The 57,671-nt window shown below is 56.6% G+C and carries 46 protein-coding genes, 2 tRNA genes and 1 other RNA gene (2 of these 49 cut by a window edge); 30 read left to right on the top strand and 19 right to left on the bottom strand.

Annotated features, from left to right (window positions below):
* A protein-coding gene (locus tag HBN68_RS16990) for an autotransporter-associated beta strand repeat-containing protein (protein ID WP_169965424.1) crosses the window boundary here: on the top strand, positions 1 to 6,748 show its 3' portion. It extends 2,930 nt beyond the left edge of the window; the window shows 6,748 of its 9,678 coding nt (coding positions 2,931-9,678); its start codon lies off the left edge, out of view; it ends in the stop codon at positions 6,746 to 6,748.
* 326 nt (positions 6,749 to 7,074) lie between these two features.
* On the opposite strand, the gene HBN68_RS16995 is transcribed toward HBN68_RS16990, so the two are convergent.
* From HBN68_RS16995 to HBN68_RS17040, 10 genes are all read right to left on the bottom strand, one after another.
* Positions 7,075 to 7,674, bottom strand: a complete 600-nt coding sequence (locus HBN68_RS16995; protein ID WP_222931629.1) for a GNAT family N-acetyltransferase — start codon at positions 7,672 to 7,674, stop codon at positions 7,075 to 7,077.
* 56 nt (positions 7,675 to 7,730) lie between these two features.
* Positions 7,731 to 8,039 carry an Arm DNA-binding domain-containing protein gene (locus HBN68_RS17000; RefSeq protein ID WP_262373561.1) on the bottom strand — a complete coding sequence of 103 codons (309 nt, stop codon included), beginning with the start codon at positions 8,037 to 8,039 and terminating at the stop codon, positions 7,731 to 7,733.
* Between the two features lie 173 nt (positions 8,040 to 8,212).
* Positions 8,213 to 8,604: a transfer-messenger RNA gene (gene ssrA, locus HBN68_RS17005) on the bottom strand.
* Positions 8,605 to 8,676: 72 nt separating this feature from the next.
* Positions 8,677 to 8,967, bottom strand: coding sequence for a hypothetical protein (locus HBN68_RS17010; RefSeq protein ID WP_094993168.1), 291 nt, complete (start codon positions 8,965 to 8,967; stop codon positions 8,677 to 8,679).
* 111 nt (positions 8,968 to 9,078) lie between these two features.
* Positions 9,079 to 9,264, bottom strand: coding sequence for a hypothetical protein (locus tag HBN68_RS17015; RefSeq protein ID WP_169965422.1), 186 nt, complete (start codon positions 9,262 to 9,264; stop codon positions 9,079 to 9,081).
* Between the two features lie 109 nt (positions 9,265 to 9,373).
* Positions 9,374 to 12,190 (bottom strand): FAD-binding and (Fe-S)-binding domain-containing protein, encoded by a 2,817-nt coding sequence (locus HBN68_RS17020; RefSeq protein ID WP_169965420.1) that lies wholly within the window; start codon positions 12,188 to 12,190, stop codon positions 9,374 to 9,376.
* Entirely contained in the window at positions 12,187 to 12,858 is a 672-nt protein-coding gene (locus HBN68_RS17025) for a lactate utilization protein (protein WP_169965418.1), read from the bottom strand. Before HBN68_RS17025 ends, HBN68_RS17020 begins: the two co-directional genes overlap by 4 nt.
* Complete coding sequence (locus tag HBN68_RS17030) at positions 12,858 to 14,315, bottom strand: LutB/LldF family L-lactate oxidation iron-sulfur protein (RefSeq protein WP_094993164.1); 1,458 nt, start codon at positions 14,313 to 14,315, stop codon at positions 12,858 to 12,860. Before HBN68_RS17030 ends, HBN68_RS17025 begins: the two co-directional genes overlap by 1 nt.
* Complete coding sequence (locus HBN68_RS17035) at positions 14,312 to 15,136, bottom strand: (Fe-S)-binding protein (protein WP_094993163.1); 825 nt, start codon at positions 15,134 to 15,136, stop codon at positions 14,312 to 14,314. The genes HBN68_RS17030 and HBN68_RS17035 overlap by 4 nt, the downstream gene beginning before the upstream one ends.
* 123 nt (positions 15,137 to 15,259) lie before the next feature.
* Positions 15,260 to 16,954, bottom strand: coding sequence for a lactate permease LctP family transporter (locus HBN68_RS17040; protein ID WP_169965416.1), 1,695 nt, complete (start codon positions 16,952 to 16,954; stop codon positions 15,260 to 15,262).
* Between the two features lie 259 nt (positions 16,955 to 17,213).
* On the opposite strand from HBN68_RS17040, the gene HBN68_RS17045 reads away from it, so the two are divergent.
* Positions 17,214 to 17,981 carry a GntR family transcriptional regulator gene (locus HBN68_RS17045; protein ID WP_169965414.1) on the top strand — a complete coding sequence of 256 codons (768 nt, stop codon included), beginning with the start codon at positions 17,214 to 17,216 and terminating at the stop codon, positions 17,979 to 17,981.
* Between the two features lie 94 nt (positions 17,982 to 18,075).
* On the opposite strand, the gene smpB is transcribed toward HBN68_RS17045, so the two are convergent.
* Positions 18,076 to 18,558, bottom strand: a complete 483-nt coding sequence (gene smpB, locus HBN68_RS17050; protein WP_016783457.1) for an SsrA-binding protein SmpB — start codon at positions 18,556 to 18,558, stop codon at positions 18,076 to 18,078.
* 116 nt (positions 18,559 to 18,674) lie between these two features.
* On the opposite strand from smpB, the gene HBN68_RS17055 reads away from it, so the two are divergent.
* From HBN68_RS17055 to HBN68_RS17065, 3 genes are read left to right on the top strand one after another with little or no spacing between them, the layout of a single operon-like run.
* Positions 18,675 to 20,078 carry a sodium-dependent transporter gene (locus HBN68_RS17055; protein ID WP_094993160.1) on the top strand — a complete coding sequence of 468 codons (1,404 nt, stop codon included), beginning with the start codon at positions 18,675 to 18,677 and terminating at the stop codon, positions 20,076 to 20,078.
* 7 nt (positions 20,079 to 20,085) lie between these two features.
* Positions 20,086 to 20,520, top strand: coding sequence for a type II toxin-antitoxin system RatA family toxin (locus tag HBN68_RS17060; RefSeq protein WP_094993159.1), 435 nt, complete (start codon positions 20,086 to 20,088; stop codon positions 20,518 to 20,520).
* Positions 20,513 to 20,833 (top strand): RnfH family protein, encoded by a 321-nt coding sequence (locus tag HBN68_RS17065; protein ID WP_169965412.1) that lies wholly within the window; start codon positions 20,513 to 20,515, stop codon positions 20,831 to 20,833. Before HBN68_RS17060 ends, HBN68_RS17065 begins: the two co-directional genes overlap by 8 nt.
* Positions 20,834 to 20,885: 52 nt before the next feature.
* Here the strand turns inward: HBN68_RS17065 and HBN68_RS17070 are convergent, their stop codons facing one another.
* Positions 20,886 to 21,407 (bottom strand): outer membrane protein assembly factor BamE, encoded by a 522-nt coding sequence (locus HBN68_RS17070; protein WP_094993157.1) that lies wholly within the window; start codon positions 21,405 to 21,407, stop codon positions 20,886 to 20,888.
* 98 nt (positions 21,408 to 21,505) lie between these two features.
* Here HBN68_RS17070 and fur point away from each other — a divergent pair, with 98 nt between their 5' ends.
* A complete protein-coding gene (gene fur / locus HBN68_RS17075) occupies positions 21,506 to 21,919 on the top strand; it encodes a ferric iron uptake transcriptional regulator (RefSeq protein WP_047277561.1) in 414 nt (137 codons plus the stop codon).
* Positions 21,920 to 22,005: 86 nt separating this feature from the next.
* On the opposite strand, the gene recN is transcribed toward fur, so the two are convergent.
* Positions 22,006 to 23,688 (bottom strand): DNA repair protein RecN, encoded by a 1,683-nt coding sequence (gene recN, locus HBN68_RS17080; protein WP_169965410.1) that lies wholly within the window; start codon positions 23,686 to 23,688, stop codon positions 22,006 to 22,008.
* Between the two features lie 254 nt (positions 23,689 to 23,942).
* Between recN and grpE the strand changes: the two genes are divergently transcribed.
* From grpE to HBN68_RS17120, 8 genes are all read left to right on the top strand, one after another.
* Entirely contained in the window at positions 23,943 to 24,509 is a 567-nt protein-coding gene (gene grpE, locus HBN68_RS17085) for a nucleotide exchange factor GrpE (RefSeq protein WP_169965408.1), read from the top strand.
* Positions 24,510 to 24,610: 101 nt separating this feature from the next.
* Positions 24,611 to 26,527, top strand: coding sequence for a molecular chaperone DnaK (gene dnaK, locus HBN68_RS17090; RefSeq protein ID WP_169965406.1), 1,917 nt, complete (start codon positions 24,611 to 24,613; stop codon positions 26,525 to 26,527).
* A gap of 321 nt (positions 26,528 to 26,848) precedes the next feature.
* Positions 26,849 to 27,973 carry a molecular chaperone DnaJ gene (gene dnaJ, locus HBN68_RS17095; protein WP_047277553.1) on the top strand — a complete coding sequence of 375 codons (1,125 nt, stop codon included), beginning with the start codon at positions 26,849 to 26,851 and terminating at the stop codon, positions 27,971 to 27,973.
* 10 nt (positions 27,974 to 27,983) lie between these two features.
* The gene (gene dapB, locus HBN68_RS17100; RefSeq protein ID WP_169965404.1) at positions 27,984 to 28,790 is read left to right on the top strand and encodes a 4-hydroxy-tetrahydrodipicolinate reductase; all 807 of its coding nucleotides are present in this window, start codon (positions 27,984 to 27,986) and stop codon (positions 28,788 to 28,790) included.
* Between the two features lie 259 nt (positions 28,791 to 29,049).
* Complete coding sequence (gene carA, locus HBN68_RS17105) at positions 29,050 to 30,186, top strand: glutamine-hydrolyzing carbamoyl-phosphate synthase small subunit (protein WP_094993152.1); 1,137 nt, start codon at positions 29,050 to 29,052, stop codon at positions 30,184 to 30,186.
* 116 nt (positions 30,187 to 30,302) lie between these two features.
* Complete coding sequence (carB, locus tag HBN68_RS17110) at positions 30,303 to 33,524, top strand: carbamoyl-phosphate synthase large subunit (RefSeq protein ID WP_094993151.1); 3,222 nt, start codon at positions 30,303 to 30,305, stop codon at positions 33,522 to 33,524.
* Positions 33,525 to 33,526: 2 nt separating this feature from the next.
* Positions 33,527 to 34,003 (top strand): transcription elongation factor GreA, encoded by a 477-nt coding sequence (gene greA, locus HBN68_RS17115; RefSeq protein WP_047277680.1) that lies wholly within the window; start codon positions 33,527 to 33,529, stop codon positions 34,001 to 34,003.
* A 28-nt stretch (positions 34,004 to 34,031) separates the two neighbouring features.
* The gene (locus HBN68_RS17120) at positions 34,032 to 34,436 is read left to right on the top strand and encodes an MFS transporter (protein ID WP_094993203.1); all 405 of its coding nucleotides are present in this window, start codon (positions 34,032 to 34,034) and stop codon (positions 34,434 to 34,436) included.
* 12 nt (positions 34,437 to 34,448) lie between these two features.
* On the opposite strand, the gene yhbY is transcribed toward HBN68_RS17120, so the two are convergent.
* Positions 34,449 to 34,757: a ribosome assembly RNA-binding protein YhbY gene (gene yhbY / locus HBN68_RS17125; RefSeq protein ID WP_094993150.1), complete on the bottom strand. Its 309-nt coding sequence runs from the start codon at positions 34,755 to 34,757 to the stop codon at positions 34,449 to 34,451.
* Between the two features lie 107 nt (positions 34,758 to 34,864).
* On the opposite strand from yhbY, the gene rlmE reads away from it, so the two are divergent.
* From rlmE to HBN68_RS17205, 16 genes are all read left to right on the top strand, one after another.
* The gene (rlmE, locus tag HBN68_RS17130; RefSeq protein ID WP_047277544.1) at positions 34,865 to 35,515 is read left to right on the top strand and encodes a 23S rRNA (uridine(2552)-2'-O)-methyltransferase RlmE; all 651 of its coding nucleotides are present in this window, start codon (positions 34,865 to 34,867) and stop codon (positions 35,513 to 35,515) included.
* A 192-nt stretch (positions 35,516 to 35,707) separates the two neighbouring features.
* Positions 35,708 to 37,615 (top strand): ATP-dependent zinc metalloprotease FtsH, encoded by a 1,908-nt coding sequence (gene ftsH, locus HBN68_RS17135; protein ID WP_047295573.1) that lies wholly within the window; start codon positions 35,708 to 35,710, stop codon positions 37,613 to 37,615.
* A gap of 8 nt (positions 37,616 to 37,623) precedes the next feature.
* Complete coding sequence (folP, locus tag HBN68_RS17140) at positions 37,624 to 38,481, top strand: dihydropteroate synthase (RefSeq protein ID WP_094993149.1); 858 nt, start codon at positions 37,624 to 37,626, stop codon at positions 38,479 to 38,481.
* Positions 38,482 to 38,491: 10 nt separating this feature from the next.
* Complete coding sequence (glmM, locus tag HBN68_RS17145) at positions 38,492 to 39,829, top strand: phosphoglucosamine mutase (RefSeq protein WP_094993148.1); 1,338 nt, start codon at positions 38,492 to 38,494, stop codon at positions 39,827 to 39,829.
* A 66-nt stretch (positions 39,830 to 39,895) separates the two neighbouring features.
* Positions 39,896 to 40,651: a triose-phosphate isomerase gene (tpiA, locus tag HBN68_RS17150; RefSeq protein WP_094993147.1), complete on the top strand. Its 756-nt coding sequence runs from the start codon at positions 39,896 to 39,898 to the stop codon at positions 40,649 to 40,651.
* A gap of 4 nt (positions 40,652 to 40,655) precedes the next feature.
* Positions 40,656 to 41,039 carry a preprotein translocase subunit SecG gene (gene secG, locus HBN68_RS17155; RefSeq protein WP_094993146.1) on the top strand — a complete coding sequence of 128 codons (384 nt, stop codon included), beginning with the start codon at positions 40,656 to 40,658 and terminating at the stop codon, positions 41,037 to 41,039.
* Between the two features lie 28 nt (positions 41,040 to 41,067).
* A tRNA-Leu gene (locus tag HBN68_RS17160) sits at positions 41,068 to 41,153 on the top strand.
* A 96-nt stretch (positions 41,154 to 41,249) separates the two neighbouring features.
* Positions 41,250 to 41,326: transfer RNA gene (locus tag HBN68_RS17165), tRNA-Met, on the top strand.
* A 142-nt stretch (positions 41,327 to 41,468) separates the two neighbouring features.
* Positions 41,469 to 41,927, top strand: coding sequence for a ribosome maturation factor RimP (gene rimP / locus HBN68_RS17170; protein ID WP_094993145.1), 459 nt, complete (start codon positions 41,469 to 41,471; stop codon positions 41,925 to 41,927).
* A 47-nt stretch (positions 41,928 to 41,974) separates the two neighbouring features.
* On the top strand, positions 41,975 to 43,456 hold the full coding sequence (nusA, locus tag HBN68_RS17175; RefSeq protein ID WP_047277528.1) for a transcription termination factor NusA: 1,482 nt from the start codon (positions 41,975 to 41,977) through the stop codon (positions 43,454 to 43,456).
* Positions 43,457 to 43,483: 27 nt separating this feature from the next.
* Positions 43,484 to 45,988, top strand: a complete 2,505-nt coding sequence (gene infB, locus HBN68_RS17180; RefSeq protein ID WP_169965402.1) for a translation initiation factor IF-2 — start codon at positions 43,484 to 43,486, stop codon at positions 45,986 to 45,988.
* 158 nt (positions 45,989 to 46,146) lie between these two features.
* Positions 46,147 to 46,548, top strand: a complete 402-nt coding sequence (gene rbfA / locus HBN68_RS17185; protein WP_047277524.1) for a 30S ribosome-binding factor RbfA — start codon at positions 46,147 to 46,149, stop codon at positions 46,546 to 46,548.
* 3 nt (positions 46,549 to 46,551) lie between these two features.
* Positions 46,552 to 47,469, top strand: coding sequence for a tRNA pseudouridine(55) synthase TruB (gene truB, locus HBN68_RS17190; RefSeq protein WP_094993143.1), 918 nt, complete (start codon positions 46,552 to 46,554; stop codon positions 47,467 to 47,469).
* 155 nt (positions 47,470 to 47,624) lie between these two features.
* Positions 47,625 to 47,894, top strand: coding sequence for a 30S ribosomal protein S15 (gene rpsO, locus HBN68_RS17195; RefSeq protein WP_094993142.1), 270 nt, complete (start codon positions 47,625 to 47,627; stop codon positions 47,892 to 47,894).
* A 225-nt stretch (positions 47,895 to 48,119) separates the two neighbouring features.
* On the top strand, positions 48,120 to 50,225 hold the full coding sequence (gene pnp, locus HBN68_RS17200; protein ID WP_094993141.1) for a polyribonucleotide nucleotidyltransferase: 2,106 nt from the start codon (positions 48,120 to 48,122) through the stop codon (positions 50,223 to 50,225).
* A gap of 291 nt (positions 50,226 to 50,516) precedes the next feature.
* Positions 50,517 to 50,870 (top strand): BON domain-containing protein, encoded by a 354-nt coding sequence (locus HBN68_RS17205; protein WP_094993140.1) that lies wholly within the window; start codon positions 50,517 to 50,519, stop codon positions 50,868 to 50,870.
* Positions 50,871 to 51,109: 239 nt separating this feature from the next.
* Here HBN68_RS17205 and HBN68_RS17210 read toward each other — a convergent pair whose 3' ends face one another.
* The 5 genes from HBN68_RS17210 to pgi all read right to left on the bottom strand — a co-directional run.
* Positions 51,110 to 54,037 (bottom strand): DUF748 domain-containing protein, encoded by a 2,928-nt coding sequence (locus HBN68_RS17210; RefSeq protein WP_169965400.1) that lies wholly within the window; start codon positions 54,035 to 54,037, stop codon positions 51,110 to 51,112.
* A gap of 111 nt (positions 54,038 to 54,148) precedes the next feature.
* A complete protein-coding gene (locus HBN68_RS17215) occupies positions 54,149 to 55,162 on the bottom strand; it encodes a class I SAM-dependent methyltransferase (RefSeq protein ID WP_094993138.1) in 1,014 nt (337 codons plus the stop codon).
* A gap of 102 nt (positions 55,163 to 55,264) precedes the next feature.
* Positions 55,265 to 56,446 (bottom strand): acetyl-CoA C-acetyltransferase, encoded by a 1,182-nt coding sequence (locus HBN68_RS17220; protein ID WP_169965398.1) that lies wholly within the window; start codon positions 56,444 to 56,446, stop codon positions 55,265 to 55,267.
* A gap of 148 nt (positions 56,447 to 56,594) precedes the next feature.
* Positions 56,595 to 57,467 carry an oxygenase MpaB family protein gene (locus HBN68_RS17225; protein WP_169965396.1) on the bottom strand — a complete coding sequence of 291 codons (873 nt, stop codon included), beginning with the start codon at positions 57,465 to 57,467 and terminating at the stop codon, positions 56,595 to 56,597.
* Between the two features lie 47 nt (positions 57,468 to 57,514).
* Positions 57,515 to 57,671 carry the 3' end of a glucose-6-phosphate isomerase gene (pgi, locus tag HBN68_RS17230; RefSeq protein ID WP_094993135.1) on the bottom strand. The gene runs 1,508 nt beyond the window's last position, so the window shows 157 of its 1,665 coding nt (coding positions 1,509-1,665); its start codon lies off the right edge, out of view — the gene reads right to left on this strand; its stop codon occupies positions 57,515 to 57,517.

Consider the following 57,671-nt stretch of genomic DNA (forward strand, 5'->3'; position numbering starts at 1 on the left):
GGCGGGTGACTTCGCGGTGTTCCAGGGCACCGCTGGCAACGTGACGGTGAACGGCACGCAAGTGTTCACCGGCATGCAATTCCTTACCGACGGCTACAACGTGGTCAACGGTGCGGCGGGGCAACTCACCGCGGTCAACGGCAGCGGCGGCACTGCCGCTTTGCGCGTCGATCCGGGCGTGACTGCGACCATCAACGCCAACATCAATGGCAGTGGCATTCTCAATAAGCTCGACAGCGGCACGCTGGTGCTAGGGGGTGCCAACGCTTACACCGGCGGCACGCAACTGGACGGCGGCAAAATCATCGTCGGCAGCAACACCGCGCTCGGCACGGGCACGTTGACGGCGAATGCCGGCACGCAGCTGGACAGCAACGCGGCGGTGACACTGGCTAATGCGGCAACGCTGAACGGCAATCTCACCGTGCTCGGCAGCAATTCGCTGACCCTCAACGGCGTCATTGGAGGTACTGGCGGCCTGATCAAAAACGGCGTGGCGAACCTGACCCTCAGCGGCTACAACGCCTTCCTCGGCCCGGTCGCGCTGAACTCAGGCGGGCTGATTCTGGCGTCGAACTCGGCGCTGGGCTTCGGCACCTTGAATGCAGCGGGCGGCACCGCGCTGGATGCGAGCACGGCAGTTTCGCTCAACAACGCGGTCAATCTGGCCGGCAACCTTGGCATCGTTGGCACGGCTGATCTGAGCCTCGCCGGCACGGTCAACGGCGCCGGCAGCCTGAGCAAATACGGCGCGTCGAACCTGACCCTCAGCGGCTACAACAACTTCCTCGGCGGCACCACCCTCAACGCGGGCACCCTGATCGTCGGCAGCAACTCGGCGCTGGGCCTGGGCAACCTCACCGTAGCCGGCGCCTCGGCGCTGGACAGCAGCAGCGCGCTGAGCCTGGGCAACAACGTCGTGATCAACGCCAATCTGAGCAACACCGGCAGTAACAACCTGACGCTTGCGGGAGTGGTCAGTGGTGCGGGAGGTCTGATCAAGAACGGCACGTCGAACCTAACGCTCAACGGCATCAATACTTACACGGGCGGCACCACGGTGAACGCCGGCACGCTGACACTCGGCACCGGCGGTTCACTGGGCAGCGGCGCGCTGAGCGTGGCCGGTGCCTCGACCCTCGACAACACAGCACCACTGGTACTGGCCAATAACCTCAACGTCAATGCCAATCTGGCGCTGGCCGGTAACAATAACCTGACCCTCGGCGGCATCATTGCTGGCGCCGGCACACTGACCAAGTACGGTCTGGCCGACGTGACGCTGAGTGGCAACAACACGTACAGCGGCACGTTCGATGCGCTCGCTGGCAGCCTGACCACGCTGAGCAGCGGGGCACTGGGCAATAACGCCACCGTCACTCTCTCCGTTGGCGCGGCGCTCAATCTGGGTGCTTCGGCCAGCCTCGCCAGTCTCACTGGCAGCGGCACGGCGTTGATCGGTACCGGTAATACCCTCAGCCTGGGCGGCAACAATATCAGCAGCACCTTTGCCGGGAACCTCCGCGGCGACGGTGGACTGACCAAGCTAGGCAACGGCACCCTGACTCTCAGCGGCATCAGCGACCTCACCGGTGACACCCTCGTCAATGCCGGCATGCTGCAGGTCAACGGCTCACTGGCCAGCGGCAATGTGCTGGTCAACAACGGCGGCACCCTAGGTGGCAGCGGCACGTTGACGGGGGCAGTGACCGTGGCGGATGGCGGTCATCTGGCGGGTGTTACAGGCAGCACTCTGTCGGTGGACTCACTGGTGTTCAACGGCAACTCCAAATTCGACGTGGGCCTGGGCACACCGGTGTCCGGTGGTGGTAACGGGCTGGTCAACGTCGGCGGCAACTTGACACTCGACGGCACACTCAACGTCAGTGACATTGGCGGATTCGGCAGCGGTGTGTATCGCCTGATGAACTACACCGGCGGCCTGACCGACAACGGCATGCTGATTGGCACCGTGCCGGGCAGCGTGACGCCGGGCGATCTAACACTGCAAACCGCGCTGGCGAATCAGATCAACCTGTTGGTGAGCGTACCGGGCGTTACCGTGCAATTCTGGGACGGCAACCAACAGGTCGCCAACGGCTCAGTTGAAGGCGGCAGCGGCACATGGGGCACCGGTACCACCAACTGGACTGACGTCAACGGCACTACCAACCAAGCCTGGACCAACAACTTCGCTGTGTTCCAGGGGACGGCTGGCACGGTGACCGTCAACGGTGCGCAAACCTTTACCGGCATGCAATTCGTCACCGACGGCTACACAGTGGTCAACGGCACAGCGGGCCAACTGACGGCCGTCAACGGCAGCGGCGGCACTGCCGCTCTGCGCGTGGATCCGGGCGTGACTGCGACTATCGACGCCACTATCAATGGCAGCGGCATCCTCAACAAACTCGACGCCGGTACTTTGGTGCTCACCGGCGCCAATGCCTACACCGGCGGCACGCAACTGGACGGCGGCAAAATCATCGTCGGCAGCGATACTGCGCTGGGTACTGGTGCGTTGACGACGAATGCCGGCACGCAACTGGACAGCAACGCGGCGGCGACGCTGGCCAACGCGGCGACACTCAACGGCAACCTAACCGTAGTCGGCAGCAACAACCTGATCCTCTCAGGCGACGTCAGCGGCGCGGGCGGATTGATCAAGAACGGCGCGTCGAGCCTGACGCTCAACGGCATCAACACGTTCAGTGGTGGCACCACACTGAACGCCGGTACGTTGACCCTTGGCACGGGCGCGTCTTTGGGCAGCGGCGCGCTGACCGTGATCGGTGCTTCGACCCTCGACAACGCCGCGCCACTGGTACTGGCCAATAACCTCAACGTCAATGCCAATCTGGCGCTGGCCGGTAACAATAACCTGACCCTCGGCGGTGTGATTACCGGGGCTGGCACGCTGACAAAAAACGGCGCGTCGAACTTGACCCTCAGCGGCAGCAACAACTTTCTCGGCGGTACCACGCTGAACGCTGGCACTTTGACCGCCGCTAGCAACTTGGCGCTGGGTCTGGGCAACCTGACCGTGGGCGGTACCTCGACCCTCGACAACACGTCGCCACTGGTGCTGGCCAATAACATCAACGTCAATGCCAATCTGGCGCTGGCCGGTAACAACAGCCTGTCCCTCGGTGGTGTGATCGCCGGCACCGGCACGTTGACCAAGAACGGGCTGGCCGACGTGACCCTGAGCGGCAACAACACTTTCAGCGGCACGTTCGACGTGCTCGCTGGCAGCCTGAACACGCTGAGCAGCGGGGCACTGGGCAATAACGCCACCGTCACTCTCGCCGCTGGCGCGGCACTCAATCTGGGTACCTCGGGCAGGCTGGCCACTCTCACTGGCAGCGGCACGGCGTTGATCGGTACCGGCACCACCCTGAGCTTGGGCGGCAACAATATCAGCAGCACCTTCGCTGGCATCCTCAGCGGCGACGGCGGTATGACCAAGCTCGGCACGGGTACGCTGACCCTAGGCGGCATCAGCGACCTCACCGGCGACACCCTCGTCAACGCTGGCACTCTGCAGGTCAACGGTTCACTGGCCAGCGGCAATGTACGGGTCAACAACGGCGGAACCCTTGGTGGTAGCGGCACGTTGGCCGGTGCCGTGACCGTGGCAGATAGCGGTCATCTGGCGGGTGCTACCGGCAGCACTCTGTCGGTGGGTTCACTGGTGTTCAAGGGCAACTCTAACTTCAACGTGGGCCTGGGCACACCGGTGTCCGGTGGTGGTAATGGACTGGTCAATGTCGGCGGTAGCCTGACCCTCGACGGCACGCTCAACGTCCGTGACATCGGCGGCTTTGGCAGCGGCGTGTATCGCCTGATGAACTATACCGGTGGCCTGACCGACAACGGCATGTTGATCGGCACGGTGCCGGGCAGCGTGACGCGGGGTGATTTGATGCTGCAAACCGGGCAGGCCAATCAGATCAATCTGCTGGTCACCACTCCAGGTGTCGCCGTGCAATTCTGGGACGGTAATCAACTGATCGCGAACGGCTCGGTCGATGGCGGCAGCGGTATCTGGGACACCAGCACCCCCAACTGGACCGACGTCAACGGCAAGACTAATCAGGTGCGATCCAACAATTTTGCGGTGTTCCAGGGCGCGGCTGGCACGGTCACTGTCAACAGTGCACAAACCATCACCGGCATGCAGTTCGCTACCGATGGCTACAGCTTGGTGAATGGCGCGGCGGGTTCGCTAAGCCTGGTCAACGGTGAGCTGGGCAATGCCACGGTGCGGGTTGATCCGAATGCTACGGCGACCGTTGGTACCGCACTCAATGGCAGTGCCACCCTCGGCAAATATGACAGGGGTACGTTGGTGCTCAACGCGGCCAACGGTTACACCGGTGGCACGGCGCTCAACGGTGGAAAGATCGTGGTCGGCAATAACGCCGCGCTCGGTACCGGCGCGCTAACCGCCGCCGACAGCACTGTGCTGGACAGCAACGTCGCGGTGGCTCTGGGCAATAATGTTGTGCTCAACGGCGCATTGAATGTCACCGGCTCGAATGCCTTGACCCTGGGCGGCGTAGTCAGTGGCACGGGTAGCCTGATCAAGAGTGGCGCGTCCAGCCTAACCCTCAATGGCAATAACAGCTACAGCGGCGGCACCCTGCTCAATGGCGGCACCCTGGTGCTGGGCAATAACGCTGCGCTGGGTAGCGGTGCCTTGGTATTTAAGAGCGGCACGACGCTGGACAGCAGCAATACCGCCAGCCTGTTCAACGCGGTCGACCTCGACGGCAGTCTGACTCTGGCAGGCAGCCATGACCTGACCCTCAGCGGTGTCATCAGCGGCAACGGTGACTTGAACAAGCTGGGTGCCAGCACGCTGACCCTGAGCGGCAACAATACCTTCAACGGATCGCTGAACGTGCTCAATGGCAGCTTGACCCTGATCGGCAATACCGGCCTGGGCAACGCCGACCTGAGCGTTGGCAGCGGCGCCTCGGTCAGTATCAGCGGCCTCAACAATCTCGACGCCCTCAGTGGTTCGGGTGCGTTGATGCTGGCATCCGGCAGTACTCTGCAGATGGGTGAAGGCGGGACCAGTAGCGTCTATGAGGGATCGATCAACGGGGATGGCCAGATCGTCAAGGCCGGTATCGGCAAGCAGGAGCTCAATGGCCAGTCGACGGTCGGCGGCGGCATCCGTGTATTGGCGGGCAGCCTGATCGTCGGCAGTGCGGCGGGTTCCACCGCCAGCCTGGCCAGCGATATCGATGTTGCCAAAGGCGCCATGCTGGGCGGCCATGGCACCGTCATTGGCGATATCAACCTGGCCAGCGGCGCGACCCTCAACCCGGGCAACTCCATTGGTACCCTGAAGGTCAACGGAGACTTGCGCTTCAACAGCGGGTCGACGTTGGTCATTGAAGCCAACCCTGACGGCCGTTCCGATCGGGTGATCGCCTCCGGCTCCGTCGCGCTGGACGGTGCAAACCTCAGCGTCCTGGCCAGCACCGGCAGTTGGGCGCCTAACACCCCGTACAACATCATCCAGGCTAACAACCTGACTGGCACCTTTGGCAGCGTCAGCAGCAACCTTGCGTTCCTCATGCCTTTGGTGTCGTACGCCAGCAATGGCGCGACCCTGAACCTTGCGCGCAATGACGTCGCGTTCGCTTCCGTGGCGCAAACCTACAACCAGCGTGCGGTGGCAGGTTCTCTGGACAGCGCAAGTTCGGGCGCCGTGCATGACGCGGTCGCGGCATTCAGCGCCGATCAGGCGCGTGCGGCCTACAACAGTCTGTCGGGGGAGATCCACCCTAGTACCCGCGGCGCGTTGTTCAATGACAGCCGCTATGTGCGCGATGTGATCGGCACGCGTCTGCGCAGCGCCCAGGTCCAGCCCCACAGCGAAGGCGTGCTGCACGTCGACGTTGATAGCAATATGACCTTCTGGGTAAATGGTTACGGCAGTTGGGGCGACAGCGACGGCAACAGCAACGTCGCCGACCTCGACCACAACAGCCAGGGCATGCTGATGGGCGTCGACATGCCATTGAATGACACTTGGCGCGCAGGCGTGGCGGCGGGGTACGGTAATACTGACCTGGACGCCAATGCCCGCAACTCTTCAGCCAAAATCAACAGCACGTCATTGACCGCCTACCTGGGTGGCCAGTGGGATGCCTTGCATCTGCGCACTGGCGTCTCCCATGCCTGGAACAAGGTCGAGAGCAGTCGTCATGTGCAAGTCGGCAGTCTGCAGGAGCACGTCAAGGCCGATTACGACGCCAGCACCCACCAAGTGTTCGCGGAGCTGGGCTATGACGTGCAGGTGGGTAACCTAGCGCTTGAGCCTTTTGCCGGCTTGGCCCATGTTGAAGTCGACAGTGACAGCTTCCGCGAACAGGGCGGCAGCACGTCGCTGAGCGGCGACAGCGAGAAGGACAGGGCGACCTATTCCAGCCTCGGTCTGCGCGCCAGGACGGCGTCGGCTGAAGTGGCCGGCGTACCCCTGAGCGTGCAAAGCAGTCTGGCATGGCAGCGGGTGCTTGATGAGCCGGGTGAGAGCAGTCGCCTGAGCCTGAATGGCTATGACAGTTTCACCGTCAAAGGCGTGCCAGTTGCTCAGGACACCGCCCTGGTGCAACTGGGTGTCAGCGCCAGACTGGCTCCGCAAGCGAGCCTGGACCTTGGCTACTCGGGACAGATAGGCGATGGCTACAGCGACCACGGTGTGCGTCTGGGGCTCAACATCGCGTTCTAAATAACGGGCCTGCGAGGTGCAATGCCTCGCAGGTTTGTAAAAACTCTTCGATGAACAGGACCACAGCGATGACAACCATGGCCGCTCCAGAGAAACCAATGACTAGTAAAGCGGCGGCCGGGCGTACACGAAGAACAACCCATAACTGCTACCGTCACCCCTGACTGGGCCAAAATATAAAAGATGGTTGGCGACCAAGCTGCCAGCCCCTCCGGTGATATCCCGATAAATTGCATCCTTGACGTAGAAGCGCACACTTAAATTTTGGCGACGCGTCTTTACACACCCTGAACGAGAAACAGCCGTTCATAGATTGGGGGGGACAGTTACTTTTGAGCCATTACCTTCATAAATCTGAACATCTCATCGCTCCCCCCTTCTTGTTGAGGCTGAACCGAAACGTGGTTTGGGTCCGGATGAAATTTATTGTAGAACTCAACAATCTTGAAGCCACACTTATTTACATAAAAGTGAATGTTTCGCTTCTCAAAATACGGGGTAACGGTTTCCCATACCTTCGTGTTTGGATACTCTCGCTCGATTGCCTCCCATGCTTGAAGCCCTAGCCCACGACTCTGCTGGCTGGTTGAGATGAAGAATAATGACAATGAGTTTTGATTGCTTATTTCATCTATTACCATAACTGCGCCGCCGACACGCTGCTCATCTACCAGAATCCAGTATGTAACAGCGCCATCTGCAGCGATAGACTGATCTATGTCCTCATTAGAAGGAATAGGCTCTTCAAGCGGCTGACCTAAGTCAGCTTCGGCCGCCACTCGGAACGAGTCCTGAAGAGCCGTTTTGAACTCGCAGAGGGAGCCTACGTTAGCCTTCTGGAGTTTTTTGATCACATTAGCCCTCTCTTGCACTCTCACGTGCTTTTCCTTCATCAAGTTTGCCTGAGTCATAAGTAAGCGTTCCATGGCTTGATCGAAGAATCCTTAAGGGATACAGAGTGGAACAAACGACGCGCTTCTGCCTAGATTCGTTTTAGCAAGAGGCCTGCCTGAAGCATAGGCTGGAGAGGTCTATGCCGCCGGGTGCAGTCCACTTGGCCGCTGGCGAGCTGGACACGAGCATCATCACGTTTTCGTCGCGCCTCCTGCAGGCCGACCTCTGGGGAAACGCCAAGAGCCAGGCGTTTTTTCTTGCCCAGAAAGCCATACTTCAAGCGCCAGAAACGGCCTCCGTTGGGCTGCACTTCTAGGTACAAACCTTGTTCGTCATACAGGCGGTATGGCTTGTCCTGGGGCTTGGCGTTACGGCATTTGGTGTCTTTCAAGGGCATTGGGGGTACATCCTCTCCGAGCGAGCTGATGAGCGTTTTATGCCCCCATATATGCCCCCGTCAACCGTGGGATGCCTTGGGATTAGGTGGGAAAACGCGGGCAAGAAAAAAGCCGTAAAGCTTTGATTTCTCTAGGCTTTACGGCTTTCTTGGGTCTTCCTGGGAAGACAAATTGGTGGAGCCGGGGGGATTTGAACCCCCGTCCGCCAGTACTCCGCTGTCGGTACTACATGCTTAGCCGTTTCTATTAAGTTAACCCTCAGCGACCCGAAGGGCAGGGTGCTTTGGGCGAGTTGTGTAAGTTTTAGCCGCTTCGTCCACAACGTACTGCACGGCGATCCTGTTCTATATGACAATCACTTCAGGTTTACAGGCATCCCCTAGTGATTGCTGGACCCGAAGGTGCCAGGAGGATGGCTAAGGCAGCTTACGCTGCGAGAGCTTGACCCTCGTAGGTTTCGTCATTGGCAACTATAGAAAGTTGCAACAGTGGATTTACGAGTTCTGTTACCAACTCGGCATGCACCTAGAGTTTCGCAACCGGCGTCGAATCCTAAACGGCCCCGATGCTTGCTGTGTATAACCAGCAAGCTTGCGGAGTCTACGCCAATCTGACGCAGAAGGCCAACCTCAAGGCTTATTTGCTTTCGCCACCTTTGTTGATGTTCTGGATACGCTGGAGCAACTGGGAGGTTGTGGAGATGCAAGCCTCGTTGTCACCCTTGGCCTGTTCGGCCTTGGCTTTCTCAACGCCGGTCTTGATGTCGTCACTGGTGTTTTCGCTGGTCTCACCCGAGGTTGCCATCGCGTCATTGATTTTCTGCAAGTTGATGGCGCACAGGTCATCTTTTGCGGGCTCATTGGCGAACACCGGAGAGGCCAACATTGCAGCAGCCACAAAAAGGCCAGCAAGCGCGGTACGTTTCATGGGGAAAACTCCTTGTGCACACGTTAGGCCCGGTGTCTCCGGGCTCGGTTATAAGCCCAAAACAGTGGGGCTCAAGCCAATTGACTATAGCCGGGCTCAAGGGTTCTGCTTTTATTTGGCCATCATCCGATTAATTTTTTTGTGCGTACAAAAGGGCTTTCCTGCCAAGGGTTGTTCTTGAGCGGCAGGCGCATTTTTTTGAGTTTTACACACCGATGCGCAGAGCGCTTCGGCGAGTGAGGCAGGAAATGGTTTGAGCAGGCACACGCGCCGTTTGGTGTTGTCGGTAAAGTGCATGGTGGATTTGACCAGAGAGCAGGGTCGACAAATCGGTGGGCAGTTTGGCCACGTAAAGAGCAGGACGCGCCTAAGTGCAAGCAGGCGCGTCTCGTTTTGACCTGATTCCCTAGTGCTGTAGCGTTTTGGCGGTGGTTACTCGATCCACCAGATACACCAATCCGTGGTAGTCGATGCCGCCATGTTGTGTCAGACCAATCTCGCACGTACGGCTGGTGGAGATTCCCTCGCTGCACTGCTGCACCGCGTCTTTCAAGGTGCGCAGCGAGTGGGCGTTCAGCTCCGGGGTGGTAAAGCCTTTATCACCCGCAAAGCCACAGCAGTGAATGCCTTCAGGGATGACGACCTCTTGGCTGCACAACCGCGCAATGTCGATCAGGGCCTGACTTTCGCCCAAGTGTTGCGTGCTGCACGTGACGTGCACGGCAATCGGCGCTGCTTGCGGGGTGAAGCGCAACTTATCCACAAGGTGAGTGCGAATAAACCGCACCGGGTCGTACAGGTCGAGGCGGGTTTCGCCCAGGTCTTGCACCAGCCGCAGGGTGCACGGGCTGGTGTCGCAGTAGATCGGATCAAGCCCGCCACGGCTGGCGTGGAGTAGGGCGCCGATCAGTTCCTGACGTTTGTGTTCGGCCTGTTCGGCGTACCCTTTTGAGGCAAACGGCTGGCCGCAACACAGGCTGTCCAGGTTGTCCGGGAACACCACTTGGTAACCGGCTTTTTCCAAAAGGCCGCGGGTTTTATCCAGGAGCGACATTTGCTCGCGGTCGCCCGCTGCAGGGCCCATGACGCGGGATACGCATGCGGCCAAATAGACCACGCGCGGGCGCGCATCTTTGACCGGCGGGGCGAAACGTATCGCCTGCTCAGGTTGCGGCATGGCATTGGTCCACAGGGGAACGCGCCCTTTGCTGGCCCTGGTCAGCGTGGCAGACAACCTGGCAAGACGCGGCGCACCCAGCATCATGCGCGCGCCATTGGCTACATGCAGCGTGAAGCGCGCACCTTGCAGCGTGGTCGCGAAGTGGTTGCCCAGCCAGTCGGCGGTCTTGGTGTGATCGGCTTTGCGCGCGCGCAGTTTCTTCACCAGCTCGCCCGTGTTGATACCGACCGGGCAGCGTTGGGCGCACAAACCGGTTGCGGCGCAAGTGTCGATGCCTTGGTATTCGTAGGCTTTTTCCAGCTCGCGGGTGTCCACGTCGGCGCGTTTTTTGGCCTGAATGTCACGCCAGATCACGATTCGTTGGCGCGGGCTGAGGGTCAAACCTTTAGACGGGCAGACCGGTTCGCAAAAACCGCACTCAATGCACTTATCCACAATCTCGTCAGCGGCGGGCAGCGGCTTGAGGTGTTTGAGGTGGATTTGCGGGTCTTCGCTGAGCACCACATCCGGGTTGAGAATGCCCTGCGGGTCGAGCAAGCGTTTGAGCGACCACATCAGTTGATAGGCATCGCTGCCCCATTCCAGCTCCACGAAGGGCGCCATGTTGCGGCCGGTGCCATGTTCAGCCTTGAGCGAGCCGCCGAACTCTACGGCGACCAACTGTGCCACGTCATCCATGAACGCTTGGTAGCGTGCGACTTCTTCTGGGCTGTTGAAGCCTTGGGTGAAGACGAAGTGCAGATTGCCTTCCAGCGCGTGTCCGAAAAGGATCGCTTCATCGTAGTGATGCTTGTCGAACAGCTCAATCAGACGGTTTACGCCGATGGCCAATTGTTCGACGGGGAAGGTTACGTCTTCGATGATCACTGTGGTGCCGGTTTTGCGCACAGCGCCTACGGCGGGGAAGGTATCTTTGCGAATCGCCCACAGTTTGGCGTTTTCGGCCGGGTCTTCGGTGAAATCGACTTGCTTCTCGACAGGGAATGCCGACAGTGAGCCCATGATGTGCGCCAACTGCTCGTGCAATAACGTCTGCGTGGCTGCGCGAGATTCGATCAGCAGTGCGCAAGCATTGTTCGACAGTTGCTGTACGAACGCCGGCATGCCGGGTTTGTCCTGCACAGAACGCAGGCTGCGGCGATCGAGCAGTTCAACGGCAGAAACGGGTTGGCTTTTCAACACAGTTACAGCGTTACAGCAGGTTTCCACGTCCGGAAACACGATCAGCGCCGACGCTTTGTGCGGGTGATCAATAACGGTGTCGTAGGTCACCGCGCTGATAAAACCGAGGGTGCCTTCGCTGCCCACCAACACGTGGCTGAGGATATCCAGCGGGTCGTCAAAATCCACCAAGGCGTTGAGCGACAGTCCGGTGGTGTTTTTCAGGCGGTATTTATGGCGGATTTTTGCAGCCAATTCAGTGTTTGCGCGGGTTTCGCGGGCCAATGTCTCAAGGTGTTCGAGCATGGCACCATGGCTTTGACGAAAGGCGGCAACACTGGCTGCATCCTCGGTGTCGATGCGCGTGCCGTCGGCTAGCACAACGCGCATGCCCGCCAGCGTGTGGTAAGTATTTTGCGCCGTGCCGCAGCACATGCCGCTGGCGTTATTGGCGACAATGCCGCCAATTTTGCACGCATTGATCGAAGCCGGGTCGGGGCCGATCTTGCGCCCGAACGGCGCCAGCCACGCGTTAGCCTGGGCGCCAATCACACCTGGCTGCAAACGGATTTGCATGCCCTGACTGCGAATTTCTTTAGCATTCCAGTTATCCCCGAGCACGATCAGCACCGAGTCGCTAATAGCCTGGCCGGACAAACTGGTGCCCGCTGCGCGGAAGGTCACCGAAACGTTGTCGCGCCTCGCTAAACGCAACAGTTCAACCACTTCATCTTCGGATTCAACCCGAACGACCAGTTTCGGAATCAATCGGTAGAAGCTCGCGTCGGTGCCGAATGCCAGCGTCGACAAGGCATCGGTGAAGCGCCGGTCGTGCGGGATCAGACATTCGGCGTCGCGCATAAACGTAGCGGGCAGGCTCATGCGTCCTCCAGGATCAACACCACCAGATCTTTCGGGCCATGGGCGCCATAGGCCAGCACTTGCTCGATGTCGGCGGTTTTTGAAGGGCCGGACACCAGCAAGGCATTGGTCGGCATGCCTGCGGCCCAGTTCATTTCACGCTGCACGTGATAGAAGTTGTCGCGGATTTGACTGGCCTTGAGCAGAGCGAAATGCACGGGCGGCACCAGGCTCATCAAGCGTGGTTCTTCGGGCGTGGGCCACAGGATCAGGCTGCCGGTGGCGGCAATGGCGCCCAAGGTGGTGGTCAGGCTGGCGGGCGTGTCATTGAACAGCTCGTCTTTCCATTCCTCTACTCGACGATCGTAGGCTTTGAGTGCAGGTAGTGCGGGATTTTGCGCCCAATGTGCCGCCACTTTTTGCCCGTGTGGCGTCGTCGGGGCGATCAGCAGGCTCGGCAGCTGACGGTCGGTGACCAATTGCGCCAACAGGGCAGGCCAGCCCTGCTCGGTGCTTAGGTGAATTTCGGTGTGCACCGCTTCCATCAACTTGCGCAGTTGCGGGATGCGCTGTTCGGGGGTGTAGGTCCAGGGTTGCGTCACCAGAACTTCGTCAAAGTTGTCAGCCACAGGTGTTGTTCCTGTCAGGCTTTTACGCAATTTAGTAAGGATGTTGTGTTTGGCGCTCATCACTGGTCTCCCGACTTTTTCGCCAAGTGCTCGCGGGCCATGTCATGCAGCGAGCGGGCAGCGGGTTTTGGGGCGCTGTGGTTTTGGGTCCATGGTCCTACATTGTTCGGCGTCAATCCGCGCAGGCGGGTGGCGGCTTTCAGGAACAAACGGTAGAGGTTGGGCGAGCTATTGAGTTTGGCCCAGGCGTTCCAGATGAAGCGCTCCTTACGCGAGTACTTGCTGCCCTGACCACGCATGATACGTGGCTGGGTGTCTGGCGCTTTGACGTTTTCTTCCCGCAGGCGACGCAGCAAGGCCGGGATAGGAATTTTGACCGGGCAGACCTCGCCGCAGGCGCCGCAAAGAGAAGACGCACTTGGGTGATCGGGCACTTTGGCCAGCCCGACCATGTGCGGTGTGATGATCGCGCCGATAGGACCGGGGTACACCTCGCCGTAGGCATGACCACCAATGCGCGTGTAAACCGGGCAGTGATTCATGCAGGCACCACACCGAATGCAATTGAGCGTCTGGCGCAGTTCACTGTCGGCAAACGCCTGGCTACGGCCGTTATCCAGCAATACCAGGTGCACCTCTTCGGGGCCGTCGAGCTCGCCGGGTTTGCGCGGGCCGGAGATCATGTTGACGTAAGTGGTGATGGGCTGGCCAAGGGCCGAGCGGGTCAGCAGCGACACTAGCGGCACCACATCGCGCAAGTTTTCGACGACTTTTTCGATACCGGTCACCGCGATGTGCACGGGCGGCACAGTGGTCGACATACGGCCGTTGCCTTCGTTTTCAACGAGCAGCAAGGTGCCGGTTTCGGCCACGGCGAAGTTCACGCCGGAAACCCCGATGTCCGCTTCAAAGAATTTTTGTCGCAGTACACGTCGGCCAATCTGGATCAGTTGGTCGACGTCCTTGGTGTATTCCACGCCGAGTTTGTTGTGAAACAAGTCGGCTACTTGCCCGGCGTTTTTATGGATCGCGGGCATGATGATGTGGGATGGCTTTTCGTTATCGAGCTGAACGATGTACTCACCCATGTCAGATTCCAGGCATTCAATGCCTTGGGCGCCGAGCACGTGGTTCATTTCCATCTCTTCGCTGACCATCGATTTGCCTTTGATCACTTGCTTGGCCGCACGGCGACGGGCAATCGACAAGACGATCTCGTTCGCTTCCTCGACGGTCTCGGCCCAATGCACTTGCACACCGTTGCGGGTCAAGTTGGCTTCCAGGCGTTCCAGCAGGTCGGGCAGTTTGGATAAGGCGCGGGCGCGGATGGCATTGCCCAGGGCGCGCAGGTGTTCGCGTTCGTGAGCATCACTGAAGGCCACGGCGCGTTTGGTCATCAAAGAGTCCATGGCACTGCGAAAGTTATTTCTCAGTTGTTTGTCAGCCAAGGCTTCGTGGGCGCGCTCGCGGAAGTCCTCTTCGACGGCGACAGTCGGGATCAGTGTGCTGGTGCTCATTGTTCACCTCCGGTGCGCTGCCACAAGAAACTGGCCAGGTGCTGGCCACGCAGGGATTGTTTTTGTTTTTCCAGTGAGCCGTTGATGTTCATCAGGCAGCCGCAGTCGGCGGTCAGCACTTGATGCGCGCCGGTTTCAATCAGGGAGCGGGTCTTGTCGGCCACCATCGCCCCGGAAATATCCGGCATACGCACGCTGAATGTCCCACCAAAGCCGCAGCATTCACTTTCATGGCTATGGTCGATGCGTTCAACGTTGCTCAATTGGGCCAGCATTTCGCGGCCGTGCAGGTGGGTGTTCATTTCGCGCCGTGCAGAGCAGGAGGTGTGCAGTGCGACTTTGACTGGTGCGCCGTGGTCCTTGAATTGGACCTTGCACACGAACAGCAGGAATTCGGTGAGTTCGAAGGTACGTTCGGCCAGGGCGTGAACGCGCTTCAGGGTCTCGGGTTCGTCTTTGAACAAGTCTTCATAGTGCTCGCGCAACATGCCCGCGCAGGAGCCGGACGGCACCACGACCGGGTAGTCCTCGGCAAACAGGGCGAGTTGTGAGCGAGCGACGGCGCGCGCCTGTTCGGTGTAACCCGAAGTGTAGGCCGGTTGGCCGCAACAGCTTTGCCCTTGCGGGTAGTCCACTTCAATGCCTTCGCGTTCCAGCAGGTGAATCGCGTCCATGCCGGCTTCGGGGAAGAACAGGTCGACTACGCAAGTGCCAAACAGGTAAACCTTGGCCGGTTTTTGCGTGGGATAAATGCGTGGAACAGGCAGGGGCGGTGCGACACGGGTCGCGTTGGGCACGGCGTTGTAGAAAAGCTCGCTCATCAGGCGTCTCCGGGTGGTCCCGGTTTTGTGTCCGCCAAGCGTAGAAGCCAGGCAGACCGGGTCGTGAATGGCTGTCGCCGGGGCGTACCCCGGCGATTTTAACGTGCGATAACCATAGACCTATTAGTGCACCAGCATGCCGGTGAACCAGTAGGCTTGAGCCAGCGTGATCAACCCCACAATGGTGGCGAAAAACAGGCTGTGTTTCAGGGTGAAGCGGAACAAGTCGGATTCTTTACCCACCAGGCCGGTCGCCGCACAGGCGACGGCGATCGACTGCGGTGAGATCATTTTTCCGGTTACGCCGCCGCTGGTGTTGGCGGCCACCATCAAGGTATCGCTGACACCGATCTGGTGCGCGGTGGTGGCTTGCAGCGAGCTGAACAGGGCGTTGGACGACGTGTCGGAGCCTGTCAGGAATACGCCCAGCCAGCCAAGAAACGGCGAGAAGAACGGGAAGGCAGCGCCCGTACCGGCCAATACAAGTGCCATGGTCGAGGACATGCCCGAGTAATTGGTGACGAAAGCGAAGGCCAGCACCATGCCGATGGACAAGATTGGCCAGCGCAGTTCGAAGAATGTCTCTTTCAAAGTGGTCAGACCAGTCTTGACGTCGATTTTCAACACCAGCATCGAGATTAGCGCCGAGAAGAAAATCGCAGTGCCGGTCGCGGATATCGGGTCGAGTTTGAACACGGCAGCAATGGCGGTCGGTGCATTGACGATTGGAGCCGTTTTGATCACCAGTTGGTCGAGGTGCGGGATCGCAAAGTTGAACACCCAGCCGTACATCGCGCCGCCTGGCGAGAACATGGCCTTGAACGGTTTTAGTGTCCAGATGGTGACCAGCACGGTCAGGATCAGGAATGGGGACCACGCTTTCAGAATTTGCATCAGGCTGTAAGGCGATGCCAGCAGGTTGCTTGGTTTGCCGAAACCACCTGCGCTGGCAGTCACGATAACGTCCGAAGTGACGCCCGCAATCTGCGCACCTGCGGTACGTTTAGGCTGCCAGACTTTCAGAAACAGGGTCAGGCTGACCAGGCTGGCGAGGGCTGAGGTGATGTCCGGCAGCTCGGGGCCAATGAAGTTGGAGGTGAAGTACTGGGTCACGGCGAAACTCAGACCGGCCACCAGTGATGCAGGCCAGGTTTCGCGCACGCCACGCAGGCCGTCCATCATGAACACTAGCCAGAATGGTACGAACAGTGACAGCAGCGGCAGTTGACGACCGGCCATGGCGCCGATTTTGAAGGCGTCGATGCCCGTTACTTGACCCGCCACTATGATCGGAATGCCCAGCGCGCCGAACGCGACCGGTGCGGTGTTGGCGATCAGGCACAGGCCCGCGGCGTACAGCGGGTTGAACCCCAGGCCAACCAGCAGCGCGGCAGTAATCGCGACCGGGGCACCGAAACCGGCTGCACCTTCAAGGAACGCGCCGAAGCAGAAGCCAATCAACAGCACTTGCAGGCGCTGGTCATCGGTGATCGACAGGACGGAGCTGCGGATAATTTCGAATTGACCGCTTTTTACGGTGAGTTTGTAGAGGAACACCGCGGCAACGATGATCCATGCAATTGGCCAGAGGCCGTAGGCAAATCCATAGCCCGCTGCTGCGAAGGCCATGTCGACAGGCATCTGGAAGGCGAAAATCGCCACCAGAATCGACAGAGCAAGCGTGATGCTGCCGGCGACGTGCCCTTTGAGACGGAACACGGCCAGAGCCAGAAAGAAGAATACGATCGGGACGACGGCGGCGAGTGCGGACAGGCCGAGGCTGCCGAGCGGACTATAGAGCTGTTGCCAGGTTTGCATATGGGGTGGCCCCTAATTGTTATTGGTCGTTGCTGCTGGTCGCGCTTGGCTAATTGGTATTACCAATTTACAACCGCTGTCGGCTAGGTTAAAAGCCTTATGAGGGATGTGTCAATTTGCCGCCCTAAATCTTTTGTCTGACAAAACGTTGCCATGGCATCTGATGGGGTGTTTGCGTTTGCGTCTGGCAGGTGTCTGAAGTGCGCTAATCAGCGAGAATGGCGGCCTCCGGCGTGTGGTCGGGAGGGTGGAGAGAGTTATGGGGTTTGATCAGATTCGTCAGCGCCGTTTGTCTGACGATATTGTCGAGCAGCTTGAGGGCATGATCCTTGAGGGCACGTTGAAGTCGGGCGAGCGCTTACCGGCCGAGCGTGCGTTGGCTGAACAATTCGGGGTGTCGCGCCCGTCGTTGCGCGAAGCGATCCAAAAATTGTCGGCCAAGGGGTTGCTGGTCAGTCGCCAGGGTGGTGGCAATTATGTCGCGACGTCACTGGGGTCGACCTTCAGTGACCCCTTGTTGCAACTGCTTGAAAGCAACCCCGAGGCGCAACGCGACTTGTTGGAGTTTCGGCATACGCTGGAAGCGTCCTGCGCGTTTTATGCCGCCCTACGTGCCACGGACGTGGACCGTGAGCGTCTGCGCATGGCGTTTGAACGGTTGCAAGATTGTTACACGCGGGTCGATGAGGTCAGTCGTGCCGAAGAGGGCGAGGCTGACGCGAGTTTTCACTTGGCGATTGCCGAGGCGAGCCATAACGCGGTGTTGTTACACACGATTCGTGGGTTGTTTGATTTGCTCAAGCGCAACGTGGTGACCAATATCGGCGGGATGTACAAGCAGCGCAGCGAAACGCGAGACATGCTCATCAGTCAACATCGCGAATTGTACCTGGCGATTATTGAAGGGCGGGCTGAGGATGCACGAGAGGTGTCCAGTCGGCATCTGATGTATGTGCAGGAAGTCTTGGAGGAGGTACGTCAGGAAGTTCAGCGCACAGCGCGTGCTGAGCGGCGCAATGGTTTGTGAGGGGTAAAACCTTCAGCAACAACAACGCTCGCGATTGAGGTCACCCTGATAGTCGGGTTGGGCTCATCGCGAGCTGGTAGGCAGTCGAAGAGGGTTAGTCTTCCTTGCCCTTGTTGCGTACCGCGCGTTGCAGCTCGCGATCGGAGTCGCGCTCGCGTTCGGTATGACGCTTGTCGTATTCCTTCTTGCCTTTACCCAGGGCAATTTCACACTTGATCAAGTGTTTGCTCCAGTAAAGCGAGAGGCAGACGCAGGCGTAACCCTTCTGCTGCACCGAGGCAAACAGCTTTTCAAGCTCGCGCTTGTTGAGCAGCAGTTTGCGGCTGCGCGTCGGGTCGGCAATAACGTGCGTGCTGGCGGTCGTCAGTGGGGCGATGTGGCTGCCGAGCAACCAGGCTTCACCGTCCTTGAGAAGCACGTAGCTGTCGACTAACTGTGCCTTGCCTGCACGCAGACTTTTTACTTCCCAGCCGGCCAGGACCAGACCAGCCTCGAACCGATGTTCGATGAAGTAATCGTGTCGCGCCTTTTTGTTCTGCGCGATGGTCCCTGTGGGGTGTTTCTTCTGTTTAGCCATAGGGGCGGCATTATAGGCAGTTGCGAGCAAGTCGGCTACGGGCACCTGCGTGCTTGAGCGCGTAGGTTGAATCCCGGACAATGCGCCCTCTTTTTTATCGGTTGGGCGTAGTAACGATGTCGACAGACAAGGTTTCTGTCCACGGCAGTTGGGCAAGCCGTTGGGTCTTTATTCTCGCTGCGACCGGTTCTGCCGTGGGTTTGGGCAGTATCTGGAAATTCCCCTACATGGTTGGCGTCTATGGGGGTGGTGCGTTTGTGCTGGTGTTTTTGGCCTGTATCGCGCTGATCGGTGTCCCGGTCATGCTGGCTGAAACGTTGATCGGGCGGCGCGCGCGGCTTAGTCCGGCAAATGCCTTGAAGGTACTGGCGGTGGAGGCAGGCCATTCGGCGCGATGGTCTTGGTGGGCTTTCGCCGGGATGATTACGGCATTACTGATTCTATCTTTTTACAGTGTGGTCGGCGGTTGGTCGCTGGATTACATCCTCAATATGGGCAAGGGCGATTTTCAGGGCGCGACGGCCGATCAGGTGGGGGCGTATTTCGGTCACGTCATCGCTGATCCGTGGCGGCTGACCTTCTGGCATACCGCGTTTATGTTGCTTTCTGCCTATGTGATTGCCAAAGGCGTAGTGGCTGGGCTTGAGCGCAGTTTGCGCATCATGATGCCGATTCTGTTTGTGCTGCTGTTGGTGTTGCTCGGGTACAGCATGACCACCGGGCATTTCATGGAAGGCGTGCATTTTATGTTCGACTTCAACCCTGATCGCGTGATGGACGGTTTGCTCGCCGCGATGGGGCATGCGTTTTTTTCCCTCAGTGTGGGTGTGGGTTCGATCATGATCTACGGTGCTTATATGCCGAAGAATGCGTCGATATCAGGGACGGTTGTAGGCGTGGCGTTGATCGATACGTTTGTCTCATTGCTCGCTGGGCTGGCATTGTTTCCAATTGTGTTTGCATCGGGTTTGAACCCCAGTGAAGGACCGGGACTGATGTTTGTCACGTTGCCTTTTGCGTTTGGCAACGTGGCGTTTGGCCAATTGATGGGGGTGGTGTTTTTTGTGCTGGTGGCTGTTGCGGCCTGGAGTTCGGCCATTTCCCTGCTCGAACCAATGGTGGCTTATCTGGTAGAGCGAACCAAAATCCGTCGTTTGTGGGTCACTTTCTGGCTGGCGTTCAGTTGCTGGTTTGTCGGATTGGGTACGGTGTTCTCGTTCAATATCTGGAAGCAGGCCAAATTTTTCGTGAACGAAGAATCCGGTTTTCGCCTCTACCAATGGGGTGCGGAGCATGGTCTTGACTTCTTTGGTGTCGTCGATTTCCTCACCTCGCGTATCATGCTGCCTTTGGGTGGACTGTGTTTCGTAGTCTTTGCGGGCTGGATCATGGGCCGTGGTGCGGTTCGCGACGAGTTGTCGATGCGCAGCCCGGTGTTGTTCGCCTTGACTCTTTTTTTGATGCGCTATGTGGCGCCACTCGGCATCCTGATCGTGTTTGCCGCCCAGCTGTGGAAGTAACGCTGACATGACTACCCATATTCAACGCTCCGCCTTGTTGCCTTATCCCGCGCAGGCTTTGTATGACTTGGTCAATGATGTGGCCAAGTACCCCGAGTTTTTGCCGTGGTGCTCCTCGGCCGAGATCCTTGAACGTACGGAGGTGCTCATGCGCGCCAGTCTGGGCGTGGCAAAGGGCGGCTTGAGCCAGCACTTTGTGACGCGCAATACGCTGGTGCCGGGCCAGTCGATCGAGATGAACCTGGAGGAGGGGCCGTTCACCAAGCTGCATGGTGTGTGGGTCTTCAAACCGTTGGGCGAAAAAGCCTGCAAGATCAGCCTGGACATGACGTTTGACTACGCGGGCGCGCTAGTCAAAGCCACACTGGGACCCTTGTTCAATCAGGCGGCCAACACCTTGGTGGATGCGTTCTGCCAACGCGCCAAGCAACTGTATGGCTGAGTCTATGATTGCCATTGAGGTGGTGTACGCTTCGGTCGAGCGACAGCGTCTACTGGCGCTGACTGTTGCTAAAGGCACCAGCGTGCGCTCAGCCGTTTTAGCGTCGGGCTTGAGTGAAGCGTTCCCGGAACTTGATTTGGCAAATTGCCCGGTTGGAATCTTCGGTAAACAAATTAATGCCCCTGAAGACCGAGTGTTGGAAGCCGGTGATCGAGTGGAAATTTATCAACCGCTTGTGGCTGATCCCAAAGAAATTCGTCGTCAACGTGCTGCGAGAGCGGCAGAGGCCAAGCGCCTTAACCCTTCCTCATAGTTTTCGCTGACAACAAAAAGCCCGGCACGCCGGGCTTTTTTGTACCGAACGCTTATTGTTCGGTTGTATCCAGAGGTTCTGGAGTCGGGACAGGCACTGTTTCGACTCCGTCGACATCCTTCTGGATTTGATCCAGCAACGATCCAGGCTTGGCCGGGACCTCACTCTTCTCGGTTGGAGCAGCCGGCGTGGTCACATTTGCGCCGCCGTCTTTGCCGAGAATGGCTTCGTCTTTGCTGACGCCAGGCATGAAGTCGCCTGACAAGCTGACGAGCTGGTCGTTTTCATTGAAGAACACGCTGACGCGTTCCTGTTGGCGTTCACCGCCGCCTGGTTGGAGGCTATACAAGTAATCCCAACGATCCGGATGGAATGTATCGGTCAGCAGGGCGTTCCCCATGATAAACCGCACTTGCCGGCGGGTCATTCCCGGGCGTAACTGGTTTATCATGTCCTGCGTGACGACATTGCCCTGCTGGATGTCGATTTTGTAAACCCCGGGGAATGAACAACCGGCGAGTGCGAGCAGTCCCACAAAGGTGAAACTGGTTAGCAAGAGCTTGGTGTTTTGCATCGGTGGGCGACTTCCACTATCTTGGCTGGGACAACGTAAACGCCGATCATACCCGTATTAAGAGAAGCTGCGAAGCGGCTTCCGCGAGAAAGCTAACCATGGTTGAAAATAGCGAACTACGTAAGGCCGGACTTAAGGTGACTCTGCCGCGAGTCAAAATTCTACAAATGCTTGATTCTGCTGATCAGCGTCACATGAGTGCCGAGGATGTTTACAAGGCACTTATGCAGGCAGGCGAGGACGTCGGTCTGGCCACGGTTTATCGTGTGCTGACCCAGTTCGAGTCCGCCGGGCTGGTGATTCGCCACAATTTCGATGGCGGTCATGCGGTGTTCGAGTTAGCAGATGCTGACGGTGGCCACCACGACCATATGGTCAACGTTGAAAGCGGAGAAGTGATTGAGTTTTTCGATGAAGACATCGAGAAGCTGCAGCACGCAATCGCCGAGAAACATGGCGTTGAGCTGGTGGATCACAACTTGGTTCTCTACGTACGTAAGAAAACCAAGTAAGCAAGGCACGCGAATTCAGGTTCGTGAAACGATCGAAGGCGACCCAAGGGTCGCCTTCGTGCTTTCTGGGGGATGACCGTTCGTCGTTAAGCTGCCTGATTTTTTGCTGATACGACCATTTTCTTCGCGTGCGCCAAAGACTCTTTGGTCAGATCGATGCCGCCCAGCATGCGCGCAACCTCTTCCACGCGCTCTTTTTGACTCAGTTTGGATACCGCTGTACGCGTAGCCTCGCTGTCCCTAACTTTGTGCACGAAAAGATGCTGGTGGCACTGCGCAGCGACTTGAGGCAAGTGTGTGACGGTCAAGACTTGACCGCGGTCGCCGAGGCGGCGTAGCAGTTGACCTACAATCTCGGCTGTAGGGCCGCCAATACCCACGTCCACTTCGTCGAAGACCAGAGTCGGAACGCGTGAGGTTTGCGCGGTGATTACCTGAATAGCCAAGCTGATACGTGACAGTTCACCGCCAGACGCTACTTTGGCCAGCGCTTTGAGCGGCTGTCCGGGGTTTGCGCTGACCAGCAGTTCGACGTGTTCCAGGCCGAAAGGCTGTGGGTCGGTACTGTTTTGCGGCTTTAATTCAATGACGAAACGACCTCCCGGCATGCCGAGGCGCTGAATTTCTTCTTCTACAGCGCTGCCCAGGCGCGTAGCGGCCTGAGTGCGAATGTTGCTGAGTTCACGCGCGCATTCTTGATAATGACGTGCAAACGCTGTCAGCTCAGTGGCCAGCCTTTCGATGGATTCATCATTGGCGTTCAGCGTTTCCAGCTCATCCATCAATTTTTGTTGCAGGGCATAGACCTCGGCAGGTTGAACGCGATGTTTGCGTGCCATGGTATAGATGGAGTCGAGACGCTCCTCCAAATATTGCAGGCGACGCGGGTCAGCATCGAAGTGGTCGAGAAAGCGATTCAGCTCACCGACTGCTTCTTCAACCTGGATCTGGGCACTGGCAAGCAAATCAGAAGCTTCGTTCAGTGCGCTGGTATTGTTGTTGACACTGGCCAAGCGATTGAGGCTGCCGGTGAGCGTGTTAAGCACATTGCCGGAGTCGCTTTCACTGCATTGCTCGACCACTTGGCGGCAAATTGAAAGTAAAGCTTCGGCATTGGTAAGGCTTTTGTGTTCCTGCTCCAGCTCTTCCAGCTCATTTTCAGCAAGCGCCAGGTTGTCTAGCTCTTCGAGTTGATAGCTGAGCAACTGATGGCGAGCTTGCTGCTCATCGCCAGAGTTGGAAAGATGCTCAAATTCTTGTTTGGTTTGACGCCAGCGTTGTGCCGCGAGCTGTACCTGTCGGGCCAAGTCGGTCGCGCCTGCAAATTCATCAAGCAACCGACGGTGTGTTTCGGGTTTTAGCAGCGATTGATGTTCATGTTGGCTATGAATGTCGATCAACAGCTCGCCAAGGGCTTTGAGGTCGCCTTGTGGACAAGGCGTGCCGTTGATATAGCCACGGGAACGTCCCTCGCTGGTAATGACTCGCCGCAGAATGCAGGGGCCGTCATTCTCGAGATCCCGTTCGGCCAGCCATGCTTGTGCTTCGGGGATTTCTTGCAAATCGAAAGTGGCGAGAATGTCTGCCTTGTCTGCGCCAGGACGCACGACACCACTGTCCGCGCGGTCGCCCAGCGTTAACCCCAGGGCATCGAGCATGATCGATTTGCCGGCGCCGGTTTCGCCAGTGATTACACTCATACCGCGATCGAGTTCCAGATCGAGATGTTCAACGATGGCGTAGTTGTGTACGGACAGGTGCACCAGCATGGGGGCCGCTCCAAAACGTAATGTCTGGTTATTTATACAGTGTTTTTGAGCGGGCTGACAATGGGCAGGCTTAGTTCGATTTACACCGCATTTGCTATTTTTTAGGTCGTTTGGTTTTTTGGTAGAGCGTGCGCTTGATTGAGATAACTCATACCTTCCGTTTTTCTGGCTCTTGAACCTGAGAATTGCGACCCCATATACCTTGGCACAAGCGCGAACTCGAATTCGCGGACAAAGTTTGAAAGGAGAAATCTATGGCAGACGAACAGACTATGGATACGCAGAACCAAGATGCTAATCAGGCCGCCGATGCATCAGGCGAAGATCTGGTAGCCCGTGTGCAGGTGCTTGAAGAGCAACTGGCAGCCGCCAATGATCAGGCTCTGCGTGTAGCTGCCGATCTGCAGAACGTCCGCCGCCGTGCCGAGCAGGACGTTGAGAAAGCACATAAATTTGCTCTGGAAAAATTTGCTGGCGATCTGTTGCCAGTGATCGACAGCCTGGAACGTGGGCTTGAACTGTCGAGCCCTGATGACGAGAGCATTCGACCGATGCGTGAAGGTATCGAGCTGACGCTCAAAATGTTCCAGGACACCCTGAAGCGTTATCGACTGGAGGCCATTGATCCGCACGGCGAACCGTTCAATGCCGAGCATCATCAGGCGATGGCCATGCAAGAAAGTGCTGACGTTGAGCCCAATAGCGTTCTTAAGGTGTTCCAAAAGGGTTATCAACTCAATGGCCGCCTGTTGCGCCCGGCGATGGTCGTGGTAAGCAAGGCGCCGGCACCGGTTTCGCCTTCAATTGATGAGCAGGCTTGAAATCGGTCGCAAGGCCCCCATTTAGAAGTCAAGCGTTTAATTAATGCCGCAGTTGGTCATTACTGCTGCGGCAAAAAAATTCAAATTTAGGGAGAGTTAACATGGGCAGAATTATCGGTATTGACTTGGGCACCACCAACTCGTGTGTGTCTGTTCTGGAAAACGGCAAGGCCAAAGTGATTGAAAACGCAGAAGGCGCGCGTACTACGCCTTCGATCATTGCGTACGCCAACGACGGCGAAATTTTGGTTGGCCAGTCGGCCAAGCGTCAGGCAGTGACCAATCCGCATAACACCCTGTACGCGGTGAAGCGTCTGATCGGTCGTCGTTTTGATGAAGAAGTTGTACAGAAAGACATCCAGATGGTGCCTTACAAAATCGTCAAGGCAGACAATGGCGATGCTTGGGTTGAAGTGAACGGCCAAAAAATGGCTCCGCCACAAATTTCGGCTGAAATCCTGAAAAAAATGAAGAAAACCGCCGAAGACTACCTCGGCGAGCCAGTGACTGAAGCGGTTATTACCGTTCCGGCTTACTTCAACGACAGCCAGCGTCAGGCAACCAAAGACGCGGGCCGTATTGCTGGTCTGGACGTAAAACGCATCATCAACGAACCTACCGCAGCTGCTCTGGCTTACGGTATGGACAAAGCGAAGGGCGACCACACTGTCATCGTTTATGACTTGGGTGGCGGTACATTCGACGTGTCGGTAATTGAAATTGCTGAAGTTGATGGCGAGCATCAGTTTGAAGTGCTGGCAACCAATGGTGACACGTTCCTGGGTGGTGAAGACTTCGATATCCGTCTGATCGACTACCTGGTTGACGAGTTCAAGAAAGAAAGCGGCATGAACCTTAAAGGTGACCCGCTGGCGATGCAGCGTCTGAAAGAAGCTGCTGAAAAAGCCAAAATCGAACTGTCTTCGAGCCAGTCGACTGACGTGAATCTGCCTTACATCACTGCAGATGCCGCTGGTCCTAAGCACTTGAACGTGAAGATCTCTCGCGCCAAGTTGGAATCGCTGGTTGAAGATCTGGTTCAGCGCACAATCGAGCCTTGCCGTCTGGCGTTGAAAGATGCCGGCATTGATGTGGGTGCTATCAACGATGTCATTCTGGTTGGTGGTCAGACCCGTATGCCATTGGTGCAGAAGCTGGTAACTGAGTTCTTTGGCAAAGAAGCACGTAAAGACGTGAACCCGGACGAAGCGGTTGCCATGGGTGCTGCTATTCAGGGCGCGGTTTTGGCGGGTGATGTTAAAGATGTACTGTTGCTGGACGTAAGCCCGCTGACGTTGGGTATCGAAACCATGGGCGGCGTGATGACGCCTCTGATCGAGAAAAACACCACGATTCCTACCAAGAAATCGCAAGTGTTCTCGACTGCAGACGATAACCAGGGCGCGGTAACCATTCACGTGCTTCAAGGTGAGCGTAAGCAAGCGGCTCAGAACAAGTCGTTGGGTAAATTCGACTTGGCTGACATTCCACCAGCTCCACGTGGCGTGCCTCAGATCGAAGTGACTTTCGATATCGATGCCAACGGCATTTTGAACGTAAGTGCGAAAGACAAGGCGACTGGCAAGTCTCAGTCCATCGTGATCAAGGCTAACTCGGGTCTGTCCGAGGAAGAGATTGCTCAGATGGTGCGTGATGCTGAGGTCAACGCTGAAGAAGACCGCAAGTTCGAAGAGCTGGCCGCTGCACGTAACCAGGGCGACGCGCTGGTTCACTCGACTCGTAAAATGATCGCTGATGCTGGCGACAAGGTTACCGAGGAAGAGAAAGCAGCGATCGAAGCCGCTGTAGTTGCTCTTGAAGCTGCTGTTAAGGGCGATGACAAAGCCGCTATCGACGCCAAGGTTGAAGAGCTGTCCAAAGTGTCGGCTCCGGTTGCTCAGAAGATGTACGCCGAGCAAGCGAACCCTGCGGACGCTGCGTCCAAGCCAGCTGACTCGGCTGAAAAAGCTGACGACGTTGTCGACGCTGAGTTTGAAGAAGTAAAAGACAACAAGTAATTAGCTTGTTTGTCGGCCGGTTGACCGTGCACATGCGGTGACTGGTAGGATGTCGCCGCGCGGGAGCTAGCTCCCGCGTTGGCGTGTCTGGAGTTGAAGAATTTTTACAGCATGCGACAAGGTCGGGTGCTGGCGGTCTGGCTCGAAACCTTCTTGTATTTCGGCCTGTAGTTACCGCTCCTGTCGGCCAACGCATTGGCTGTTAATCAGAAACCAAAATCGTTGAAAAAGACGTGAGTCGAGACTGATCTCTATCGGGCTTGGCGGGTTTGGTGAGGCTCGGGAGGGTTTTGCCGAACGTCCTTGAGAGTGCAAAGAATTATGGCAAAGCGCGACTATTACGAAATTTTGGGTGTTGAGCGCACCTCTACCGAGGTAGAGCTGAAAAAAGCTTATCGCCGTTTAGCAATGAAGCATCACCCGGATCGCAATCCAGACGACAAGGCTTCTGAAGAGCTTTTCAAAGAGGCCAATGAGGCCTATGAAGTCCTCTCGGATTCAAGCAAGCGTGCTGCTTACGATCAGTATGGCCATGCTGGCGTAGACCCGCAGATGGGTGGCGGCGGTGGTGGTTTTGGTGGGCAGAATTTCTCCGATATTTTCGGGGATGTGTTCAGTGATTTCTTTGGTGGTGGTCGTGGCGGCTCCCGGGGTGGTGCTCAGCGCGGTAGCGATTTGCGCTATACGCTGGAGCTGGACCTGGAAGAGGCTGTTCGCGGTACAACCGTCAATATCCGTGTTCCGACGCAAGTTAATTGCAAGCCGTGCGATGGCTCGGGAGCCAAGAAGGGTTCATCGCCCGTCACGTGCCCGACGTGTGGCGGCATTGGTCAAGTTCGCATGCAGCAGGGTTTCTTTGCTGTGCAGCAGACCTGTCCGCGCTGCCATGGCCAAGGCAAGATCATCTCCGACCCTTGCGACAGTTGTCACGGTGCGGGTCGTGTAGAAGAGTACAAAACCCTTTCTGTAAAAGTGCCTGCTGGCGTGGATACAGGTGACCGTATTCGTCTTTCCGGTGAAGGTGAGGCGGGCGTTCAAGGTGGCCCTACCGGCGACCTTTATGTGGTGATCGATGTGCGCGAGCACGCGATTTTTCAGCGCGATGGCAAGCATCTCTTCTGCGAAGTGCCAATCAGCGTGGCAGATGCCGCGCTAGGTGCTGAGCTTGAAGTGCCGACGCTGGATGGTCGGGTCAAGCTGAAAATTCCGGAAGGTACTCAGACCGGCAAGCAGTTCCGCCTGCGCGGCAAGGGTGTTGCTCCAGTGCGTGGTGGTGGTGCCGGTGATTTGATGTGTCGCGTTGTGGTTGAAACGCCTGTCAAATTGAGTCGTCGCCAGCGCGAGCTGATGGAAGAGTTCCGAACTACCCTCGAAGGTGATAGCAGTCATTCGCCGAATGCCACAGGCTGGTTTGAAGGCGTGAAACGCTTCTTCGGCGATTTGTAAGGGGCAGGTCATGCGACGTATTGCTGTGATGGGCGCTGCCGGGCGCATGGGCAAGACACTGGTTGATGCCGTGCAACAGCGCTCGCCGCTGGGTGGTCTTACTGCGGCGATCGTTCGTCCGGGGAGCACGTTGGTGGGTGCTGATGCTGGCGAGTTGGCGTCTCTTGGGCGGATCGGTGTGCCGTTGTCCTCCAGTCTGGAGGCGGTCATTGACGAGTTTGATGTGTTGATCGACTTCACGTTGCCGGAGGTCATGCTGAAAAACCTGGAAATTTGCCGTCGTTCAGGCAAAGCCATGGTGATTGGTACGACCGGGCTGACTCAGTCTCAAAAGCAACAGTTGTCCGAAGCGGGTCAAGACATTCCGATCGTCTTTGCCGCGAACTTCAGTGTTGGCGTCAATCTCTCGCTCAAGCTGCTTGATATGGCGGCGCGCGTGATGGGTGATGATGCGGATATTGAAATCATTGAGACGCACCATCGTCATAAGATCGATGCGCCTTCGGGGACTGCGCTGCGCATGGGTGAAGTGATTGCGGATGCATTGGGGCGTGATTTGGAGAAAGTCGCGGTCTACGGTCGCGAAGGTCATACCGGCGCTCGTGAACGCGAAACCATTGGCTTTGCAACGGTGCGTGGCGGTGATGTGGTCGGTGATCACACGGTACTGTTTGCGACTGAAGGCGAGCGACTCGAAATTACCCATAAGGCCTCCAGTCGTATGACCTTTGCTAAGGGCGCGGTTCGGGCTGCGTTGTGGCTGGACGGGCGTGAGCCTGGTCTCTACGACATGCAGGATGTTCTCGACCTGCGTTGATCGCTCCCTGTAAAATCCGGCGGCTGGTGCGTCCGCCGCCGGATTTTTAACTGCTAAGCGATGTCCTGTCGCAATCTCGAGCCTTTTAGGCGTTTTAGCGGTAGACCAAAAAAGCATTTTTCTGTAACCTACAGCTTTAGTGTGTCCACTAAAAGCGCGCAGATTATTCGATGAAAAAGCGGGGTGACGTGTCCATACGTCACTCCGCTTTTTTACAACCTGCGATCGCCCTTTCAGGTTTTATTTACGGGAGGTCTTCTTGACTAAGCAAGCCATACTCGCCCTTGCTGATGGCAGCATTTTTCGCGGCGAAGCCATTGGAGCTGACGGTCAAACCGTTGGTGAGGTCGTTTTTAACACCGCAATGACCGGCTATCAGGAAATCCTTACCGATCCTTCCTACGCTCAGCAAATTGTTACCCTGACTTACCCGCATGTAGGCAATACCGGTACTACACCGGAGGATGCCGAGTCTGATCGTGTCTGGTCCGCAGGTCTGGTTATTCGTGATTTGCCTTTGGTTGCTAGCAACTGGCGCAACACGATGTCGTTGTCGGATTACCTGAAAGCCAACAACGTTGTGGCGATTGCAGGCATTGATACACGTCGCCTGACCCGTATTCTGCGTGAGAAAGGCTCGCAGAACGGTTGCATCATGGCGGGTGACAATATTTCGGACGAAGCTGCCATTGCAGCAGCACGAGGTTTCCCGGGCCTGAAGGGCATGGACCTGGCGAAAGTCGTCAGCACCGAGAAGGCCTATGAGTGGCGCTCCAGCGTCTGGAATCTTGCGACCGACAGCCACCCGACCCTGGATGCCTCTGAGCTTCCTTACCACGTCGTTGCCTACGACTATGGCGTGAAGTGGAACATCTTGCGCATGCTGGTTGAGCGCGGTTGCCGCGTGACGGTCGTGCCCGCTCAGACCCCGGCCAGCGATGTTCTGGCGTTGAATCCGGATGGGGTGTTCCTGTCCAACGGCCCAGGCGATCCAGAGCCTTGTGACTATGCAATCAAGGCCATTCAAGAGGTGCTGACCACCGAGATTCCGGTTTTCGGTATCTGCCTGGGTCATCAGCTGCTGGCGTTGGCCTCCGGTGCCAAGACCGTGAAAATGGGTCATGGTCACCATGGCGCCAACCACCCGGTTCAGGATCTGGATACGGGTGTTGTGATGATCACCAGTCAGAACCACGGTTTTGCGGTGGATGAAGCCACTTTGCCTGCCAACGTGCGTGCGATTCACAAGTCGCTTTTTGATGGCACGCTGCAGGGTATTGAGCTGACCGACAAGAGCGCATTCAGCTTCCAGGGTCACCCTGAAGCGAGCCCGGGCCCGAACGACGTAGCACCGCTGTTCGACCGTTTCATCAACGAGATGGCCAAGCGCCGCTAATCCGTTTCCTGTGAATGAAGTCGCCCAAGGCGGCCCCGAGCACCGGCGGCCCTTGGGGGCTTCAGGGAAAAGATTACCGGCTTGCCCACTGACCTGCGGATTTGAGTGACAAACCCATGCCAAAACGTACAGACATAAAAAGCATCCTGATCCTCGGCGCTGGCCCGATCGTTATCGGCCAGGCTTGCGAGTTCGACTACTCTGGCGCTCAGGCGTGCAAAGCCCTGCGTGAAGAGGGTTATCGCGTCATTCTGGTGAACTCCAACCCGGCCACCATCATGACCGACCCGGATATGGCTGATGCTACGTATATTGAGCCGATCAAGTGGCAAACGGTCGCCAAGATCATCGAAAAAGAGCGTCCTGATGCTCTGTTGCCCACCATGGGTGGGCAGACGGCGCTTAACTGTGCATTGGACCTGGAGCGCGAAGGTGTTCTGGAGAAATTCAATGTAGAGATGATCGGTGCCAATGCGGACACCATTGACAAGGCGGAAGACCGTTCGCGTTTCGATAAGGCGATGAAGTCCATCGGCCTTGATTGCCCGCGTTCCGGCATCGCCCATAGCATGGAAGAAGCTAACGCTGTTCTCGAGAAGCTGGGCTTCCCGTGCATCATTCGTCCGTCCTTCACCATGGGCGGCACCGGTGGCGGTATTGCTTATAACCGTGAAGAGTTTGAGGAGATCTGCTCCCGTGGCCTGGACTTGTCCCCAACCAAGGAGCTGCTGATCGACGAGTCTTTGATCGGCTGGAAAGAGTACGAGATGGAAGTTGTCCGCGATAAAAAGGACAACTGCATCATCGTGTGCTCGATCGAGAACTTTGACCCGATGGGTGTGCACACCGGAGACTCGATCACTGTTGCGCCTGCGCAGACCTTGACGGACAAGGAATACCAGATCATGCGTAACGCCTCGCTGGCGGTGCTGCGTGAGATCGGTGTTGAAACTGGCGGCTCCAACGTGCAGTTCGGTATTTGCCCAGACACTGGCCGCATGGTCGTGATCGAAATGAACCCGCGCGTGTCCCGTTCGTCGGCGCTGGCCTCAAAAGCCACGGGCTTTCCGATTGCGCGTATCGCCGCCAAGCTGGCAATTGGTTACACCCTCGATGAGCTGCAAAACGAAATCACGGGCGGCAAAACCCCTGCATCTTTCGAGCCTTCCATCGACTACGTCGTGACCAAGATGCCTCGCTTCGCATTTGAGAAGTTTGCCAAGGCTGATGCTCGCCTCACCACTCAGATGAAGTCCGTGGGTGAAGTGATGGCTATTGGCCGGACCTTCCAGGAGTCGCTGCAAAAAGCATTGCGCGGTCTTGAAGTGGGCGTTTGCGGCTTGGATGAAAAGCTCGATTTGAGCAACCCGGAAAGCATGGCCGTACTCAAGCGCGAGCTGACAGTGCCTGGTGCCGAGCGTATCTGGTATGTGGCTGATGCGTTCCGTGCGGGCATGACGGTCGAAGACATCTTCGGCATGAACATGATTGATCCCTGGTTCCTGGTGCAGATCGAGGACCTGATCAAGGACGAAGAGAAGATCAAGACGCTGGGTCTGGCCAGTATCGATCGCGACATGATGTATCGTCTCAAGCGCAAAGGGTTCTCCGATCAGCGTCTGGCCAAACTGCTGGGTGTTACCGAGAAAAACCTGCGTCGCCATCGTCACAAGCTGGAAGTGTTCCCGGTCTACAAGCGCGTTGATACCTGCGCGGCCGAGTTTGCAACTGACACCGCGTACATGTACTCGACCTATGAGGAAGAGTGCGAAGCGAATCCTTCGGGTCGCGACAAAATCATCATTCTGGGTGGTGGCCCGAATCGTATCGGTCAAGGTATCGAGTTCGACTACTGCTGTGTGCATGCGGCACTTGCGCTGCGCGCAGATGGTTACGAAACCATCATGGTGAACTGCAACCCGGAAACTGTTTCCACGGACTACGACACTTCGGATCGTCTGTATTTCGAATCCGTCACGCTAGAGGACGTGCTGGAAATCGTACGGGTCGAGAAGCCAAAAGGCGTGATTGTTCAGTACGGCGGCCAGACTCCACTGAAACTGGCACGAGCCCTTGAAGAAGCTGGCGTCCCGATCATTGGCACCAGTCCGGATGCTATCGACCGCGCTGAAGATCGCGAGCGCTTCCAGCAAATGGTTGAGCGCTTGAACCTGCGTCAGCCGCCAAACGCAACCGTACGCAGTGAAGATGAAGCCATTCGTGCTGCCAGCAAGATTGGTTACCCTCTGGTGGTTCGTCCTTCCTACGTGTTGGGCGGTCGTGCGATGGAAATCGTTTACGAAGAAGAAGAGCTCAAGCGTTACCTGCGTGACGCCGTGAAAGTGTCCAACGACAGCCCTGTGCTGCTCGATCACTTCCTCAACTGTGCCATCGAGATGGATGTCGATGCAGTGTGCGACGGTACTGATGTAGTGATCGGCGCGATCATGCAGCACATTGAGCAGGCAGGTGTTCACTCGGGTGACTCCGCTTGCTCGTTGCCTCCCTATTCGCTGCCGCTGCACATCCAAGATGAGATGCGCGAACAGGTCAAGAAGATGGCGCTGGAATTGGGTGTTGTCGGCCTGATGAACGTTCAGCTGGCGTTGCAAGGCGAAGATATCTATGTGATTGAAGTGAACCCGCGCGCTTCGCGTACCGTTCCTTTCGTCTCCAAGTGCATCGGTGTTTCGTTGGCAATGATTGCTGCGCGCGTCATGGCAGGTAAGACCCTGAAGGAAATCGGCTTCACTAAAGAAATCATTCCTAACTTCTACAGTGTGAAGGAGGCGGTATTCCCATTCGCCAAATTCCCGGGTGTAGACCCGATTCTTGGCCCTGAGATGAAGTCCACCGGTGAAGTGATGGGTGTGGGTGATACATTCGGCGAAGCATTTGCCAAAGCTCAAATGGGCGCGAGCGAAGTATTGCCGACTGGAGGTACCGCTTTCATCAGCGTTCGTGACGACGACAAGCCTTTGGTGGCAGGCGTTGCGCGTGACTTGATCGCGCTGGGTTTTGAAGTGGTTTCGACAGCTGGCACCGCTAAATTTATCGAGGCCGCGGGCTTGAAAGTACGCCGCGTCAATAAGGTGACCGAAGGTCGCCCTCACGTTGTCGATATGATCAAAAATGACGAAGTCACGTTGATCATCAATACGACTGAAGGCCGTCAGTCGATTGCTGACTCTTATTCCATTCGTCGTAACGCCTTGCAGCACAAGATTTATTGCACCACGACTATTGCTGCTGGCGAAGCGATCTGTGAAGCGCTTAAATTCGGCCCTGAAAAAACCGTACGTCGCTTGCAGGATCTACACGCAGGATTGAAGGCATGAGCATAACCAAGTACCCAATGACGGTTCAGGGCGCTAAGGCTCTGGAAGAAGAGCATGCGCACCTCACCAAGGTTGTTCGTCCCAAGCTGAGCCAGGATATTGGCACGGCGCGTGAGCTGGGCGACCTGAAGGAAAATGCTGAATACCATGCTGCTCGTGAGCAGCAAGGTATGGTTGAGGCGCGTATTCGTGACATCGAAGGCCGCATGCAGAACGCGGTCATCATCGATGTGACGACTATTCCGCATACCGGGAAGGTGATTTTCGGTACGACGGTGGAGATTGCTAACGTTGAAACTGATGAAAGCGTGACCTACCAGATCGTTGGCGAAGATGAAGCTGACTTCAAACTCGGAAAAATCTCTGTCGGGTCGCCGCTTGCTCGCGCCTTGATCGCCAAGGAGGAGGGGGATGTGGTGGCCGTAAAGACACCAAGCGGTGTGATTGAGTACGAGATTGTTGAAGTACGCCACATCTGAAAACAGGCGCCCGCTTCAAGCGGGCGCACTGGTTTGGCAGCTAGCCCAGGTATTCTGGGTTGGCGGCTTGTGGTTGATGCATTTAGGATTATTGCCGGTGCTGATCCGAATCGGATTGGCACCGCTGCTGGTCGAGGAGATCGGCAATACGCTGGGAGTGCTGCTGGTGATATTTGCAGCTGTCTGTGCAATCGTGCAGGCGTTGGTATTGGCCGGGGTGGAAGGCGTAGAAAGTGTGTGGCGCGACTTGCGTGGGCAATTATTACTGATGGTATTGCTCGGTTGCGCGTTTTACTTGGCAGGATATTTATGGCTGCCTGAGGCATTGCGCTGGCAATCGTTTTTTTACTGGGTGGTGGGTTTTTCGGGTTTGATTCTGGTGCTGCAGCCTGTTCCGGGCAAGAGTATCAGGGCGCGCGTTGCACGCCCTTGACCCTTGTCGGCATCACTTAAAGCGATGGATGTTCGACAGTTGCTTGTTTACATTGGCATTCTTGCGGTACAGAAGCGCCATTTTGCCAATTACCTGAACCAGCTCTGCCTTGCCGCTTTTGCAGAGTTCTGCAATGGCAGCCAGGCGAGATTCGCGATCCAGGATGTTGACTTTGATTTTAATCAGCTCGTGATCGCCCAATGCGCGTTCGAGTTCGGCTAAAACACCTTCAGTCAAACCATTGTCAGCCACAGTCAATACTGGTTTCAGATGGTGGCCAATGGATTTGTACTGTTTCTTCTGCTCTTGAGTGAGCGGCATAATCTGACCCCTGTGTCTGATCTTGTAAAAAGCGGCGGCCAGTTTACCCGAGCGAGTCCCAGACCGCCCAGTTAATCACGACCCGTTTATATTTTTTGAGGTGGCCCGTGGCCCGTTCCAAAACTAGCCTGAATTGGCTGAAAGAACATTTCAACGATCCTTACGTAAAAATGGCGCAGAAAGACGGATACCGTTCGCGCGCCAGCTATAAATTGCTGGAAATCCAGGAGCGGGATCGGTTGATTCGTCCTGGTATGACGGTGATTGATCTGGGCGCAGCTCCAGGGGGATGGTCACAAGTGACCAGTCGTCTGATAGGCGGTCAGGGGCGCTTGATCGCATCAGATATTCTTGAAATGGACAGCATCCCTGATGTGACCTTTATTCAGGGTGACTTCACTCAAGACGATGTGCTTGCCCAAATACTTGAGGCCGTCGGAAATACGCAGGTAGACCTTGTGATTTCAGATATGGCCCCCAATATGAGTGGATTGGCAGCTGTTGATATGCCTCGCGCTATGTTCCTGTGTGAGTTGGCACTGGATCTGGCAGGGCGCGTACTGCGTCCGGGTGGTGATTTTCTGATTAAGGTCTTCCAGGGGGAAGGCTTCGACCAGTACCACAAAGACATCCGAAAGCTGTTCGAAAAAGTACAGATGCGTAAGCCATTGTCGTCGCGTGACAGGTCCCGTGAGCAGTATTTGCTGGGCCGTGGCTTCCGCGGTATCGAAGGTTCTGCCAGCGATGAGCGTCTCTGACCAGGGCGATAGTTTTATTTGTATCGCTTTACAGATCTGGCATAACGAATATTGTGTAGTCAAAGTTTCACAAAGGGTTACAGACGGAGCCTGCAAGCCTTGTAGGCAATGTAGTAAGTTATGCCGGTGAATATCATGCGAAGCACGCTTTCAGTAGCGGAGCTTGCTTCAGAGGGTAGCTAATTGAACGATATGGCAAAGAATCTGATCCTGTGGTTGATCATCGCAGCTGTCCTTGTGACCGTGATGAACAACTTCTCCAGTCCAAACGAGCCACAAACCCTCAACTATTCCGACTTCATCCAGCAAGTTAAGGATGGCAAGGTCGAGCGCGTAGCGGTTGATGGCTACGTGATTACCGGCAAGCGCAGCGATGGCGATACCTTCAAGACCATTCGTCCGGCGATTCAGGACAATGGTTTGATCGGTGATCTGGTGGATAACCACGTCACCGTTGAAGGCAAGCTGCCCGAGCAACAAAGCATCTGGACGCAGCTCCTGGTTGCAAGCTTCCCGATTCTTGTGATTATTGCGGTCTTCATGTTCTTCATGCGCCAGATGCAAGGCGGTGCCGGCGGTAAAGGCGGCCCGATGAGCTTTGGCAAGAGCAAGGCGCGGCTGTTGTCCGAAGATCAAGTCAAAACCACGTTGGCTGACGTAGCGGGTTGTGACGAAGCCAAGGAAGAAGTGGGTGAACTGGTCGAGTTCCTGCGCGATCCGGGGAAATTCCAGCGTTTAGGTGGCCGAATTCCTCGCGGTGTGCTGATGGTTGGCCCTCCAGGTACTGGTAAAACGCTGATCGCCAAAGCGATCGCCGGTGAAGCCAAGGTTCCGTTCTTTACGATTTCGGGCTCGGACTTTGTCGAAATGTTTGTGGGTGTTGGTGCAAGCCGTGTTCGCGACATGTTCGAGCAGGCTAAAAAGCATGCGCCTTGCATTATCTTTATTGACGAAATCGATGCAGTGGGCCGCCATCGTGGCGCGGGCATGGGTGGTGGTCACGACGAACGTGAGCAGACGCTTAACCAGTTGCTGGTTGAGATGGATGGTTTCGAAATGAACGATGGCATCATCGTGATCGCCGCGACCAACCGTCCTGACGTTCTTGATCCGGCCTTGCTGCGTCCCGGTCGTTTTGACCGTCAGGTTGTAGTAGGGCTGCCGGATATCCGCGGCCGTGAACAAATCCTCAAAGTCCACATGCGTAAAGTGCCTATTGGTGATGATGTTCAGCCTGCAGTCATTGCACGTGGTACACCCGGCTTTTCAGGTGCTGACTTGGCCAACCTGGTGAACGAGGCCTCTTTGTTTGCGGCGCGCACCGGTAAGCGTGTTGTTGAGATGAAAGAGTTTGAGTTGGCCAAAGACAAAATCATGATGGGCGCTGAGCGCAAATCCATGGTTATGTCGGACAAGGAGAAGCGTAATACGGCGTATCACGAAGCGGGTCACGCTATTGTCGGCCGTGTAGTGCCTGAGCATGACCCTGTGTACAAGGTTTCGATCATTCCTCGCGGTCGCGCGTTGGGTGTGACTATGTTCCTGCCTGAAGAGGATCGTTATAGCCTTTCCAAGCGGGCGTTGATCAGCCAGATTTGCTCTCTCTATGGCGGTCGTATCGCAGAAGAAATGACGTTGGGTTTTGACGGTGTCACTACCGGCGCGTCCAACGACATCATGCGTGCCAGCCAGATTGCCCGGAACATGGTTACCAAATGGGGTCTTTCCGAAAAGCTGGGTCCATTGATGTATGCCGAAGACGATGAGTCCTACCTGGGGCGTGGCGGCGGCGGTCAAGGCGCTAATGTTTCGGGTGAAACCGCCAAGTTGATCGATTCGGAAGTGCGCAGCATCATTGATCAATGTTATGGCACGGCCAAGCAGATTCTGACCGACAATCGGGACAAGCTGGAAGCCATGGCTGATGCCCTGATGAAATACGAGACGATCGATGCCGATCAGATTGACGACATCATGGCGGGTCGCCCTCCGCGTGAGCCGCGCGACTGGGGTGATGGTTCGGGGACACCGACAGCACCGACGCTGGATAAGACCGAGCGACCGGAAACACCTATCGGTGGTCCGGCAGCAGATCACTAAGGCTTGAAATGACTTCTGTTCAGTCCTCGACCCGGTTGCCTTGTGGCAACCGGGTTCTTGATTTGGCTCACACGCATGTGATGGGCATTCTCAACGTAACCCCGGATTCTTTCTCGGACGGTGGCCGGTTTGCTCGCCTGGAAGAGGCCTTGCGTCATGCGCAGGCAATGGTTCAGGCGGGGGCAACGTTAATCGATGTTGGGGGCGAGTCAACTCGGCCCGGTGCGCGTGCAGTGACTGCGCAGGAAGAGCTGGAACGCGTTGCGCCTGTTGTTGAGCTCATCAATCGTGAGCTTGATGTCATTATTTCTGTCGATACTTCTACGCCACTGGTGATGACAGAGTCAGCGCGGCTGGGTGCTGGCTTGATCAATGATGTGCGTTCACTACGTCGTGAGGGTGCTCTACAAGCGGCAGCAGCAAGTGGATTGCCTGTCTGTCTGATGCATATGCTGGGCGAGCCCGGCGACATGCAAAATGATCCGCAGTATCGGGATCTCCTGGGTGAAGTCTCAGCGTTTCTTGCGAATCGAATGATGGTTTGCGCTGCTGCCGGGATTGAGCCTGAACGGATCATTCTTGATCCGGGATTTGGCTTCGCCAAAACCCTTCAGCACAATTTGAGCCTGTTCAAGCATATGGAAGCCTTGCATGCGTTGGGGCAACCATTGTTAGTGGGTGTCTCGCGCAAAAGCATGATCGGTCAGGTCCTGAACAAGCCAGTTACTGATCGTCTGTCCGGCAGTCTGGCACTGGCAGCATTGGCAGTGACCAAAGGTGCGCGTATCTTGCGTGTCCATGATGTTGCCGAAACGGTTGATGTGGTACGGATGATCGCAGCGGTAGAGTCTGCCGACCAAGAATGATGGAGCAAGTATGACGAAGAAGTATTTTGGCACCGACGGCATTCGCGGTCGGGTCGGCGTTTATCCCATTACCCCTGACTTCATGCTCAAGCTGGGCTGGGCTGCGGGTATGGCGTTTCGTAGCATGGGCGCTTGCCGGATTCTGGTTGGTAAGGACACCCGAATCTCAGGTTACATGTTTGAGTCCGCCCTGGAGGCCGGGTTGTCTGCTGCAGGGGCGGATGTCATGTTGCTGGGTCCAATGCCAACCCCTGCGATTGCCTACCTGACACGGACTTTTCATGCGCAGGCAGGGATCGTGATCAGTGCATCACACAATCCTCATGATGATAATGGCATCAAGTTCTTCTCTGGTGAGGGCACCAAGCTCCCGGATGAAGTCGAGCTGATGATCGAAGAGTTGCTGGATGCACCGATGACAGTCGTTGACTCCGGCAAGTTGGGTAAGGTCTCGCGCATCAATGACGCATCTGGTCGCTATATCGAATTTTGTAAAAGCAGTGTCCCGAGCAGCACCAATTTCAATGGCCTGAAGATCGTTGTCGACTGCGCGCATGGTGCGACCTATAAGGTTGCGCCAAGTGTCTTTAAAGAGTTGGGTGCCGAGGTGACGGTGCTATCGGCACAACCGAACGGCCTCAATATCAATGACAATTGCGGCTCGACCCATATGGGTCAATTGCAAGCGGCTGTACTTGCTGAGCACGCTGACTTGGGTATCGCCTTTGATGGTGATGGCGACCGGGTGCTGATGGTCGATCATACGGGGGCGATAGTGGATGGTGATGAGCTGCTATTCATCATTGCTCGCGATCTGCATGAGCGCGGCAAGTTGCAAGGCGGTGTGGTCGGGACGCTAATGAGTAATCTCGGGCTTGAGCTTGCCTTGGCTGATCTGGGTATTCCATTTGTGCGCGCCAATGTTGGGGACCGTTACGTCATAGCGGGTCTACAAGAGCGCGATTGGCAAGTTGGTGGCGAAAACTCGGGCCATATTGTCTGCTTTCAGCACACAACTACCGGTGATGCGATCATTGCTGCGCTTCAGGTATTGCTGTCTTTGCGTCGTCGTGAAGAAAGCCTTGCCCAGTCCCGTCAGGCGGTCCGCAAATGTCCTCAGGTTCTGCTGAATGTTCGATTCTCGGGAGGTGTTAACCCTGTTGAGCATCCGGCCGTCAAGGACGCGTGCGCGCAAGTTACGCAAGCGATGCAGGGTCGTGGTCGTGTGCTTTTGCGTAAGTCGGGTACAGAGCCTTTGGTGCGTGTCATGGTCGAAGGTGATGACGAAACCATGGTCCGTGGGTATGCAGAAGAACTGGCAAAACTTGTAAGTGAAGTTTGTGCTTGAATTCGGCTTGCCAGCGCGGATGTGGTTGGGTAACATCTGCGCCCACTTTGACCGACGAGGTAAAGCATGCGCCGCAAGATGGTAGCTGGTAACTGGAAAATGCACGGTACCCGCGCCAGCGTCGCTGAGCTGATCGAAGGTCTGTGTAAGCTGGGCTTGCAGAGCGATGTCGAGATTGCAGTATTCCCATCTGACTTGTTTATTGATCGAGTAATCAATGGCTTGAAAGATACGCCAATAATGGTTGGTGCTCAGGATGCAGCGGTAGAGGCGGAGCAGGGTGCGCTGACTGGTGAGATATCTTCTGCCCAGCTAGCAGATGCAGGTTGCAGACTGGTCTTGGTGGGGCATTCGGAGCGACGCCTGATTCTGGGTGAATCGAACGAGACGCTCAATCGCAAGTTTGCAGCCGCTCAAGCTTCGGGCTTAAAGCCGGTGTTGTGTGTTGGGGAGACCCTGGAGCAGCGCGAAGCGGGGCAAACCCTTGAGGTTGTAGGGCGTCAACTGAACGCTGTGATTGATGAGTTCGGTATTGATGTGTTTGCGGCAGCAGTGATTGCATACGAGCCGGTCTGGGCTATTGGTACCGGGCTGACTGCAACACCGCAGCAAGCGCAAGATGTGCATGCGGCCATTCGCGCACAGCTGGCGCAGAAGAATTCTGAAGTAGCACAAGGTGTGCAGCTTCTATACGGCGGCAGCGTGAAGGCGGCCAATGCGGTCGAACTGTTCAGCATGCCGGATATCGATGGGGGGCTCATTGGTGGGGCTTCCCTGAATGCAGATGAGTTCGGTGCGATCTGTCGCGCCGCGGGAAACTGAGAAAATGCTGGAAACAGTCGTAGTCGTTTTTCATCTGTTGGGTGCATTGGGCGTAATTGCTCTCGTATTGCTGCAACAGGGTAAGGGTGCGGATGCTGGGGCATCTTTCGGAGCAGGTGCTTCAAATACTGTGTTCGGAAGCCAAGGTTCCTCTACCTTTCTTAGTAAGTTTACTGCTATACTTGCCGCAGGTTTTTTCATAACCAGCTTAGGGTTAGGTTACTTTGCTAAAGAGAAAGCTCAAGAGCTGACTCAGGTAGGTTTACCAGATCCAGCAGTTTTGGAAGCGCCAAAGCAACAACCGGCTTCAGATGATGTGCCGGTGCTTCAAGAGCAAAAGTCGGCTACCCCAGCGACTGACGTACCTCCAGCTCAAGAGCAAAAGTAAAACGGGTTTCATGTTGTAATGTAGTATTGCCGAGGTGGTGGAATTGGTAGACACGCAACCTTGAGGTGGTTGTGCCCATAGGGTGTAGGGGTTCGAGTCCCCTTCTCGGTACCAATTATCAGGAATGCCCGCAATAGCGGGCTTTCTTGTATGTGGAAGGTTGGATTGACCCTGAAAGGGATCAACCGTATACTTCCGCTCCAGCTTTGTCGCGGGATGGAGCAGTCTGGTAGCTCGTCGGGCTCATAACCCGAAGGTCGTCGGTTCAAATCCGGCTCCCGCAACCAGTTTTAGCGGAGCCCCTAATTCAGGGGCTTTTTGTTAACTGGACACTTTATAACGCCGGTATTCAACGGCGTTTCAGGGATGGGCGCTTCGCCCATTTTTTCATTCTGCATAGCATGCACAAACATGCACTAGGGGGTTCAGGTGTCGAGCAAGCTAGAACAGTTGCAGGCCTTGTTGGCCCCGGTGGTCGTGGCCCTTGGCTATGAATGCTGGGGTATTGAATTTTCGGCTCAAGGCCGCCATTCAATGTTGCGTGTGTATATCGACAAGGAAGGCGGTGTATTGGTGGACGATTGCGCCATCGTGAGCCGTCAGATCAGTGGCGTACTGGATGTTGAAGATCCTATCGCTGTTGAATACACCCTTGAAGTTTCCTCTCCTGGCATGGAACGCCCTCTGTTCACGCTTGAACAGTTTGCCAAGTATGTCGGTGAGCAAGTGAAGATCAAGCTGCGGTCGCCATTCGAAGGGCGTCGCAACTTTCAGGGCCTTCTGCGCGGCGTAGAGGATCAGGATATCGTGGTGCAAGTTGAAGACCATGAGTTCCTGTTGCCGATCGATATGATCGACAAGGCCAACATTATTCCCAGTTTTGACTGAGACGCGGATCCCGCGGATCCAATGGCTTGCGAAAGGCGAGGCGTACGATGAGCAAAGAAGTACTGCTGGTTGTTGAGTCGGTGTCCAATGAAAAGGGCGTACCGGCAAACGTTATTTTTGAAGCGCTGGAGCTGGCTCTTGCCACTGCTACCAAAAAGCGTTTTGAAGACGAAGTCGAACTGCGTGTGGAGATCAATCGCCACACCGGTAACTATGAGACGTTCCGTCGCTGGACCGTGGTCGAAGACGAAGATCTGGATGATCCAGCAATCGAGTTAGCGGTTGACCAGGCGCAGGCGAAACAGCCAGGCGCGGTGGCCGGTGACATCATCGAAGAAAAAATCGATTCCATCGAATTCGGCCGGATTGCTGCACAAACTGCCAAACAGGTAATTGTGCAAAAGGTCCGCGAAGCTGAACGTGCTCAAGTCGTTGATGCCTATCGCGAGCGTTTGGGCGAAATCATTTCCGGCACTGTCAAGAAAGTAACGCGTGACAATGTGATCGTCGATCTGGGCAATAACGCAGAAGCGTTGCTGGCTCGTGAAGACATCATTCCGCGTGAAACTTTCCGTGTCGGCGTAAGACTTCGTGCGTTGTTGAAAGAGATTCGCACCGAGAACCGTGGTCCTCAGTTGATCCTGTCGCGCACCGCGCCTGAAATGCTGATCGAACTGTTCCGGATCGAAGTTCCTGAGATTTCCGAAGGCCTGATCGAAGTGATGGCGGCCTCCCGCGATCCTGGATCTCGCGCTAAAATAGCTGTTCGCTCCAAAGACAAACGCATTGATCCGCAAGGTGCTTGCATTGGTATGCGCGGCTCGCGTGTCCAGGCAGTGTCCGGCGAATTGGGTGGGGAGCGAGTGGATATCGTTCTGTGGGATGAGAATCCGGCGCAGTTCGTGATCAACGCAATGTCGCCTGCAGAAGTGGCGGCAATTATTGTCGACGAAGATGCCCATGCAATGGACATCGCCGTTGGCGCAGACAATCTGGCCCAGGCGATTGGTCGCGGCGGTCAGAACGTACGTTTGGCTAGCCAGTTGACTGGTTGGACCCTGAACGTGATGACCGAATCGGACATCCAGGCTAAACAGCAAGCAGAGACCGGTGACATTCTGCGCAACTTCATCGAAGAACTCGAAGTTGATGAAGAGTTGGCGCAGGTGCTGGTTGATGAAGGCTTCACCAGCCTGGAAGAGATTGCCTACGTACCGGTGGAGGAGATGCTCAACATCGACGGCTTTGACGAGGATATCGTCAACGAGCTTCGCGCTCGGGCCAAGGATCGTTTGTTGACCAAAGCCATCGCTACTGAGGAAAAGCTGGCAGACGCCCATCCGGCCGAAGACCTGCTCTCGCTTGAGGGTATGGACAAGGATTTGGCGATGGAACTGGCGGTGCGCGGCGTAATTACCCGCGAAGACCTGGCCGAGCAGTCTATTGACGACCTGCTCGACATCGACGGCATTGACGATGATCGTGCCGGCAAGTTGATCATGGCCGCCCGAGCCCATTGGTTCGAGTAATTAGGCGCGGCCTGAGGAGAGAAATGCATGACGCAAGTCACGGTGAAACAACTGGCCGATGAGGTCAAAACACCGGTTGAGCGCCTGTTGCAGCAGATGCGTGAGGCAGGTCTGCCGCACACCGCCGCCGAGCAGAATGTAACCGACAGTGAGAAGCAAGCTCTGCTGACTCACTTGAAAAGCAGCCACAAGGCGAAAGTGGAAGAACCGCGCAAGATCACTTTGCAGCGCAAAACCACCAGCACCCTGCGTGTAGCTGGCAGCAAAAGCATCAGCGTTGAAGTACGCAAGAAGAAAGTCTTCGTACAGCGCAGCCCGGAAGAAATCGAAGCTGAGCGCAAGCGTGAGCTGGATGAGCGCCGCGCAGTAGAAAATGCTGCACGTCAAAAGGCTGAAGAAGAATCCAAGCGTCGCGCCGAAGAAGAAGCGCGCCGTCAGCCTGCCTCGACTCCGGCCGCCGCGGCACCTGCCGCACCTGCTCCAGCGCAAGCTGCTCCAGCAGCAGCGCCAGCACCGGCGCCAGCCGCCGATGCACGCAAGCGTGATGAGCAGCGTCGTCCGGACAAACCACGCGCAGACGACAACAATCGTCGCGGCAGTGGTGATGGCGAGCGTAAAAACGCGCCACATCGTGCATCGGTTAAAGAAAAAGCGCCGACGCCACGTGTAGCACCGCGCACTTCTGACGAAGAAAGCGATAGCTTCCGCCGTGGCGGTCGTGGCAAGGGCAAGCTGAAAAAACGCAATGCTCACGGCTTCCAGAGCCCTACCGGTCCAGTTGTGCGTGACGTACAGATCGGCGAGACCATCACTGTCGGCGATTTGGCTGCGCAGATGTCGGTCAAGGCTGCTGAAGTCATCAAGTTCATGTTCAAGCTGGGTACTCCGGCAACCATCAACCAGGTACTGGATCAGGAAACTGCCCAACTGGTTGCTGAAGAACTGGGCCATAAAGTGACACTGGTCAGCGATAACGCCCTGGAAGATTCCCTGGCCGAGTCCCTGAAGTTTGAAGGCGAGTCGTTCTCCCGTGCTCCGGTAGTGACCGTAATGGGTCACGTTGACCACGGTAAAACGTCCCTGCTCGATTACATCCGTCGTGCCAAGGTAGCCGCTGGCGAAGCCGGTGGTATTACTCAGCACATCGGTGCATACCACGTTGAAACAGAACGCGGCATGGTCACTTTCCTTGATACCCCGGGTCACGCTGCGTTTACCGCAATGCGTGCACGTGGTGCCAAGGCAACAGACATCGTGATTCTGGTTGTGGCTGCAGACGATGGAGTTATGCCGCAAACCATCGAAGCTGTTCAGCATGCGAAAGCAGCTGGCGTGCCGCTGGTGGTTGCTGTGAACAAAATCGACAAGCCCGGTGCTGATCTCGATCGCATCCGCAGCGAGTTGTCCGTCCACGGCGTGACGTCGGAAGAGTGGGGTGGTGACACTCCGTTTGTTTCGGTCTCGGCGAAAATGGGTACTGGCGTTGACGAGTTGCTCGAAGCCGTATTGCTGCAAGCTGAAGTCCTGGAACTCAAAGCCACTCCATCGGCTCCAGGTCGTGGTGTAGTTGTCGAGTCCCGTCTGGACAAAGGCCGTGGCCCTGTTGCGACCGTACTGGTCCAAGACGGTACCCTGCGTCAAGGCGATATGGTTCTGGTGGGCTCTAACTATGGCCGTATCCGCGCCATGCTTGACGAGAACGGCAAGGCCATCAAGGAAGCCGGTCCATCCATCCCTGTCGAGATTCTCGGCCTGGACGGTACGCCAGACGCTGGCGACGAGATGAGCGTGATGACTGACGAGAAGAAGGCACGTGAAGTTGCCCTGTTCCGTCAAGGCAAGTTCCGCGAAGTGAAACTGGCGCGTGCTCACGCAGGCAAGCTGGAAAACATCTTCGAGAACATGGGGCAGGAAGAGAAGAAGACGCTTAACATCGTCCTCAAATCTGACGTCCGTGGTTCGCTGGAAGCTCTGCAGGGCGCACTGAGCGGCCTGGGTAACGACGAAGTACAAGTGCGTGTAGTGGGCGGCGGCGTCGGTGGTATCACCGAAAGCGACGCAAACCTGGCACTGGCCTCCAACGCTGTATTGTTCGGCTTCAACGTGCGTGCTGATGCTGGCGCTCGCAAGATTGTCGAGCAGGAAGGCCTGGACATGCGTTACTACAACGTCATCTACGACATCATCGAAGACGTCAAGAAAGCCCTTACCGGCATGCTTGGCAGCGACGTCCGTGAGAACATCCTGGGTATTGCCGAAGTTCGTGACGTGTTCCGTTCGCCGAAGTTTGGTGCGATCGCAGGTTGCATGGTGCTTGAAGGTGTTGTTCACCGTAACCGTCCAATCCGTGTGCTGCGTGACGACATCGTTATTTTTGAAGGCGAGCTGGAATCCCTGCGCCGCTTCAAGGATGACGCTGCCGAAGTGCGTGCCGGCATGGAGTGCGGTATCGGCGTCAAGAGCTACAACGACGTTAAAGTCGGCGACAAGATCGAAGTGTTCGAGAAGGTCCAGGTTGCTCGCAGCCTCTAAATCGCGAGCCTCAAGAGCCAGGACGTCCCGCGGCATGCAAATGCACGTGGCCCGTCCCGGACTCTAAACGCAACGCCCGGTCCGGCTTCTGTCTGGCCGGGCGTTTGCCGCTTTCAGAACGCATGGGTTTCCCATGGGTGAGTAACAGGTAACAAGACATGGCAAAAGAATACAGCCGTACCCAACGTATCGGCGATCAGATGCAGCGAGAGCTTGCACAGCTGATCCGTCGTGAAGTCAAAGATCCACGTGTGGGACTGGTCACCATCACTGCTGTTGAAGTCAGCCGTGACGTTGGTCACGCCAAGATCTTCATCACCGTGATGGGGCAGGACAACGCTGAAGATATTGCTCAGACCATCAAGGTACTGAACTCGGCAGCCGGCTTCCTGCGCATGCAACTGGCGCGTGAGATGAAGCTGCGCAGTGTTCCTCAGCTGCACTTCCACTACGATGAAAGTGTTGTACGTGGCGCGCACCTGTCTGCGTTGATTGAGCGTGCAGTGGCTGAAGACAATCAGCATCCAGATGCGACTGCTCCCGAAGACACCAAGGAGTAACCGGTGGCTCAGGTCAAGCGTATCCGTCGTAACGTCAGCGGCATCATCCTGCTGGACAAACCGTTGGGGTTCACCTCCAACGCGGCTTTGCAGAAAGTCCGCTGGCTGCTCAATGCCGAGAAGGCCGGGCACACCGGTAGCCTCGACCCATTGGCCAGCGGCGTCCTGCCGCTGTGCTTTGGCGAAGCCACCAAGTTTTCGCAATACCTGCTCGATTCTGACAAGGGTTATGAAACCTTGATGCAATTGGGCAAGACAACCACGACTGCTGATGCTGAAGGCGAGGTTTTAAAGACCCGTCCGGTGACCGTTGGTCGCGCCGATATTGAGGCGGTCTTGCCGAAGTTTCGCGGACAAATCAGTCAGATACCGCCGATGTACTCAGCGCTCAAGCGTGATGGCCAACCGCTTTATAAGCTCGCCCGTGCGGGTGAGGTGGTGGAGCGCGAACCACGTTCTGTTACTATTACACGCCTCGAATTACTGGCCAGCGAAGGCGACACTGCACGCTTGGCCGTGGATTGCACCAAAGGCACCTATATCCGTACCCTCGTGGAAGATATCGGTGAAGAACTGGGCTGCGGAGCCTATGTTGCTGAATTGCGCCGCACCCAGGCCGGTCCTTTCAGTCTGGCCCAGACGGTCACGCTGGAAGAGCTGGAAGCCGTGCATGCTGAAGGTGGCAACGAAGCAGTAGACCGCTTCCTGATGCCATCGGACAGCGGCTTGCTTGACTGGCCTTTGCTGCACTTTTCGGAGCACAGCGCGTTCTATTGGCTCAATGGCCAGCCGGTTCGTGCTCCCGATGCGCCTAAGTTTGGCATGGTGCGGGTACAAGATCACAATGGTCGCTTCATCGGTATCGGTGAAGTGAGCGAAGACGGGCGCATTGCGCCGCGTCGACTGATTCGGTCGGAATGACCGGAGCCAGGCCAAGCCGGCTATTGCCTGCGAGGACTGGAACGAGGGTGGCTGTTATTAGGCACGGTCACATCTCACATTTAAATACGAGGATTTGTCCTCGGCCTATTGGATCTGTTTGCTTGCAGACAGACCCCTGAAGAAAGGAAAGCCACATGGCACTTACAGTTGAACACAAAGCAGAAATCGTAGCTGACTACCAGCGTGCTCCAGGTGATACAGGTTCTCCAGAAGTGCAAGTTGCACTGCTGACCTTCAACATCAACACGCTGCAGGGTCACTTCAAGGCCAACGGTAAAGATCACCACTCCCGTCGTGGTCTGATCCGCATGGTAAACCAGCGTCGTAAGCTGCTGGACTACCTGAAAGGCAAAGACATCAGCCGTTACGCTGCGCTGATCGCTCGCCTGGGTCTGCGTCGCTAATAGCGATGTTGCTGGAGGCTGGTTGTTTGTCGTCCACCTGCGCGTTTCTCGCGGGTGGGCGGCGGGCTTCCAGCCTCAAGTTTTATCTGGACTAACCGGATGTTTACGAAAACGCACGCAGTCGGCCGTTTTCGTAAGCATCTTGATCGGGCCAATGCCCGGCATTGCACACGTATTTCGCAAGAAACCCGTTCCCCAAGAGCCACAAAGAGAAGGTAGGACACCGTGAACCCGGTTATCAAAAAATTTCAGTTCGGTCAGTCGACCGTAACCCTCGAGACTGGCCGTATCGCCCGTCAGGCCTCCGGCGCAGTATTGGTCACCGTTGACGACGACGTCAGCGTGTTGGTGACTGTCGTCGGCGCCAAGCAAGCTGATCCAGGCAAGGGCTTTTTCCCTCTGTCGGTTCACTATCAGGAAAAAACCTACGCCGCAGGTAAAATCCCGGGCGGTTTCTTCAAGCGTGAAGGTCGCCCTTCCGAGAAAGAAACCCTGACCTCGCGCCTGATCGATCGTCCGATCCGTCCGCTGTTCCCGGAAGGCTTCATGAACGAAGTGCAGGTTGTCTGCACCGTTCTGTCCACCAGCAAGAAAACCGATCCTGATGTAGCTGCAATGATTGGTACGTCGGCTGCGCTGGCCATCTCCGGTATTCCTTTCGATGGCCCGATCGGCGCTGCCCGCGTTGCATTCCACGAGAGCACCGGTTACCTGCTGAACCCGACTTATGAGCAACTGGCTGCATCCAGCTTGGACATGGTGGTTGCCGGTACTTCGGAAGCTGTCTTGATGGTTGAGTCTGAAGCCAAAGAGCTGACCGAAGACCAGATGCTGGGCGCAGTACTGTTCGCTCACGACGAATTCCAGGTTGTCATCCAGGCTGTTAAAGAGCTGGCTGCCGAAGCTGCCAAGCCGACGTGGGACTGGTCTGCTGCTCCTGAAGCTACCGAACTGCTGGGCGCGATTCGTGCCGAGTTCGGTGAAGCGATCTCCCAGGCTTACACCATCACCGTCAAGCACGAGCGTTATGCGCGTCTGGGCGAGTTGCGTGACCAGGTTGTTGCCAAGCTGTCGGGCGAAGAAGGCCAGCCTTCGGCGTCTGAAGTCAAAGCCGCTTTCGGCGAAATCGAATACCGCACCGTTCGCGAAAACATCGTGAATGGCAAGCCGCGTATCGATGGTCGTGACACCAAGACTGTTCGTCCTCTGAACATCGAAGTGGGCGTTCTGCCGAAGACTCATGGTTCTGCATTGTTCACCCGTGGCGAGACCCAGGCGCTGGTTGTCGCGACATTGGGTACTGCCCGTGACGCACAGCTGCTGGACACGCTGGAAGGCGAAAAGAAAGACCCGTTCATGCTGCACTACAACTTCCCTCCTTTCTCGGTAGGCGAGTGTGGTCGCATGGGGGGTGCAGGCCGCCGCGAAATCGGTCACGGCCGTCTGGCCCGTCGTTCCGTTCAGGCCATGCTGCCTGCTGCAGACGTGTTCCCGTACACCATTCGTGTTGTATCGGAAATCACCGAATCCAACGGTTCCAGCTCGATGGCATCGGTGTGCGGTGCTTCCCTGGCACTGATGGACGCCGGTGTACCGATGAAGGCACCTGTTGCCGGTATCGCCATGGGTCTGGTTAAGGAAGGCGAGAAGTTCGCTGTACTGACCGACATCCTGGGTGACGAAGACCACCTGGGCGACATGGACTTCAAAGTGGCCGGTACCTCCAAAGGTGTGACCGCGCTGCAGATGGACATCAAGATCAAAGGCATCACCGAAGAGATCATGGAGATCGCCCTGGGCCAGGCCCTGGACGCTCGTCTGAACATCTTGGGTCAGATGAACCAGATCATTGGTCAGTCGCGTAACGAATTGTCGGCCAATGCGCCAACCATGATTGCGATGAAAATTGACACCGACAAAATCCGTGATGTCATCGGTAAAGGTGGCGCAACCATCCGTGCGATCTGTGAAGAAACCAAAGCTTCGATCGATATCGAAGACGACGGTTCGATCAAGATCTTCGGTGAGACCAAGGAAGCAGCAGAAGCAGCGCGTCAGCGCGTTCTGGGCATCACGGCTGAGGCCGAGATCGGCAAGATCTACATCGGTAAGGTTGAGCGCATCGTCGACTTCGGCGCATTCGTGAACATCCTGCCAGGCAAAGACGGCCTGGTTCACATCTCGATGTTGAGCGATGCCCGCGTTGAGAAAGTGACTGACATTTTGAAAGAAGGTCAGGAAGTGGAAGTGCTGGTACTGGACGTGGACAACCGCGGCCGTATCAAACTGTCCATCAAGGACGTAGCTGCCGCCAAGGCTTCGGACGCTTAATCGCGGCCTGAGCGTCTGTTGAAAAAAGGATCCTTCGGGATCCTTTTTTTATGCGCGCCTCAAAAGCAGGGTCGCAGTGGGCTAAAGGCCATGAGAGAAAAGCTGCAACTTGCATGCAATCAAACAGGCCGGCCATGCATTTTGCACGAAGGAGGAAGTTGGCATAACTTATAAGCTATTGATTTTAAAGGGTTTTATTTTTTTAAAAAGTTGGCACAGCGCCTGCAATAGTACTGATAACCCTGCAGCCGCACGCCGGCGCAGATTTTAAAGAAGACAGGAGTAACTCGTATGAAGAAGTTCGCTATCGCTGCTGCAACTGCCACCGCTCTGACCCTGACTATGGCCAACGCAGCATTTGCTGCTCAATCCACTGCTCAGGCGCCTATGGTCGTCGCTGCTGGCGAAGTTACTAAAGCCAAAGAAGCTACTTCTGATACCTGGATCACCACCAAAGTTAAATCAGACCTGCTGACCGAAAAAGGCATTCCAGGCACTGACATTAAAGTAGAGACCAACAAGGGTGTCGTATCTTTGTCCTCCACGGTTGCTGTAACTGACGCGCAGAAAACAACTGCCGTAAACATCGCCAAGAATGTCAAAGGCGTAAAAGCCGTATCGGCTGACGGCTTGAAAGCTGAGTAAGATTATTTTCTCGTAGAACCGGGGGAAAGCCGGAGCAGATGATCTGACCGATCATCTGCAGCTTTCAAAATTGGTTCATGCGACGGCCACATGGATGTGGTCATTACAGCCCTCGACGCTTGCGTCGGGGGCTGTTCTATTTGGGCGGGGTAACTTCGGTGAAGTTTGGTCACCCATCAAGCTCAACGGGCAGGCCGCTCAAAGCCTGCCTCGCATTTGTTTTCATGGCTGAGCAACGATTATTCACTGTCCAGATGCAGAGGTGAAATCACGCGACCATCGCTTTCTGCTTGACCGAGCGTAGCGTCCACAAAGTACACGCGCTCATCAGCCAGCTGGCCTTTGTCCACCAGGAAGTCCTTGATGCTGCTGGCGCGCTCCTGCCCCAGCTGACGTAACAGCACCTCACTTTTGCTCCAGAAGTCGATCAGCGCATCGCTCATTTTTTGCGCACGTTCATCACGGCTCAATTTCGCCCACTCGGCGGGAGGCTGCTGTTTGAGTCGGGTGCGATAAATACCTTCCAGTAACGGGCCTTTCTCGTCATCAGGGACGTTAAGCAGTGACGCTTGCGCAGGCACTTTGTCGCCCCGGCGTTGCAAGATTTTGTAGTAGTTGTATTGGAACTCACGCTCCAGCCGCTCTTTTGCAATGAAAGGTCCATCGCTGCTTTGCGCCGCCGTGCCTTCAATCTCCAGGCGCAGGGCAGGGCGCTCCTTGAGAGCCGCTGCGAGGGTTGTCAGAGCCTTCTGTGCATCAGCGCTCAGCTCGCTGGAGCCTGGCGCGAAGGACACCGTGCCGAGGTCTTCGGCACCACCGCCGCTGATTAGCCCGCCAATGAACTTGAAGGGCGCTTGTGCGGCGCGTAACACAAGATTGCGCAAGGTTTGCCACACAATCGGCATCACGCTGAACTGCGGGTTGTTCAGGTCACCTGTTACCGGAAGCTCGATGGAGATCTTGCCGTCGGTGTCTTTAAGCAACGCGATGGCCAGTTTAATGGGCAGATCCACGGCATCAGGGCTGTCGACTTTCTCGCCAAGCTGCAACTGCTCAACCACGAGTTTGTTTTCGGCCTTGAGTTGGCCTTTGGTGATCAAGTAATGCAAATCCAGATTCAAACGTCCTTTGCGAATGCGATAGCCCGCGAACTTGCCCGAGTAGGGCGTTAACGTGGTCAGCTCTACGCGTTTGAAGCTGGTTGCGATGTCCAGACTCGCCATCGGGTCGAAAGGGTTGACGCTGCCCTTAATGGTGACGGGCGCATAGCGGTCCACCTTACCGGCCACGTTGACGCTCGCGGGTTTGGCCTGTCGGCTATCGATAGTGCCAATCTGACCATTTAGCTGCTGAATCGCTGTGGCAAAGTTAGGGGTCAGGCTGAAGTCGGCAAAGTTAGCCGAGCCGTCATTGATTGCGATGCCGCCCACGTGAATGCCCAAGGGCTTCTCTTTGCCAGCTGCGGGCTTGGCGTTGCTTTTACTGGCGCTGCCAGCGGGTTGCGGAATCAGCAGGTCGTCAATGTTGGTGGTGCGATCATCGTTGATCATGAAGCGCACATACGGCTGCGCAAAGTTGACCTTGGCAATCGACAGGCTGTCGCCGTGTTGATAGTTCAGCTTCTCCAGTTCCAGACGCTGCCACTTCAGGAAATCGCGGCTTTTCATGGTGTCGAGGGTATGTAACTGAGCTATCTGCACGTTGCCCTGCACAGTGAAGGTCAGCGGGTCGATGCGTTTAAGGTCGACAGCAAGGTCGCTGTCCAGCATGCCGCTGCGCAGCTCCAGGCGGATAAACGGGTCGATGTAAGCCTGTGCCACACGCAGGTCTATGTCTTTGGTGGTGACCTTCAATTTGGCGCTGACCGGGTTCAGGTTCACGTCACCGCTGGCGGTGAGCTTGCCTTGTTTGCCGATGCCGGTATCGAGCTTCAGGTTGAAGGGCGACTGGTTCAGGCTGTCGAAATTCTTCAGGTTCAGATTCAGCGGGCCGACTTCAAGTGCGACAGGTGTTTTGGGCTCTTTGTCGGCCAGGTGTACGCGATAATCGCGCAGCTCAACGTCCTTAAGCAGCACTTGCCAGGGTTTGCTCGGCGCGACCGGGCCGGGCTTGGGGGCTTCAACCGTCACCGGGTCGTTGGCTTTTGGCTTGGCCCGCGAAGCGGGCTGGCTGGCGAACAGTTTTTGCCAGTCCAATTGGCCGTCTGCTTCGCGGGTAGCCCAGGTTTCAAGGTTCTTACTGTTGATCTTGCCTACCACGACTTGCTGTTTGGCGAGATCGACCGTGGTGTTACTGACATCCAGGCGTTCAAGGCGCGCCAATGGGCGGCCGTCGGGCGCGTTGAGCTTGAACGGCGCAATACTGGCCGAGGCATTGCTCAGCACCATCTCGGTTTCTTTAGCCAGGTTCAATTTATAGTCGGTACTGAAATTGAGTACGCCGTCTTCCAGCACCAGCGGCAAAGCATCACGGACGTAAGGCCACCAGACTTTCATTTTGCCATCGGTGACTTTGAGAGTGCCTTCGGACGCAATCGGCACGATGCTCAAGGTCCCGGTCCAGTCGATCCGGCCGCCTTCGGGCCCCGCTGCGACCAAGGTCATGTCAGCATTGTCGTCGGGGAGTGTGCTGAGGTTCTTCAATTCCAGATTCATCGAGTCATACAAAAACTCGATCGGCTCGCTAGGCCGCACGTCAGCAAAATGCAGATAGCCGTCCGCCAGCTTGATGCGATCTATGCGCAGCGGGAAAGGTTTGCTGTCAGGGGCGGGAGGCGTCGGTTCGCTGGCGGGGAGTTTGAACAGCTGCGTCAGATTGAGCGTTCCCTCCTTGCTGAACACCAGTTCTGTCTTGGGCTTGTCCAGTTGCACGTCGGCAAGGTGCAAGGCTTTGGTCCACAGGCTGTCCGCCTGCAAATTGGTGTACAAACGTTCAAACCCAACCTGTTCCTTGCCCGGCTCGCCGATCTTGAGTCCCCACAGCGTCAACTCAAGGCTGAAGGGGTTGAACTCAAGGCGATCAAGGCGGGCGGGGACAGTGGCATAGTTGGCCAACTGCTGGTTGATGATGCGCAAGCCGATGCCGGGTACGATCAAAAAGCCGAGCAAGCTATAAAGTGCGAGGGCAGTCAGCACGGCGCCAATGGCGCGAATCAATCCTTTGGGCATGTGAGGCGTCGTCTATTACAGTCGGAGGTGCCTTGGAGTATGGCACGCGATTCTGGTTCCGAGACGATCGCCTTATATTTGATCAGGGTTTTACCGAGCAGGATGAGGGACTTAGAACTGCAAAACCAACGTCTTGAGCGGTGGTTGGCGGTCCATTGACGGGAAATCGCTGGCCGGAGCCAGCACCTGCCAGTCACGTACCGGGCGTCCCGCTTTCTCGGCACAACGCAACACGCTTTCACGCCAGTCGTCCATGTTGACTTTCGCCAGGTTGTTGCAGCAAATCAGCACGCCGTCCGGCGCGGTGGTTAACACGGCGGGTTTTAGCAGGCTTTGATAGTCACGCAGCAGGTCCACCGTGCCAAAAGCACTTTTGGCCCACGCGGGCGGGTCCAGCAAGACCAGATCGTATTCGCGTTGCTCCATGCGCGGGTAAGCCGGCAGCTTGTGGCGGCGCTGAATAATCGGCAAACCGGCCAACTGGCGAATCGCTGCGAAATAGTCCGACTGCACGAAGGTCATGGTGGGCAATTCGGGGTTCAACAGTCCGTTTTCACGACCTACTGCCAGATTGCCTTCTGCGAAATCCAGGTTGCAAACCTCACTCGCTCCGCCTGCCGCAGCGCTCAGGCCAACCCCGCAGGTGTAGGCGAACAGGTTGAGCACGCGCTTGCCGGCACTGTGCTGTTTGACCCAGCCGCGCGCGTTGCGCAGGTCGAGAAACAACAGCGGGTCTTGACCCGCATGGCGCCCGCGCACCCTGTAGTTAAGGCCCCATTCGTGGCCAATCATGTCCTGAAGAGCAGCCTCGTCAGCGCGGTAGACCGTGTCTTCTCGATCAATACGGGAATTGCCCTGGGAACGGTCGTTGTAGACCAGCAGCAGTTCCAGCCCCAAATGACGATTGATGGCGTCATGCAGTTGCAGCAAATCATTGCGTTCAAGCCGCTGGTGGAAGCTTTGCACCAGTAACTGCGGGCCGTAACGGTCGATGGTCAGCCCGCCGGCGCCTTCCTGGCTGCCATGGAACAGGCGATAGCAATCCGTGCCCTGAGCGTGCAGCTCGGCCAGCAGGTCGTGACGGTTATCGAGGGCGGCGCGCAGCGCCTGATTCAAGGAAGACATGCGTTGCGCCTTGGGGGACAGAGAAGGCGCGGGAGTTTAACAGAACAACGCAGGTGATTTTGTGCAGGAGCGAGTCGGATCGCTCCTGCGATGCGACGTTTCTTACGCGCGCTCAATCGCCAACGCTACGCCCTGACCGCCACCGATACACAGGGTCGCGAGGCCTTTTTTGACATCGCGCTTGAGCATTTCGTGGAGCAGGGTGACGAGTATCCGGCAGCCTGACGCGCCAATCGGGTGACCAATGGCAATGGCGCCGCCATTTACGTTGACCTTGCTCGCATCCCAGCCCAGTTCTTTACCGACCGACAAGGCTTGCGCGGCGAAGGCTTCGTTGGCTTCGATCAAGTCCAGTTGTGCCAGCGTCCAGCCAGCTTTGGCCAGGCAGCGTTGGGTCGCGCTCACCGGGCCGATGCCCATGATGGCCGGGTCCACCCCTGCGTTAGCGTAAGCGGCAATTTTTGCCAGCACAGGCAAACCCAAGGTTTTAGCTTTTTCGGCACTCATCAACATCACGGCTGCTGCGCCGTCGTTGAGTGAGGATGCGTTACCTGCTGTGACAGAACCGTCTTTTTTGAATGCAGGGCGCAGTTTTGCCAGCGATTCTTCCGTGGTCCCCGCGCGGGGTTGCTCGTCAGTGGCAAAGGCAATCGGATCACCTTTGCGCTGCGGGATCAAAATTGGCGTGATCTCATCGACAAAGCGGCCGGTTTCGATGGCTTCGATGGCCTTTTGTTGAGAAGCGGCGGCAAACGCGTCTTGAGCTTCGCGGCTGATGCCGTACTTATCGACCAGGTTTTCGGCCGTAATACCCATGTGGTAATCGTTGAAGGCATCCCACAAGCCGTCGCTGATCATGGTGTCCACGATTTGACTGTGGCCCATGCGCAGTCCGGTACGGGCGCCCGGCACGATGTAGTTGGACAGGCTCATGTTCTCCTGACCACCGGCAATGATGACATCAGCATCCCCGCAACGAATGGCCTGCGCAGCAAGGTGCAGCGCCTTGAGACCAGAGCCGCAGACCTTGTTCAGGGTCATCGCAGGCACTGCAAATGGCAGGCCGGCCTTGATCGCGGCCTGACGGGCCGGATTCTGACCGGCGCCTGCGGTCAGCACCTGACCCATGATGACTTCATCGACCTGAGCCCCGTCCAGGCCGGTCTGCTCAAGCAGTTGACGAATCACCGCCGCCCCCAGATCAACTGCGGGGACGTGGGCCAGTGAACCTTGGAAGCTGCCGACGGCAGTGCGAGTGGCAGCAACGATGACGACGTCTTGCATGGCGCGAATCCTCTTTATTATTGGCGTTTGTCGCTCGGAATCAGGCGCGCATGGTGTCACAAATATCCTTCCCTCGTGTAGTCGCTGCCGAGGGCAGCAAAGGGTCAAGTTCTACTGCAACCCTTAGCGCTCGCCCGCGGGAACGGTGTTAATTCATTAATCCCATTCGCCGCCGCGCCCTTTGTACTGAGCCATTGCGCACAGCCCAGCGCAAAAGGGGGGCCGTGCGATTGACGCTGGCGCGAATCAACGTACGGGTCAGAGGACGTTGATACAGCCCTAGATGATCGCTGGCCCAATCGGGTAGCAAATCGATTCCGGCCTGCATCATCAGGGCGCCAAACGGTTTGGCCAGCACGCTGGGGGAGGGCGCATTGAGCAGCAGGCGAATGACTTCATGGCTGCGCTCGTCACATAACAACTGGGGACGAACCTGTTGCAGGTAATCAGCGATTTGCTGGCGCGAGCGCGGCACATCAGTCGCGCCCAGTCGCTCAGCGACAACAGCAATTTCGTCGTAGTACCGGTCTTGATCTGCGGCTGATAAATCGGGGTTTCGATAGCGTAAGTGTGCGGCCAGAAAATTGCTGACCTCAGCGACATGCACCCAAGTCAGCAACTCGGGGTCGCTGGCAGCATAAGGGCGGCCATCGAGGCCGGTGCCGGTGACCTGCAGGTGAATGGTGCGCACCTTGTCGATCAGCCAGTTGGCGTCTGCGGTCGAGCCAAACGTGGTGCCGGAAATGAACTGCCCGGTGCGACGCAGCCGCCCGAGCATGTCTTGTCTGAAATTGGAATGATCCCACACCCCGGCCAGTGCCAGCGGGTGTAAAGCTTGCAGCATCAACGCGCTGATACCGCCAATCAGCATGCTGGTGAAATCACCGTGCACTTGCCAACTGATGGAGTCGGGACCGAACAGGCCGGGATCGCCTTTTGGGTTTTCGAGGTCGAGCTGGCCGAGTGAAAGCCCGGTCAGGCTCATGATTTGGCGTTCGATGGGGCGACGAATGATTTCCATGCTGTCTCGGTTGTGCCAGCCAGTCGGGGAGACTGGCTGGCGCTCAATCAACCGCGATGGCGACCGCGGAAGTAGTTGATCAGGCCTTGGGTCGAAGCATCATCAGCCGGCTCTTCCAAGCTGCCGGTGAGGCGATAGTAGACGCCCTTGCCCAGCTCTTTGCCTAACTCTACGCCCCATTGGTCGAAGGCGTTGATGCCCCAG

Source organism: Pseudomonas sp. WS 5078, assembly GCF_012985745.1.
Lineage (GTDB): Bacteria > Pseudomonadota > Gammaproteobacteria > Pseudomonadales > Pseudomonadaceae > Aquipseudomonas > Aquipseudomonas lundensis_A.

What these genes read in the sequence shown, in the direction of transcription:
- dnaK (WP_169965406.1), top strand. Translation starts at nt 24,611, where the DNA reads ATGGGCAGAATTATCGGTATTGACTTGGGCACCACCAACTCGTGTGTG.
- secG (WP_094993146.1), top strand. Translation starts at nt 40,656, where the DNA reads ATGCTGGAAACAGTCGTAGTCGTTTTTCATCTGTTGGGTGCATTGGGC.
- dapB (WP_169965404.1), top strand. Translation starts at nt 27,984, where the DNA reads ATGCGACGTATTGCTGTGATGGGCGCTGCCGGGCGCATGGGCAAGACA.
- HBN68_RS17060 (WP_094993159.1), top strand. Translation starts at nt 20,086, where the DNA reads ATGACTACCCATATTCAACGCTCCGCCTTGTTGCCTTATCCCGCGCAG.
- HBN68_RS17025 (WP_169965418.1), bottom strand. Translation starts at nt 12,858, where the DNA reads ATGAGCGCCAAACACAACATCCTTACTAAATTGCGTAAAAGCCTGACA.
- dnaJ (WP_047277553.1), top strand. Translation starts at nt 26,849, where the DNA reads ATGGCAAAGCGCGACTATTACGAAATTTTGGGTGTTGAGCGCACCTCT.
- HBN68_RS17030 (WP_094993164.1), bottom strand. Translation starts at nt 14,315, where the DNA reads ATGAGCACCAGCACACTGATCCCGACTGTCGCCGTCGAAGAGGACTTC.
- HBN68_RS17035 (WP_094993163.1), bottom strand. Translation starts at nt 15,136, where the DNA reads ATGAGCGAGCTTTTCTACAACGCCGTGCCCAACGCGACCCGTGTCGCA.
- infB (WP_169965402.1), top strand. Translation starts at nt 43,484, where the DNA reads ATGACGCAAGTCACGGTGAAACAACTGGCCGATGAGGTCAAAACACCG.
- rbfA (WP_047277524.1), top strand. Translation starts at nt 46,147, where the DNA reads ATGGCAAAAGAATACAGCCGTACCCAACGTATCGGCGATCAGATGCAG.
- tpiA (WP_094993147.1), top strand. Translation starts at nt 39,896, where the DNA reads ATGCGCCGCAAGATGGTAGCTGGTAACTGGAAAATGCACGGTACCCGC.
- glmM (WP_094993148.1), top strand. Translation starts at nt 38,492, where the DNA reads ATGACGAAGAAGTATTTTGGCACCGACGGCATTCGCGGTCGGGTCGGC.
- recN (WP_169965410.1), bottom strand. Translation starts at nt 23,688, where the DNA reads ATGCTGGTGCACCTGTCCGTACACAACTACGCCATCGTTGAACATCTC.
- HBN68_RS17065 (WP_169965412.1), top strand. Translation starts at nt 20,513, where the DNA reads ATGGCTGAGTCTATGATTGCCATTGAGGTGGTGTACGCTTCGGTCGAG.
- HBN68_RS17220 (WP_169965398.1), bottom strand. Translation starts at nt 56,446, where the DNA reads ATGCAAGACGTCGTCATCGTTGCTGCCACTCGCACTGCCGTCGGCAGC.
- grpE (WP_169965408.1), top strand. Translation starts at nt 23,943, where the DNA reads ATGGCAGACGAACAGACTATGGATACGCAGAACCAAGATGCTAATCAG.
- fur (WP_047277561.1), top strand. Translation starts at nt 21,506, where the DNA reads ATGGTTGAAAATAGCGAACTACGTAAGGCCGGACTTAAGGTGACTCTG.
- rpsO (WP_094993142.1), top strand. Translation starts at nt 47,625, where the DNA reads ATGGCACTTACAGTTGAACACAAAGCAGAAATCGTAGCTGACTACCAG.
- HBN68_RS17040 (WP_169965416.1), bottom strand. Translation starts at nt 16,954, where the DNA reads ATGCAAACCTGGCAACAGCTCTATAGTCCGCTCGGCAGCCTCGGCCTG.
- HBN68_RS17015 (WP_169965422.1), bottom strand. Translation starts at nt 9,264, where the DNA reads ATGCACTTTACCGACAACACCAAACGGCGCGTGTGCCTGCTCAAACCA.
- ftsH (WP_047295573.1), top strand. Translation starts at nt 35,708, where the DNA reads ATGGCAAAGAATCTGATCCTGTGGTTGATCATCGCAGCTGTCCTTGTG.
- yhbY (WP_094993150.1), bottom strand. Translation starts at nt 34,757, where the DNA reads ATGCCGCTCACTCAAGAGCAGAAGAAACAGTACAAATCCATTGGCCAC.
- carB (WP_094993151.1), top strand. Translation starts at nt 30,303, where the DNA reads ATGCCAAAACGTACAGACATAAAAAGCATCCTGATCCTCGGCGCTGGC.
- HBN68_RS17205 (WP_094993140.1), top strand. Translation starts at nt 50,517, where the DNA reads ATGAAGAAGTTCGCTATCGCTGCTGCAACTGCCACCGCTCTGACCCTG.
- nusA (WP_047277528.1), top strand. Translation starts at nt 41,975, where the DNA reads ATGAGCAAAGAAGTACTGCTGGTTGTTGAGTCGGTGTCCAATGAAAAG.
- HBN68_RS16995 (WP_222931629.1), bottom strand. Translation starts at nt 7,674, where the DNA reads ATGGAACGCTTACTTATGACTCAGGCAAACTTGATGAAGGAAAAGCAC.
- HBN68_RS17210 (WP_169965400.1), bottom strand. Translation starts at nt 54,037, where the DNA reads ATGCCCAAAGGATTGATTCGCGCCATTGGCGCCGTGCTGACTGCCCTC.
- smpB (WP_016783457.1), bottom strand. Translation starts at nt 18,558, where the DNA reads ATGGCTAAACAGAAGAAACACCCCACAGGGACCATCGCGCAGAACAAA.
- folP (WP_094993149.1), top strand. Translation starts at nt 37,624, where the DNA reads ATGACTTCTGTTCAGTCCTCGACCCGGTTGCCTTGTGGCAACCGGGTT.
- HBN68_RS17055 (WP_094993160.1), top strand. Translation starts at nt 18,675, where the DNA reads ATGTCGACAGACAAGGTTTCTGTCCACGGCAGTTGGGCAAGCCGTTGG.
- HBN68_RS17020 (WP_169965420.1), bottom strand. Translation starts at nt 12,190, where the DNA reads ATGAGCCTGCCCGCTACGTTTATGCGCGACGCCGAATGTCTGATCCCG.
- HBN68_RS17000 (WP_262373561.1), bottom strand. Translation starts at nt 8,039, where the DNA reads ATGCCCTTGAAAGACACCAAATGCCGTAACGCCAAGCCCCAGGACAAG.
- HBN68_RS17225 (WP_169965396.1), bottom strand. Translation starts at nt 57,467, where the DNA reads ATGGAAATCATTCGTCGCCCCATCGAACGCCAAATCATGAGCCTGACC.
- HBN68_RS17215 (WP_094993138.1), bottom strand. Translation starts at nt 55,162, where the DNA reads ATGTCTTCCTTGAATCAGGCGCTGCGCGCCGCCCTCGATAACCGTCAC.
- HBN68_RS17045 (WP_169965414.1), top strand. Translation starts at nt 17,214, where the DNA reads ATGGGGTTTGATCAGATTCGTCAGCGCCGTTTGTCTGACGATATTGTC.
- HBN68_RS17070 (WP_094993157.1), bottom strand. Translation starts at nt 21,407, where the DNA reads ATGCAAAACACCAAGCTCTTGCTAACCAGTTTCACCTTTGTGGGACTG.
- HBN68_RS17010 (WP_094993168.1), bottom strand. Translation starts at nt 8,967, where the DNA reads ATGAAACGTACCGCGCTTGCTGGCCTTTTTGTGGCTGCTGCAATGTTG.